We start from the raw sequence: 56,973 nt of genomic DNA on the forward strand, positions 1-56,973 counted from the left end.
TACGCGGTGAAGGTGATCCCGGAAAGCAAACACCTCTACATCGCGGGCGAGCGCGTGAAGCTCACCTCGATCAAGTCCTTCGTGGTGTTCAGCGAAGAAGAGCCGGTCGATACCAAAATCGACAAGGAAAATGCGGTGCTGTCGGTGGGGCTGCTGATGAACAGCATCAAGCCAAAATCCGACAAAAAGCCGGGCGAAATGCGCACGGTGAAGAAGCTCGCGATTACCACCTTCCAGAATTCGACGCTGATCTTCACCGAAGATGAAATCGACATTGATGCCACGGTGAAACTGCTGAAGTAACCTTTTGCCGGGTGGCGGCTGCGCCTAACCCGGCCTGCCTTTTCCGGTCTTTTCGTTCTCTTTTTAACCTGCTATAACAAACTCCTTACCTTTCAGGGAGTCACCGCCGTGCCCGAACTCAACCAATTTGGTCAAACCGTTAACGATATCGTGCCCGGCTGGACGGGCGCGCGCGCCTTAACCCGCTCGCCGCTGTTCGGCCAGTACTGCCGTCTGGAGCCGCTGGACGTTAAGCGTCATGCTGCCGATCTCTATGAGGCTTATGCGCTGGGGGATGACGGCGACTGGACCTGGCTTGCCAGCACGAAGCCAGCAAACGTTGAGGCAACCGCCCACTGGGTGTTGGGAAAGGTCATGGACGATGCGCTGGTGCCCTACGCCGTGATTGATTTGCACACCGAGCGCGCGGTGGGGCTGGTGAGCTATATGGCCTACGAGCGGCTGCTTGGGTCGGTGGAGATCGGCCACGTCACCTGGTCACGGAAGATGAAAGGTTCCCGAATTGGCACCGAAACGGTATGGCTGCTGCTGAAAAATGCCTTCGAGCATGGCTACCGGCGGCTGGAGTGGCGGTGCGATTCCATGAACACCGCGTCGCGACGCGCCGCCGAACGGCTGGGTTTTGTTTGGGAAGGGCGTCTGCGCCAGAAGATGGTGCGCAAAGGGCGCAACCGCGATAGCGACATACATTCCATTATTGATGGTGAATGGCCTCAGCGCGATGCGGCGCTGCGCGCCTGGCTGGCCGCGGACAATTTTGACGGGGAAGGGCGGCAGGTTAAGCGGCTGGAGGCATTTCGGGAATAAAAGGCGTGGCCCTCTCCCCTGTGGGGAGCGATCGTCCCCTCTCCCCTATGGGGAGAGGGTTAGGGTGAGGGGGAACCCTCAGCGGCGAACCGGTGCGCCGTTTGCCACGTAATACGCCGCGGTGCTCTTCGCCAGCGGCTCGCGCCCGCGGATCGCATCGGCAATTTTCTCGCCGATCATAATGGTGGTGGCGTTCAGGTTGCCGGTGATGATCTGCGGCATGATCGACGCATCCACCACGCGCAGCCCTTCCAGCCCGTGAACGCGGCCTTCGCCGTCTACCACCGCCATCTCGTCGTAGCCCATCCTGCAGGTGCCGCACGGGTGGAAGGCGGTTTCGGCATGGTTGCGCACGAACTCATCCAGCTGCTCGTCGGTCTGGCACTCCACGCCCGGGCTGATTTCCCGGCCACGGTACTTGTCCAGCGCGGGCTGGTGCATGATCTCGCGGGTGATGCGGATCGCGTCGCGGAACTCCTGCCAGTCCTGCTCGTGGGACATGTAGTTAAACAGGATCGCCGGATGCTGGTGCGGGTCGCGCGACTTAATTCGCACGTGGCCGCGGCTCGGCGAGCGCATGGAGCCAACGTGGCACTGGAAGCCATGCTCTTTCACCGCGTTCGAGCCGTTGTAGTTAATGGCGACCGGCAGGAAGTGGTACTGAATGTTCGGCCATTCGAACTCTTCGCGGCTGCGGATAAACCCGCCCGCCTCGAAGTGGTTGCTCGCGCCCACGCCGGTGCCGCCAAACAGCCATTCGGCGCCAATCTTCGGCTGGTTCCACCACTGCAGGGCAGGGTAGAGGGAGACCGGCTCCTTGCACTCGTACTGGAGGTACATCTCCAGGTGATCCTGCAGGTTTTCGCCCACGCCGGGCAGGTCGTGCACCAGCGGGATATCGAACTGCTTCAGCAGCTCAGCATTGCCCACGCCGGAGCGCTGGAGGATCTGCGGAGACGCGATGGCGCCCGCGCACAGCAGCACCTCTTTCTTCGCCGTCGCTTTCGACGGGATAGTGCTTTCGCCTTCGAGCCACTCGACGCCCACCGCGCGCTTGCCTTCAAAGAGGATGCGGTCGGTCATGGCATGGGTGCGGATGGTCAGGTTCGGGCGTTGCTTTGCCTGGTCCAGATAGCCGCGCGCGGTGCTGGCGCGTCGGCCCTTAGGCGTGACCGTGCGGTCCATCGGGCCGAAGCCTTCCTGCTGGTAGCCGTTAAGATCCTCGGTGCGCGGATAGCCCGCCTGCACGCCCGCTTCCACCATCGCCTCAAACAGCGGATTCACGCCCGGCTTCGAGGTGGTGACGCTCACCGGACCGTCGCCGCCGTGGTAGTCGTTTGGCCCCACGTCGCGGGTTTCGGCCTTGCGGTAGTAGGGCAGGCAGTTGAGATAGCTCCAGTGCGCCAGGCCATCTTCCTTCGCCCAGTTATCGAGATCCATGGCGTTGCCGCGGATGTAGCACATGCCGTTGATGAGCGACGAGCCGCCCAGCCCCTTTCCGCGTCCGCACTCCATGCGGCGGTTGTTCATGTACGGCTCTGGCTCGGTTTCGTACGCCCAGTTGTAGCGCTTGCCCTGCAGCGGAAACGCCAGCGCGGCGGGCATCTGGGTGCGGAAGTCAAAGCGATAGTCCGGCCCGCCCGCCTCAAGCAGCAGCACGGTGGTGTTTGGATCTTCGGTCAGGCGCGTTGCCAGCACGTTGCCGGCAGAGCCGGCGCCGATAATGATGTAGTCAAATTGCAAATAAACCTCCCGGTTAAAATATGGACTGGAATTTACCCATCTCAACCTGGATGGACTTCACCTGGGTGTAGCTCTGGAGCGTCATCACGCCGTTCTCGCGGCCAATGCCGGAATGCTTGTAGCCGCCAACCGGCATCTCCGCGGCGGATTCACCCCAGGTGTTGATCCAGCAGATGCCCGCTTCAAGCTGATGAATGGCGCCGTGCGCGCGGTTCAGGTCGGCGGTGACGATGCCCGCCGCCAGGCCGTAGTCGGTGTCGTTGGCGCGGCGGATCGCTTCTTCATCGGATTCGTAGGTGAGGATGGACATCACCGGCCCGAAGATCTCCTCGCGCACGATGGTCATCTCGTCGGTGCAGTCGGTGAACACGGTCGGGGCCACCCACGCGCCGCTGTCAAACCCTTCGCCCTTCAGCACGTCGCCGCCGCACAGCACGCGCGCGCCTTCCTCTTTACCTTTGGCGATGTAGCGCAGCACGCTGTCGCGGTGCGGGAAGCTGACCATCGGGCCAAAGTTGGTTTTTTCATCGAACAGATCGCCCGCGCGGATGCGGCCCACGCGCTCAACGATTTTTTGCTCAAACGCGGCTTTATGCCTTGCGGGCACGAACACGCGGGTGCCGTTGGTGCAGACCTGGCCGGAGCTGAAGAAGTTGGCCATCATGGCAATGTCCGCCGCGAGATCGAGGTCGGCGTCGTCGAAAATAATCAGCGGCGATTTGCCGCCCAGCTCCATCGTCACCTCCTTCAGGGACGAGGCCGCCGAGTTCGCCATCACCTTTTTGCCGCTGGCGACTCCGCCGGTGAAGGAAACTTTGGCAATGCCAGGATGTTCGGTGAGGAACTGCCCGGTCTCCGCGCCCACGCCCGGCAGAACGTTAAACACGCCGTCCGGAACGCCCGCTTCGGTGTAAATTTCGGCCAGCTTCAGCGCGGTAAGCGGCGTCACTTCGCTCGGCTTGAAGATCATCGCGTTGCCTGCCGCCAGCGCCGGGGCTGATTTCCACAGGGCGATCTGGATCGGGTAGTTCCACGCGCCGATGCCCGCCACCACGCCCAGCGGCTCGCGGCGGGTGTAGACGAACGAGGTGTCGCGCAGCGGGATCTGGCTGCCCTCCAGCGCCGGGATCAGCCCCGCGTAGTACTCCAGCACGTCCGCGCCGGTGACGATATCGACGGTTGAGGTTTCGGAAAACGCTTTACCGGTATCGAGGGTTTCGAGCTTCGCCAGCGCGTCGTTGCGCTCGCGCAGGATATCCACGGCGCGGCGCAGGATGCGCGAGCGCTCCATGGCGGTCATCGCCGCCCAGATTTTTTGCCCGCGCTGTGCGCTTTCTACCGCGCGATCGACGTCCTCGCGCCCGGCGGCCTGTACGGTCGCCAGGACGTCACCGTTGGCCGGGTTGATGGTCTCGAAGGTGCGACCGCTGGTGGCCGATGTATAACCACCATTGATGTAAAGCTGCTGTTCTGCCATTCGGGACATAATTTCTCCTCGGTTAATCGGTCGGTAAATGCTGGCTGATAAAGTGGCCGGTAAGCGACTGGGCCAGGGTCTTATCCAGCGGTTTGCCGCTCAGGGCGGCGCGCAGCCACAGCCCGTCAATCAGTGCGGCGAGCCCGTAGCCCGCTTCCTGCGCCTGTTCGCGCGGCAGCTCGCGGCGAAACTCGCTGACCAGGTTCGACAGCAGGCGGCGGCTGCTGACCTGCTGTAAGCGGTAGAGCATCGGCTGGTGCATACTGCTCGCCCAGAAGGCCAGCCAGGCCTTCATCGCCGCGCTGCTGATCTGGGTTTCGTCAAAATTACCGGCAACGATTGCCTGTAGCCGCTGCTCCGCGCTGCCGCCCGGCAGGGCGCGTAAACGGTTGAGTACCGCGTCGCGAAGCTGGCCGGTAATGTCGCGCATGGTCGCTTCCAGCAGGCCGTTTTTGTCCTTGAAGTAGTGACTGATGATCCCCGTGGAAACGCCCGCCCGACGGGCGATCTGCGCGATCGTCGCGTCGTGCATTCCCACTTCATTTATTGCTTCCAGCGTGGCGTTAATAAGCTGCCTGCGCCGGATCGGCTGCATCCCCACTTTGGGCATTTTTGCCACTCCATTCATCAGCGTTGGTAATACATTAAAGCGGTTTTTGATTGGACGTTCAATATAAAATGTGTCTTAATTGTTGCGGATTTGGATTTTAATAGTTACAAAAACAGTGGGGATACTGGATGACAGACCTTTCACAAGACAGAGAAAAAGACAAAATCAACCCGGTCGTTTTTTACACCTCCGCCGGGCTGATTTTGTTGTTTTCCCTGACGACGATCTTTTTTAGCGATTTTTCCGCCGAGTGGATTGGGCGTGCCCTGAACTGGGTGTCGAAGACCTTCGGCTGGTACTATCTGCTGGCGGCGACGCTCTATATCGTTTTCGTGGTGTGCATTGCCTGTTCGCGCTTCGGCTCCGTCAAGCTCGGGCCGGAGCAGTCTAAGCCTGAGTTCAGCCTGCTGAGCTGGGCGGCGATGCTGTTTGCCGCGGGCATCGGCATCGACCTGATGTTCTTCTCCGTGGCCGAGCCGGTCACGCAGTATATGCAGCCTCCGGAAGGGGCAGGGCAGACGATGGAGGCCGCGCGGCAGGCGATGGTCTGGACGCTGTTCCACTACGGCTTAACCGGCTGGTCGATGTACGCGCTGATGGGCATGGCGCTGGGATACTTTAGCTATCGTTATAATTTGCCCCTCACCATCCGCTCCGCGCTCTATCCGATTTTCGGCAAAAAAATTAACGGGCCGATTGGCCACACGGTAGATATCGCGGCGGTGATCGGCACCATCTTTGGTATTGCCACCACGCTCGGCATCGGCGTGGTGCAGCTCAACTACGGGCTGAGCGTGCTGTTTGATATCCCGGATTCGATGGCCGCCAAGGCGGCGCTGATTGCGCTGTCGGTGATTATTGCCACCATTTCGGTGACCTCCGGCGTGGACAAGGGCATCCGCGTGCTCTCCGAGCTGAACGTCGCGCTGGCGCTGGGCCTGATCCTGTTCGTGCTGTTTATGGGCGACACCTCCTTCCTCCTCAATGCGTTAGTGCTGAACGTGGGCGACTACGTGAACCGCTTTATGGGGATGACGCTAAACAGCTTCGCCTTCGATCGTCCGGTGGAGTGGATGAACAACTGGACGCTGTTCTTCTGGGCGTGGTGGGTGGCATGGTCGCCGTTTGTCGGCCTGTTCCTGGCGCGTATTTCGCGCGGGCGCACCATTCGCCAGTTCGTGATGGGCACGCTGATTATCCCGTTCACCTTTACGCTGCTGTGGCTCTCGGTGTTCGGCAACAGCGCGCTGCACGAGATCATTCACGGCAATGCGGGGTTTGCTCAGGAAGCGATGGCGCACCCGGAGCGCGGCTTCTACAGCCTGCTGGCGCAGTACCCGGCGTTTACCTTTAGCGCCTCCGTGGCGACCATCACCGGCCTGCTGTTCTACGTCACCTCAGCGGACTCCGGCGCGCTGGTGCTGGGCAACTTCACCTCGAAGCTGAAGGACATCAACAGCGACGCGCCGAACTGGCTGCGCATCTTCTGGTCGGTCGCCATCGGCCTGCTGACGCTCGGCATGCTGATGACCAACGGTATCTCTGCGCTGCAAAACACCACGGTGATTATGGGCCTGCCGTTCAGCTTCGTGATCTTCTTCGTGATGGCCGGACTGTATAAATCGCTCAAGGTGGAAGACTACCGCCGCGTCAGCGCCAGCCGCGATACCGCGCCGCGTCCGCTGGGCGCGCAGGACCGCCTGAGCTGGAAAAAGCGCCTGTCGCGCCTGATGAATTACCCCGGTACGCGCTACACCAGGCAGATGATGGAAACGGTGTGCTTCCCGGCAATGGAGGAAGTGGCGCAGGAGCTGAAGCTGCGCGGTGCATACGTCGAGCTGAAAAACCTGCCGCCGGACGAGGGCGAGAACCTGGGGCACCTGGATCTGCTGGTGCACATGGGGGACGAGCAGAACTTTGTCTACCAGATTTGGCCGCAGCAGTATTCGGTGCCCGGATTTACCTACCGCGCGCGCAGCGGGAAATCGACCTATTACCGGCTGGAGACCTTCCTGCTTGAGGGAAGCCAGGGCAACGACCTGATGGACTACAGCAAAGAGCAGGTGATCACGGACATTCTGGACCAGTACGAGCGCCACCTGAACTTTATTCACCTCCACAGAGAAGCACCGGGCAATAGCGTGATGTTCCCGGATACCTGATTTCCTTCAAACGTCTTCCGTTGATCTGCGGGCAAGGTTGTTAGCAAACCTTGCCTTTTTTTTGCCTGCATAAAGCCGTGACCATTATTGTTAATTTGCGACGAGAAAATTGATCTGGGAACGACTATTAACTCAACTTATTGATTTTATTTATTTAAGTACGATTTTGGGAACTGACTGGAATGTTTTGAATGTAAAGAATGTTCAGTGTTTGTCAGCTTTCATTTAGGAAAATCGCAAAAGATGTCATGAAAAATCCTAATTTAACCCTATTAAGACTAGGTTTAACAGGGGCAGGATATCTTTGTAACTTATTGATTATAAAATCATGTTTATTTTTTGTAGGTTTTATTGCTAAGTATTCGTTAAATTTAGATAAATATATTGATGTGAAATTTTTGTTTCGAGATGCGGCAATAAAAAACATAAATGAAACATTTGTGTTTTTAAACTTAAAAAATCAAATAAAGTGGTTTTTTGTATCGCATTGAATGCATTTTGTGGTGTTTTGCTTTAATAAATTAGTCTCATTGTCACATTTTCTTCATTTTAATAACATTTCAGTGCATCAGATGAACACCGAAATCCTTTCGAATGGAGAAGACGCCGACATGGAAATGAGAATGATAAACTTCTAAGGAGTCTTTGTGCCTTTTGTCTCTGACGAGCTTCTGTATGGATACACGATTTTTCATCATCTTGAGTACCGGCTTTCAACAAGAACGCTTATCAATATCAAGAATGGACGTATTAAAAGATTCGGCATGACGAAAGCAAGACTGTTCGAGTATCTCCTGGCGGGGATGGATAACGAAATTGTCTACGATAATGACATCATCATACACGTGTTTGATGATTATGGACTACGGTGCTCGAAATCCTATTTGTTGTCCATGATGAAGAAAATCCAGAACGCATTTAATACCGTGGGATTTGAACGTTATCCTTTTACAAGAATCTATGGGAAAGCGTACAAAATCGACTGCGGTTCGTTAGAACGGATATATGTTGTAAAACCTTCTTCACATTGACGATGATAAATTTCATAAGGAATGAGTTTTGACGGCGCTATTAGTTTTTTCAAGAAACTTTGCCATGAGGCAGGCAATTAAAACACTGAACTCAGCCAATAGAGAAATATTTTATTTTGACAATCGGCTGGAGTTCTTAGTAAGCGCGACCATTCTGGATAAATCTTACATTCTCATCGATACAATAGGAGAAAGTAGCGAGAATATCCGATGGCTCTATTATCGCCTTGCGGCGAGGGGGTTAATGCGCCTTACCTATTTTATTGCGCCCGAGGACAATGCGGAGAACGGCTTTTTAAAATTCTTCCGCCTTGTTACTACGCTTAAGGATCTCAAGCAGCTGTGCGAGCGCGCCTCTAAACATCGGGCGAATGAGAACCCCTGCGTATTAAAAGACGTGCTGTATCAGAGGCTGTCGACGCGACTGTCGGACGACCATTTGAACTTTCTCCTGAAAGTTTATGATAAATCGACGAGCCAGTGCCGAATTAAAAATAAATACGAAATTAACAAAAATTACTATGTTAGAAATCGACTGGCGTTAGGCAATGGTCTGGAGATGAAACAACTTATTTTACTTTTATCATCGCAAAGCCTGAGATGCTCATAACGATATAACGTCTATTTATTGGCTTAAACGAACATAAATTTAGCGGTCCAGTTCCGCTCTTCCTGCGCAACAGTGAACGTTGCGCAGATACCTTCAATCCTAAGGATATATAGCTATGCAAATGAAGTTAAACAGTGTCATTCGAAATATGGTTATGGCAGCAGCGGTTTCTGGAATAACCTTTGCCGCCAGCGCAGCCGATGGACAGATCAATTTTACAGGCACCATTCTGGATTCTGCCTGTACGATTGATACCAATACGGCGAACCAGACCGTTAACCTTGGCAAAATTCCAAAGAGCTCGTTCAACGCGGCCGGGGCCGTTGCTGCCGCAACCCGCTTTAGCATTGTGTTGAATAACTGCCCTGCGGCCGTCACCTCTGCCTCCGTTAAGTTTGACGGCACGGCGGACAGCAGCGACACCAATATTCTTGCGCTGAACAGCGGTCAAACGGCGAAAGGCGTCGGCGTGGCGTTCTATGAAGAAGATGGCATCACCGCAATCCCGCTGGCGACCCAGTCTAAGAGCATCACGCTTGACACCAGCACAGGCGAAGACCCTGCTAACAGCAACAAAATGACCTTCGTGGCGAAATATAAGGCAACGCAGGCTGCCGTGGTTGCGGGTACGGCAAACGCAACGTCAGATTTTACCATTACCTATCAGTAATAAGCCGGGCGTACCCAGGGTACGCCCCATTTTTTCCTGCCGGAATATCGGGGAAGTATGATGAGTCAACTTATTCGAACGATTGTATTATTAGGCGCTTGCCTGCTCTCCCTGCCGGGCCAGGCCAGCATAACCGTTGGCGGAACGCGCTTAATTTATAATGGAGCTGAAAACGAAGCCTCACTCCCTGTGAGTAACAGTAAGGATGCTGTCCCCTATTTAATTCAGTCATGGATTGAATTAAGCGAAAACTCGAAGGAGCAGGTTCCTTTTATCGTCACGCCGCCGCTGTTCCGCCTCGACGGTGGTCATGAAAATACGCTGCGGGTCATTTATACCGGCGAGACGTCGCTGCCTGAAAACCGAGAGTCTGTATTTTGGCTTAACGTAAAATCAATTCCCTCAATGACCCGGTCAGATGAGAACAGGCTGCTTATTGCCGTTAAGACGCGCATGAAGCTTTTCTACCGGCCTGCGGCTCTGGCGTCAGAAAATGCGGGTGAGGCATGGACGCGATTAACGTTTGAACCGCGCGGCGAACGCCTGGTGATTAATAATCCGACGCCGTTCTACGTTTCTCTTTATTCATTAACGGTTGGCAATAAAACGATCGCGCCGCCGCCAATGATTTCCCCCTTGAGTTCCGTAACGGTCGCCGGCAGTGGAAAGCAGGTGGCGTGGAAAGCCATAAATGATTTTGGTGGCGTAACGACAGAAAAGCGCCAGATGCTGAAATAAAAAATATTAACAACACGCTATGTCACTCGCGCAGGTAAGCAAAGTGAATATTGTTTCTTATTCTCGATATGGTTTTTTCTCTGGCTCGTGGCCTCACCGCGTAAGTCGACTCTCGACGATAGCGCTTTTTATTTCGGGCGTTTTTCCCGCAGGCGCGGGCGAACTCTATTTTATGGCCGATGCGCTTGAAAAAATACACTCGACTTCCCAGGGCATCGATCTGGGGCGCTTCGAGCGCGGAGAGCAGTTACCCGGCACCTACAGGGTAGAAATTTGGCTTAATGAAAATTATATCCGAACGGAAAATATCTCTTTTGTTCCTGTAAACGGCATCGGGCTGGCGCCGGAACTTAACCGCAGAGAGCTTGAGTCGCTCGGCGTCAGGGTTAAAGCATTTCCTGAATTAGCCATGCTGCCGGTCGAGACGATTATTACCGATCCCGGCGCATTCATACCGGACGCTACCGCCCGGCTGGATTTTGACAGGCAAAGGCTGGACATCTCTATCCCGCAATCGGCGCTCAACGCGCGCGCGCGCGGCACCGTTGATCCGTCGCTCTGGAACCAGGGCATTTCTGCGCTGCTGGTCAATTACAGCATCAACGGGTCGCGCAGCTGGAGCCGGGACGGTGAGGCGCAGGATCAGCTTTATACCAACCTGCAAAGCGGTATTAACGCGGGGCCGTGGCGCCTGCGCAACTACAGCACCGTGACCAAGAACAACGGAAAACAGTCGTTTTCGTCGCTGAATACGACACTGAGCCGCGACGTCCAGTTTTTGAGGGGGCAGTTCCAGGTGGGGGAAACCAGTACCCCAGGCGACGTGTTTGACAGCGTGATGTTTCGCGGTGCGCAGATTTTTTCCGATGACACCATGCTGCCGGAGAGCATGCGCGGCTTCGCTCCTATCATTCGAGGGATCGCCCGCACCAACGCCACGGTCACCGTGAAGCAAAACGGCTATACGGTCTATCAAACCTACGTGGCGCCCGGCAGCTTTGAAATTCGCGATCTCTATCCTACCTCGGCGAGCGGCGATTTGGACATTGTCGTCACCGAAGCCGACGGCAGCGTCCAGCATTTCGTGCAGCCATTCTCGGCGGTTCCCGTCATGCTGCGGGAAGGCCGCGTGAAGTATGCGCTGAGCGCAGGGGAGTATCGAACAACGAAGCATGGCGCGGAAACCCCCTCATTTGGCCTGGGCACGCTGGCCTATGGCCTCTCCAACCATCTCACGCTGTACGGCGGCGTTTTGGGGGCGAGCAACTATGCGTCCGGCGTGCTCGGTACCGGCCTCAGCTTTGGCGACATTGGCTCGCTGTCGGCGGACGTTACCGTTGCCGACAGCCAGCTTGATGATGAGAAAAAACGCCGCAGCCGCGGGCAGTCCTATCGCGTGCAGTATTCGAAAACGGTGGCGACGACCGATACCACCGTGACGCTCGCCAGCTATCGCTACTCTACGGAAGGGTTTTATACCTTCCAGGAAGTGAATGAATTTAGCAGCCAGCGCTACAACAAGCGAAGCCGACTGCAGCTCAACCTCAGCCAGTCGCTGCAGAGCTGGGGAAACTTTTATATTTCGGCCTATCAGCAGGACTACTGGAGCAAGCGAGGCTATGAGCGCAACGTCAGCACCGGCTTTAACACCAGTATCAGCGACATCAACTACTCGCTCGGCTACACCTACAGTGAAACGCCGGGCAAAAATCGTAAGGACCAGATTCTGGCCTTTAGCCTGCAGGTGCCGCTGAGCAAATGGCTACCGCAAAGCTGGGCCAGCTACAGCGTGAATATGCAAAAGAACGGTCCTGAAACGCATCAGGTGGGGCTGAGTGGCACCGCGCTTGCCGATAACAACCTGAGCTACCTGGTCCAGCAGGGCTATACCTCGTCGGGCGGGGAGTCGAGAAGCGCCGTGAGTGGAACCTATAAGGGCGGCTACGGCACCGTGAGCGCGGGTTACAACTATAGCCGACAGAATAGCCAGCTGAACTTCGGCCTGCAGGGGGGGATCGTGGGTCATGAACACGGCGTGACCTTCTCGCAGCCGCTGGGAGATACCGTTGTGCTGCTGGAGGCGCAGGGCGCGCCCGGCGTAAGGGTACGCAACAACCCCGGCGTTAGAACGGACTGGCGCGGCTACGCGGTGGTGCCCTATGCCAGCGCCTACCAGGAAAACCGGATTGCGATAGACACCGGTTCGCTGGGACCGGACGTGGATGTGGCCGAATCCGTGGTCAACGTTGTGCCGACGCGCGGTGCCGTGGTGCGCGCGACATTCAACGCGCGAACGGGGTACAGGGCCTTGATCACGCTCCTGTATCAAAACTCGCCGGTGCCCTTTGGCGCAATGGTAAAGCTTAACGAAAGCGACACGATGAGCATTGTGGGAAGCGATGGCGAGGTTTATATGAGCGGCCTGAATGACGGGGACACTATCACGGTAAGGTGGGGGGCGAAAACCTGCCGCGCCAAAATAACCTTGAACGCCTTACCGGGGAAAATTCAGCGTACCACCGCGGCATGCCGTTAAATTTCTCATGGCCTCGATGCGCATGATGACTTTGGCGAGAGAAGGCCTACGCCTCACCTAAATGAAGGAACAGATGATGTCCACCGTAATGAAAATCGCGACGGCTGCAGTGGGAAGCGCTATATCTCTGAATGCTTTTGCGCTGTGTTCTGCAAACGACGTCGCGGTGAACGTTGATCGGAATATTGTCGTTCAGCGGGATGCGCCCGTTGGAACGGTTTTAGCGACGATCACCACCGTTAACCCCATGACGTGTGATCCTGAGGGCCAGCAAATTGGATATGATGGCTCGTGGTTTATTCAGCTCTCGGGGACGAATGCGGATTATGGCGCCTCGCCGCTGGCCAACGTGCGGGCGACGGAGGTTCCGGGCATCGGCATCCGCTGGAAGAACTTTTCCAGCACCACGCAAAGCAGCGAGTTTGTCACCCGGATGAACCTCAATAATGCGAGCTGGAGGCGAGGGATCCTCCAGAATGGCGTATCAACGTTCACGGATACCTTCGAGCTGATTAAAACCAGCACGACCCCCGCGACGGGCTCAATACCGGCGCTGACGCTAAATATGGAATACAGCACGCCGGTCAGTAATAACATTAAACGCCTGCCGCTTTATAAATATATCTTTTCGCCGATAAACATCAGCACTGGATCCTGTCAGATTCAAGATAAAAATTTGAATATCAATATGGGGATTGCGCTGTTGCCGAAGTTTAACGGCGTGGGCAGCACCCAGAATCCGGTAACGTTTTCCATCCCGCTGATTTGTGGTGAACAGACCGCGGTGAATGTAACGCTGGATAACGTCAGCCCGCTTGCCGACGCTGCCAACGGCGTCCTGGGGTTAAACAGCAGCTCGACGGCAAAAGGCCTGGGCATTCAGCTGAAATATAATGATGCGCCCGTACAGTTCGGTAAGTTAATTAAATACGGCACGACCACCTCGCCGGGGGAGGTGGTGAATATCCCCTTCAAGGCCGCGTATTACATGACTTCAGCGAATGCGCGGTCAGGCTCGGTGAGCGCCACGGCGTCCTTCACCCTGACCTACCGCTAGCACATGCTTCGCGGCGATAAGCGAAAGGGGGCCATCTGGCCCCCCTTTACCCCTGTCCGATCGTTGTGCTTATTTCCCCAGCAGCTCCCTGCGCACAATGTCTGCCCCCGCGCTCAGCGCGGCCAGCTTGCCGCGCGCTACCCTGCGCGGCAGCGGCGCCATGCCGCAGTTGGTGGACGGATACAGCTTATCGGCATCCACAAACTGCAGGGCCTTGCGCAGCGTGGCCGCCACCTCTTCCGGCGTCTCGACGGCGTTTGTCGCCACGTCAATCGCGCCGACCATCACCTTTTTACCGCGAATGATTTCAATTAAATCCATCGGCACGCGGGCGTTCTGGCACTCCAGCGAGATAATGTCGATGCTCGATTTTTGCAGCTTCGGGAACGCCTCTTCGTACTGACGCCACTCCGATCCCAGCGTTTTTTTCCAGTCGGTGTTGGCCTTGATGCCGTAGCCGTAGCAAATGTGTACGGCGGTTTCGCATTTAAGCCCTTCAACGGCGCGCTCCAGCGCGGCGACGCCCCAGTCGTTCACCTCGTCAAAGAAGACGTTAAACGCGGGTTCGTCGAACTGGATAATGTCCACGCCCGCCGCCTCAAGCTCTTTCGCCTCCTGGTTAAGGATGCGGGCAAACTCCCAGGCCAGCTTTTCGCGGCTTTTATAGTGGCTGTCGTACAGGGTGTCGATCATGGTCATCGGGCCGGGCAGCGCCCACTTGATCGGCTGCGCGGTTTGGCTGCGCAGGAACGTCGCATCTTCAACGAAGACCGGCTTCAGGCGCGATACCGCGCCCACCACCGTCGGCACGCTCGCGTCATAGCGATTGCGGATTTTCACCACCTCGCGCTTCTCAAAATCCACGCCGTTCAGGTGTTCAATAAAGGTGGTGACGAAGTGCTGGCGCGTCTGCTCGCCGTCGCTGACGATATCAATTCCCGCGTGGAGCTGGTCCAGCAGGGACAGGCGCAGGGCATCCTGTTTGCCCTCAGTTAACGCCTCGTCCTGCAGTTTCCACGGTGACCACAGCGTCTCCGGCTGCGCCAGCCAGGAGGGTTTCGGCAGGCTGCCCGCGGTTGAGGTAGGTAACAATCTTTTCATCATCAATAACCTTGTGTGTTCGGTAAATCAGAGCGCGTAATCGGCGGACCACTGCTCAAGAAGGGATTTATTCGGCTGAATGAAATGCGCTTCGGTAAATTTCCCCTGCTCAACGGCCAGGTGGCTGCGCTCCTCGCGATCGTAAACAATCCGCGTTAGGGAGTGGTCCGGGTTCGCCAGGCTGGGCTGGTAGCGCTCGCCCGCCGCGGAGTTGGCGTTGTAAATCTCCGGGCGATAAATCTTCTGGAAGGTTTCCATCGTGCTAATGGTGCCGATCAGCTGCAGCGGGCTGTAGTCGTTGAGCACGTCACCGGCGAAGTAAAAGGCCAGCGGCGCAACGCTGTTTTCCGGCATAAAGAAGCGAGCCTTCAGGCCCATTTTGCTGAAGTAGAGATCGGTGAGCGAGGGCGCATCCTGCTGGTATTCAGCGCCTAACACCGGGTGCACGTAGCCCGTGCGGGTGTAGACATTTTTGCTCGATACGCTCAGGCAGATCGTCGGCTGCTGTGAAAAATGGCGTTTATATTCATCCGAATTAACGAAATGCTTAAACAAATTGCCGTGCAGCACGCCGAAATTTTCCGGCAGGCTGAAGGTGTCCCGGTTTTTATTATGCTCGGGCAGCAGCACGCTAAAGTCATAGTCGCGAACGTAGGAGGAGAAATTATTCCCCACAATGCCCTCAGTGCGTTCGTTCGTCTTCCTGTCGATAATCGTGGTTTTCAATATTTCAATGGCCGGGAAGGTTTCGCCGCTGCCGTTAATATCCACCTCGGCAGAGATAATATCCAGCTCGACGGCATAGCGATCGCCGTTCGGATTATCCTTTCTCGCCAGCGAGTTAAAGCGGTTATTCATCATTAAAAGGGCGTTGCGCAGGTTTTGCTGACGGCTTTCTCCGCGCGCTAAATTCGCAAAGTTGGTGGTAATACGCGTATTTTTTGAAGGGTTATAGTCTTCATCAAAACGAATGCTTTTTAAGGTGAAGGCAAAAGGTTTTGTCATCGTAAAGGGTGTCCCGGGCACGAATATAAAATCTGGTGCGATTCTATAAAACAATATTTTCAATATTGCCGAAGGTTAATAACATTACGTTATTTATGTCAGAGTCACCGGGCGGCGAACAGTGATTTAATTTCACTGAAGATGAACAAACTTCATGATGGGGAAAGGGCGGGGCGGCGGCACCCGTTCCGCGCAGCGTCACCCGTTGCGGCAAAAATCAATAATGATAACTATTTTCATTTAAATATAGCCTGTGCTATACAATATAGCTAAGGCTAATTTCGGTATCTTTTTAACCACTTCAGGAGACTTCTGCGATGCACCCAATGCAAGGATTGAAAGCGCTGCTGCTGAGCGCGCTGTTCATGGCGGCCACCTCCGCCGGCGCGCGAGCAGCGGAAAAATTCCAGGTCATCACCACGTTTACCGTCATAGCGGATATGGCGAAAAACGTGGCGGGCGACGCCGCAGACGTGACCTCAATCACCCGGCCGGGCGCGGAAATTCACGAGTATCAGCCGACGCCCGGCGACATTAAGCGCGCCCAGAAGGCGCAGCTGATCCTGGCCAACGGCATGAACCTTGAGCTGTGGTTTCAGCGGTTTTATCAGCACCTGAACGGCGTGCCCGAAGCCGTGGTGACGACGGGCATCACCCCGATGGGCATTTCCGAAGGGCCTTACGACGGCAAGCCGAACCCCCACGCGTGGATGTCTCCGGATAACGCGCTGATTTACGTCGACAACATTCGCGACGCGCTGGTGAAATACGATCCGGCCAATGCGCAGACGTACCAGCGCAACGCTGAAGCCTACAGGCAGAAGATCACCGCCACCCTTGAGCCGCTTCGCAAGCAGGTGGCGGCGATCCCCGCTGACAAGCGCTGGCTGGTGACCAGCGAAGGCGCCTTCTCTTATCTGGCGCGGGATCTGGGCATGAAGGAGCTGTACCTGTGGCCGATCAACGCCGATCGGCAGGGCACGCCGCAGCAGGTGCGCAAGGTGATCGACCTGGTGAAGAAACATCACATTCCGGCGGTATTCAGCGAGAGCACGGTTTCCGATAAGCCCGCCCGTCAGGTTGCGCGTGAGGCGGGGGCGCACTACGGCGGCGTGCTGTACGTTGACTCCCTGAGCGCGGAAGACGGCCCCGTGCCGACCTACCTCGACCTGCTCAACGTGACCACCCGCACGCTGGTGCAGGGCATCAACGACGGCATGAAGGAGTGATGATGCAAAAGGGGATTGACGTCACCGACGTGACCGTGACCTACCGCAACGGGCACACGGCGCTGCGCGACGCGTCGTTCAGCGTGCCGGGCGGCTCTATCGCCGCGCTGGTCGGGGTGAACGGCTCCGGTAAATCCACGCTGTTTAAGGCGGTGATGGGATTTGTCCGCCTTGCGGGCGGGAGCATCTCCATTCTCGGCATGCCGACGCGGCAGGCGCTGCGCAAAAACCTTGTTGCCTACGTGCCGCAAACGGAAGAGGTGGACTGGTCATTTCCGGTGCTGGTGGAAGATGTGGTGATGATGGGGCGCTACGGGCACATGGGCATGCTTCGGCGCCCGAAGGCGCACGACCGCCGAACGGTTGACGAGGCGCTGGCGCGGGTGGATATGCTCGACCTTCGCCACCGGCAAATCGGCGAACTGTCCGGCGGGCAGAAAAAGCGCATCTTCCTGGCGCGCGCCATCGCCCAGCAGGGGGACGTGATCCTGCTCGACGAACCCTTTACCGGGGTAGACGTGAAGACCGAGGCCAAAATTATCAGCCTGCTTCGCGAGCTGCGCGACGAGGGCAAGACCATGCTGGTGTCGACACACAACCTGGGCTCCGTGACGGATTTTTGCGATTATACGGTGATGGTCAAAGGGACGGTGCTGGCAAGCGGGCCGACGGAGACGACCTTCACCGCGGACAACCTTGAGCGCGCCTTCAGCGGCGTGCTGCGCCACGTGGTGCTCAGCGGCTCGGAAGAGCGCATCATCACCGACGACGAACGACCGTTTGTGGCCCACCGTCAGGAGGCGAAATGAACGCGCTGCTTGAGCCGTTTGGCTATGAATACATGCTGAACGCGATGTGGGTGTCCGCCATGGTCGGCGGCCTGTGCGCCTTTCTCTCCTGCTACCTGATGCTCAAAGGATGGTCGCTGATTGGTGATGCCCTGTCGCACGCTATCGTCCCCGGCGTGGCGGGGGCCTATATGCTCGGGCTGCCGTTCGCGCTCGGGGCGTTCCTGTCCGGCGGGCTGGCCGCGGGCAGCATGCTGTTTCTTAACCAGCGCAGCCGCCTGAAAGAGGACGCCATTATCGGGCTGATTTTCTCCTCTTTTTTCGGGCTCGGGCTGTTTATGGTGTCGCTTAATCCAGCCTCGGTAAATATTCAGACGATCGTGCTGGGCAATATCCTGGCCATTGCCCCGGAGGACATCGTCCAGCTGGCGATTATCGGCGCGGTGTCGATGCTGGTGCTGCTGGTGAAGTGGAAAGATCTGATGGTCACCTTTTTCGATGAGAACCACGCGCGGGCTATCGGCCTGCGCCCGGAGCGGTTAAAAGTGCTTTTCTTCACGCTGCTGGCGGTATCCACCGTCGCGGCGCTGCAAACCGTCGGCGCGTTTCTGGTGATCTGCCTCGTCGTCACGCCCGGTGCCACCGCGTGGCTGTTAACCGATCGTTTTCCGCGCCTGCTGATGATAGCCGTCGCCATTGGCAGCATCACCAGCTTCCTCGGCGTGTGGGCCAGCTATTATCTGGACGGCGCGACCGGCGGTATTATCGTGGTCGCCCAAACGCTGCTGTTCCTGCTGGCGTTCGTCTTTGCTCCTAAGCACGGCCTGCTGGCGAGCCGCCGTCGCGCGCTGGAGGCACACCCATGATTGCGCTGCTTCTTGAACCCTTCCAGTTTGCGTTTATGAACAACGCGCTGCTGATTGCATTGGTGGTGGCAATTCCCTGCGCGCTGCTGTCGGTTTTTCTGGTGCTCAAAGGCTGGGCGCTGATGGGCGACGCCATGAGCCACGCGGTCTTTCCCGGCGTGGTGCTGGCGTGGATGATGGGCCTGCCGCTGGCGCTGGGCGCGTTCGTGGCCGGCCTGTTCTGCGCGGTGGCGACGGGCTATCTGAAAGACAACAGCCGCATCAAGCAGGACACGGTGATGGGGATCGTCTTCTCCGGCATGTTCGCCTTCGGGCTGATTTTATACATCGCGGTAAAGCCGGAGGTGCATCTCGACCATATTCTGTTTGGCGATATGTTGGGGATCAACGACGTGGACATGCTGCAAAGCGGGATCGTGGCGGCGGGCATTGCGCTGATTATCGGCCTGAAGTGGCGCGACTTTCTGCTGTTCTGCTTTGATTACCAGCAGGCTCAGGCCAGCGGACTGCGCACCCGCTGGCTGCACTACGGCCTGCTGTGCATGGTCTCGCTGACGATTGTTGCCACCCTGAAAGCGGTGGGCATCATTCTGTCGATCTCGCTGCTGATTGCTCCGGGCGCGATTGCCGTACTCCTCACCCGGCGCTTTCACGCCGCGCTGCTGGCGGCAACGGCGATTTCGATGCTGACCTGCGTCAGCGGCGTTTACCTCTCCTTCTACATTGACAGCGCGCCCGCGCCGACCATCGTGGTGCTGTTCGCGCTGGTGTTCATCGTCACCTTTACGGCGACCAGCCTCAGCGCGAAGCGGCGGGAGCAGAGTGCAGCAGCGTGATCAGCATGTTGCCCTCGCGAAGCCAGGGCAGCCTGAACGTGAAGCCTTCCTCAAAGCCTGCCAGCGGGCGGGCGAGAGCCAGCGTCAGGCTCTCGTCGTCCAGCGCGGTGACGCGGGCGCAGTCAAAGCCCATCATCTCGCCGACCGTGGGATAAAGCGCTTTAAACAGGCTCTCTTTGGCGCTGAAAGCCAGCGTCAGGGCCTGGGCAAAAGGCAGCGCCGCCGCGCGCAGCAGGGGCTCCTCGGCGGGGCCGATAATGCCATCCTTAACGTCTTCGGCTTCGTCTGCGGGAAGTATGATTTCGCCATCGATGCCCGTGAGGGCGTTCGTCGACACCACCGCCAGCGCGCAGCGCGACGTATGGCTGATGCTGCCGCTGAACCCGGCGGGCCACAGCGGCTCGCCGCTGCTGCCGATTCCCGGTACAGCCGTAATGCCGTGCGCCGTTAGCGCTCGGGCGGCGGCGATGCGTCCGGCCAGGTGTTCGGCTTTACGCTTAGGGGCCGCATGTGAAAATTCCGCATGGTGAGGGAGCCAGAGGAGATCGGCGTAGGTGAAGGTTTCAGGAGCGAAGTCGACGCGGTGAACGGTGTGTCCGGCAAGAGAAAATGTACTGTGGGCTGTGTGCATGGTTTTCCTTCTGAATTGTGCAGCCTGATGCCCTCACTCCGGCCCTCTCCCACAGGGAGAGGGAGCGAACATAAAAAATGGCAACGTCGTTGCCATTTTGCTTTTACCTAGAAGCGCGTATTCACGCTCATATACCAGGTCCGACCCGGTTCATTATACGTATACGCCCCCGCACCGTACATATACGCGCCGGTCGTGGCGTTGCCGGTGGTCTGGGCGTTACCCGCGCGCCACTGGCGCTTGTCGAAGACGTTATCCACGCCGCCGGTCAGGCTGACGTTTTTGGTCATGTCCCAGGTCGCGCTCAGGCCGACGATGCTGTAAGGGCTGACTTCGTCTTTTTCCGAGCCGGTCACAGGCTGGCCCTTGTAGTTGTATTTCTTCGGCTGCTGCTTGCCGTACCAGGTGAAGGTCGACTGCAGCGACACGTCCTGATGCACCTGCCAGCTCAGCGTGGAGTTCAGGGTGTATTCAGGAATGATCGACAGGCGGTCGCCGGTCTCCTTGTTTTTGCTCTGCAGCATGTAGGTGATGTTGTTGGTCCAGTTAATCGTGTCGCTAACCGGCACGTTCAGGGAGCCTTCCAGGCCTTCCACCACCGCCTTCGGCACGTTTTCCCACTGGTAAATATCCGTGGTGACTTTGCCGGATGAGGTTTGGCCGATGGGCGCATAGCCCGCCTCAATCTTGTTGCGGTAATCGTTGCGGAACCAGGTCACGCCCGCCAGCCAGCCGTCGTGTTTCCACTCAAGGCCAATCTCCTTGTTGATGCTGGTTTCGGCCTTCAGATCGTCATTACCCATCATGTAGCAGCCCACGCCGTCGGAGCTTGCATAGCAGCCCTGGCCTTTGCTGTAGAGCAGGTAGTTCGGGTTCGTCTGGTACAGGCTCGGGGCTTTGTAGGCGCGCGCGATGCCCATCTTCAGGGTGAAATCATCGCCCAGGCCCTGAGACAGGTTCAGGGACGGGCTCCAGTTGTTGCCCACGATAGTGTGGTGATCGAAGCGCAGCGCCGGGGTCAGCATGGTGCTGTCGGTCAGCTCCATGTTGTTTTCAGCGAACAGGGAGAAAATCTCCGCCGAGGTGTACGGGCTGCGGTCGTCGCTCATGCCCGGAATGGCCCCGCCCTGCTGGGTCTGGGTGAAGGAGGTCGAGTCCTTCATGCGCTGCTGGTTCCACTCGGTGCCCAGCGTCAGGTTCTGGTTGACGAGGAAATCAATCGGCAGGTTGATTTCGCTGTGCAGCATCACGTCGGCCAGGTCGGTATCGGTAAATTTATCGCTGCTGAACAGCCCCTCCAGGCCGCCCGCCAGCCCCTCGCCGAGGCGGGAGTTGCGCGTATGTTCATACTGCGCCCAGTTGCTGGTGGTGATGCCGTTATCCCAGCCGCCGTTCCAGGTCACGGCGTAGTTCTGGCGATAAATACGGTTGGTCTCTTTACCGTAGTTTTTCTTCACCAGCGCGTTGTCGTTGTTGGTGTTCTGGGTATCGCCCGCGTAGAGGTTGTTCTGGCGGCTGTAGCCCGCTTCAAACTCCAGGGACTGCATTGGGGCGAAGTCCCAGCGCACCACGCCGTTGATGTCTTTATTCTCCACCCCTTCACGTCCGGCAGGAAGCGTATTGGCATAGGTGCCGGTGCGTTCAGACTGGTGGCCCTGGTTAATGTCCCACGCGTCGGCCTGGGTTTTATCCAGGTTGCCAAACATGCGGAAGCTGAAATCGCCGCCCAGCGGGCCGCTGAGGCTGAAGTTGGTACGTTTCGTTGAGCCTTCGTCCTTGTGCTCGGGCGCGTTGAAATAGGTGTTCCAGGAGCCATGCCACTGGTTATCGAATTTTTTAGTGATGATGTTCACCACGCCGCCCGCGGCACCGTTGCCGTAGCGCGCGGCGGCAGGACCGCGAATGACCTCAATGCGTTCGATCATCTCCGGCGGCACCCAGCCCGTGTCGCCGCGGGTGTCGCGCTCGCCGCGCCAGCCCAGGCGAATCGAGTTGCGGCTGGTCACCGGCTTGCCGTCAATCAGGATCAGGGTGTTTTCCGGCCCCATGCCGCGAATGTCGATCTGGCGGTTGTTGCCGCGCTGGCCGCTGGTGGAGTTCCCTGTGAGGTTGACGCCGGGCATCGTGCGGATGATTTCAGCCACGTCGCGGGCGGGCGGGTTTTTACGGATTTGATCGGAGGTAATGGTGGAGACGCCCGGCGCCTGCAGGTTTTGCTCGGCGGCGGTAATCACCATCGTATCTTCGTGCTGTGCGGCGGCCTTGTCGTCGGCCAGCGCCGGCAGCGCAACGCCGTAAATCCCTACGTTGACCAGCAAGGCCAGGGAGTGAATCTTCTTATTCATTGTACGTCCTGCTTTTCGTGCCGCATCCCCTTGGCTCCATTCCCGAAGGGGAGAGGAGGCGGCAAGTTGTCATCCGCCTGTTGCGTAAGCAGCCCTGTCCTCGAGCGCACACAACGCGTGGCATGGTTATTTTATGAGCGCGCTTCCCACAGCGCGGGCACTACGCTATTGCAAATGCAAATAGTTATCAATAATATTATCAATAAAATTTGTCTTGTAACAAAAAAAGACGCGTAAGGCATGAGGTTATAAGGGTGACGGCGTTAACAACGGGAAGTGAAGCCTGGTGGCAGTCGAAGCACGGGCCCGAATGGGTACGTGAAAAGGAGAAATATCGCGTCACGTTCTGGTGGCGCGATCCGGCGGGCGCGCAGGACGCCTCACCGATAAAGCGCGTCTGGCTGTACGTCACCGGCGTGAACGATCACCATCAAAATGCCCGCCCGCAGTCGCTGGCGCGCATACCCAATACCGACGTCTGGCACTGGCAGGGCGAGTTCAGCCCCGAGTGGCGCGGCAGCTACTGTTTCATCCCCTCCGTAAATGAAGATGATTTTGCCGATGCGGTGTTTGCCGGCGAGCAGCCTGACCGCGCGGCGCTGCGCGAAGGCTGGCGAAAATTACTGCCGCATGCGGTTTCTGACCCCCTCAATCCCCACAGCTGGCGCGGCGGGCGCGGCCATGCGGTCTCCGCGCTTGAAATGCCCAACGCCCCCGAGCAGCCCGGCTGGAACCGTCCCGATACGCCATTTAACCCGCCCGCTCTTATCGACTGGCGCAGCGAGCGGCTGGGCAACCGTCGCCGCGTCTGGATCTTCACCACTGGTGAAGCGACTCCGGAGCGTCCGCTGGCGGTGCTGCTCGACGGCCAGTTCTGGGCCGAAAGCATGCCCGTCTGGCCCGCGCTGGCGTCGCTTACGAACGCGGGCAAGCTGCCGCCCGCGGTCTACGTGCTGATCGACGCCATCGATACCGCGCACCGCAGCCGCGAGCTGCCCTGCAACCCCGATTTCTGGCTGGCGGTGCAGGACGAACTTCTTCCCCTGGTAAAAACGATCGCGCCGTTCAGCGACCGCGCTGACCGCACCGTCGTGGCGGGGCAAAGCTTCGGCGGCCTGTCCGCCCTATATGCCGCACTCGGCTGGCCGCAGCGCTTTGGCTGCGTGCTTAGCCAGTCCGGCTCCTACTGGTGGCCGCACCGCGGCGCGGCGCAGGACGGGCTGCTCGTCGAAGAGCTGAAGTCCGGTGAGAAAACCGCAGGCGGCCTGCGCATCGTCCTTGAGGCCGGGCGCAACGAGCCGCTGATCTTCCGCGCGAATCAGGCGATTTACGCCGAGCTTCAGCGCGCGCAGCAGGTTGTCTGGCGCGAGGTTGACGGTGGACACGACGCGCTGTGCTGGCGCGGTGGGCTGACGCAGGGGCTGATAACCCTCTGGCAGCCGCTCATTCAATAACGGAGTCTGTATGGAATTCAGCAATCCTTTCGATAATCCGCAGGGACAGTTCGCCATTTTGCAAAACGACCAGGGGCAGTACAGCCTGTGGCCGCAGCAGTGCGAACTGCCGGCGGGGTGGCGCGTGGTGTGCGAAGCGCAGTCTCAGGAGGCGTGCCAGCAGTGGTTGGCCGGGCACTGGCGCACGCTTGAACCGTCCCATTTTGCGGAGGGGAGCGCATGAACCGTCTTCCTCTCGTCGCCGCCCAGCCGGGTATCTGGATGGCGGAACAGCTGTCCTCCCTGCCAAACGCCTGGAGCGTGGCGCACTACACCGAACTGAAAGGCGATATCGACGCGCCATTGCTGGCAAAAGCCATCGCTGAGGGCATGATGCAGGCCGATACCCTGCGAATGCGTTTTGCCGAGGATAACGGCGAGGTGTGGCAGTGGGTGGATGACACTCTCATTCTGCCGGAACCGTCCATCGTTCGCGTTACCTCTCACGACGCCGCCGTGGCGCTGATGGAGGCCGATCTCAACCAAAACCTGCGCGTCGACAGCGGTCAGCCGCTGGCGTTTCACCAGCTGATTCAGGTGGGAGAAAGCCACTGGTACTGGTATCAGCGCTATCACCATCTGGTGGTGGATGGCTTCAGCTTCCCGGCAATAACCCGCCAGATCGCCGCGATTTACGCCGCCTGGAAAGAGGGTGAACCGACGCCCGCATCTCCGTTTACGCCATTTACCGAAGTGGTGGAGGAGTATCAGCGCTATCGCGACAGCGAGGCGTATCAGCGCGACGGCGCCTTCTGGGCGGAGCAGCGCAGGCAGCTTCCTTCTCCGGTCTCGCTCTCTTCCGCGCCGCTGCCGGGACGCGCCGCCACCACCGATATCCTCCGCCTCAAAATCACCGCCGACGGTCGCGCCTTTAGCCAGCTTGCGCAGGCGGCAGGACAGGCGCAGCGTACCGATCTGGCCCTTGCACTGGTGGCGCTGTGGCTGGGTCGCCTGACCGGAAGGCTGGACTACGCCGCCGGGTTTATCTTTATGCGACGCATGGGCTCCGCCGCGCTGACCGCGACCGGGCCGGTGCTCAACGTCCTGCCGCTGGGGGTGAATATCAACCCGCAGGAGAGCCTGCCGGAGCTGGCGCTGCGCCTGGCCAACCAGCTGAAAAAAATGCGCCGCCACCAGCGCTACGACGCCGAGCAGATCGTGCGCGACAGCGGGCGTGCCGCAGGCGAAGAAGCCCTGTTTGGCCCGGTGCTGAACGTGAAGGTGTTTGATTATCAGCTGGATATCGACGGCGTGGAGGCCATCACCCATACGCTGGCAACCGGCCCGGTGAACGATCTGGAGCTGGCGCTGTTCCCGGACGAACAGGGTGGCTTGAGCATTGAGATCCTTGCCAGTAAGCAGCGTTACGATGAGGTGACGCTTACCCGTCACGTGGCGCGCCTGAACGCGATGCTGCTGCAGTTTGCGGCTAATCCGGACCTGCGCTGCGGCGACGTGGAAACCGTTTCTGAGCAGGAATACGCGCAGCTGGCGCGCATCAACGATACCGGGCTGGCGCTGCCGGCCACCACGCTGGCGGATCTGGTGGCGGAGCAGGCGAGCAAAACGCCGGACGCCCCCGCGCTGGCGGACGCGCATATTGAGCTCAGCTATCGTCAGATGCGCGAGCAGGTGGTCGCGCTGGCAAACCTGCTGCGCGCGCGCGGCGTGAAGCCGGGCGACAGCGTGGCGGTGGCCCTGCCGCGATCGGTGTTCCTGACGCTGGCGCTGCACGGCATCGTCGAGGCCGGTGCCGCCTGGCTGCCGCTCGACACCGGCTACCCGGACGACCGCCTGAGGATGATGCTGGAAGACGCGAAGCCGTCCCTGCTCATTACCACCGACGAGCAGCTTCCGCGCTTTAGCGATCTGCCGATTAGTGCATTTAGTTACAACACACTTTTACCGGCTGCGGATGCAAAACCGCTGCGCCTGGCGACGCCGGAGCAGACGGCGTACATCATCTTTACCTCCGGTTCGACGGGGCGTCCGAAAGGGGTGATGGTCGGCCATACCGCCATCGTTAACCGCCTGAAGTGGATGCAGGATCATTATCCGCTGGACGCGACGGACGTGGTAGCGCAGAAAACGCCGTGCAGCTTTGACGTGTCGGTGTGGGAGTTCTGGTGGCCGTTTATCTCCGGGGCGAAGCTGGTGATGGCCGAGCCGGACGCGCACCGCGACCCGCAGGCGATGCAGAGCTTCTTCGCCCGGTACGGCGTGACTACTACCCACTTCGTGCCGTCGATGCTGGCGGCGTTTGTCGCCTCGCTGACGCCGGAAAACGTGGCGTGCTGCAAAACCCTGAAGCAGGTGTTCTGCAGCGGCGAAGCGCTGCCGACCGAGCTGTGCCGCGAGTGGGAGCAGTTGACCCATGCGCCGCTGCACAACCTCTATGGCCCAACCGAAGCGGCGGTTGACGTCAGCTGGTACCCGGCGTTTGGCCCCGAGCTGGCGGCGGTGGAAGGCAACAGCGTGCCGATCGGCTTCCCGGTGTGGAACACGGGGCTGCGCATCCTTGACGCGATGATGCGCCCGGTGCCGTTCGGCGTGGCGGGCGACCTTTATCTCACCGGCATTCAGCTGGCGCAGGGGTATCTGGGCCGTCCGGACCTCACCGCCAGCCGCTTTATTGCCGACCCGTTTGCCCCCGGCGAGCGGATGTACCGCACCGGCGACGTTGCCCGCTGGCTGGACAACGGCGCGGTGGAATATCTCGGCCGCAGCGATGACCAGTTAAAAATTCGCGGACAGCGCATCGAGCTGGGCGAAATCGACCGGGCGATGCTGTCGCTGCCGGACGTGGCCCAGGCCGTGGCGCACGCCTGCGTGTTCAACCAGGCGGCTGCCACCGGCGGCGATGCCCGCCAGCTGGTGGGATACGTCGTCTCCGAATCCGGCTTACCGCTGGACCGCGACGCGCTGCTGGCGTCGCTCAAAGCCCAGCTGCCGCCGCACATGGTGCCGGTGGTGGTGCTGCAAATCAGCGCGCTGCCGCTCAGCGCGAACGGCAAGCTTGACCGCAAGGCGCTGCCGCTGCCGGAGCTGACGAGTAAAACCTCCGGCCGCGCGCCGGAAACGGAAACCGAGCACGCCGTGGCGCAGGCGTTTTCCGCGCTGCTGGGCTGCGAGGTGAACGATATTGACGCCGATTTCTTTGCCCTCGGCGGTCACTCGCTGCTGGCGATGCGCCTGGCGGCACAGCTCAGCCGGACGTTTGCCCGCAGGGTCACGCCGGGGCAGATCATGGTTGCCTCGACGGTCGGCCAGCTTGGCGCGCTGCTGGATTCTCAGATGAGCGACGAGCAGGCGCAGCGTCTTGGCTATGAAACCCTGCTGCCGCTGCGCGAAAGCACCGGCCCGACGCTGTTCTGCTTCCATCCGGCGTCCGGCTTTGCCTGGCAGTTCAGCGTGCTGGCGCGCTACCTCAGCCCGCGCTGGTCGATTACCGGCATTCAGTCGCCGCGTCCGTGCGGGCCGATGCAGCAGCGTGCGGATCTCGACGGCGTGATTGAGCATCACCTGAACACGCTGCGCAAGCAGCAGCCGCAGGGCCCGTACTATTTGTTCGGCTACTCGCTGGGCGGCACGCTCGCGCAGGGCATCGCCGCACGTCTGCGCGAGCAGGGCGAAGCGGTGGCATTCCTTGGCCTGCTGGATACCTGGCCGCCGGAAACGCAGAACTGGGCGGAAAAAGAGGCCAACGGCCTCGACCCGGAGGTGCTGGCGGAAATCGGGCGCGAGCGTCAGGCGTTTATCGCCGCGCAGCAGGGGCAGGGCAGCAGCGAGCTGTTTAACGCCATCGAGGGCAACTACGCCGACGCGGTGCGCCTGCTCACCACCGCGCACAGCGCGCGCTTTGACGGCAAGGCGACGCTGTTTGTCGCCGAGCGCACGCGCACGATGGACCCGCAGGCCGCCTGGGCACCGTGGGTAGCGGAGCTTGAGGTGTACAGCCAGGACTGTGCCCACGTGGACATCATTTCACCGCAGGCGTTTGAGAGGATTGGGCCGGTGCTGAAGGAGATATTGGGATAACGTCAAAAGCCCCTCACCCCAGCCCTCTCCCCAAAGGGGAGAGGGTGTATTCGTCCCCTTTGGGGAAAGGGTCAGGGTGAAGGGGGAGGGCATCAAACCGCACGTTTACCCAACGGCACCACCAGCGGCGTGCCCGCCACCGGATCGTCAATAATCATGCAGCGCATGCCGTAGATCCGCTCGATCAGCTCTGGCGTTACTATCTCCTTCGGCGCGCCCTGCGCTACGATCTCGCCGTCGCGCAGCGCAATCAGGTGCGTGGCGTAGCGGCACGCCTGGTTTAAATCGTGCAGCACCGCCGCCAGAGTATAGCCCTGCGTGCGGTTCAGCTCGCTCAGCAGCTCAAGCAGATCGATCTGATGGCTGATGTCCAGCCAGGTCGTCGGCTCGTCCAGCAGCATGATCGACGTTTCCTGCGCCAGCACCATCGCAATCCACGCCCGCTGCCGCTGCCCGCCGGAAAGCGTGTCCACGCTCTGCAACGCAAGGTCGGTTATCCCCGTCGCCTGCATCGCGCGGGTGACCGCCGCGTCGTCCTCTTTGCGCCAGCGGGTGAACAGCGGCTGGTGCGGATAGCGCCCGCGGGAGACCAGCTCCTGCACCGTAATGTCCCCCGGCGTGGTGGCGTTTTGCGCCAGCAGCCCGATGCGCCGCGCCACCTCTTTGCTGGCAAAGCGCTGGATCTGCTCTCCGTCGAGGAACACGCTGCCCTCGGTTGGCGTCATCAGGCGGCTGAGGGTGCGCAAGAGGGTTGATTTGCCGCAGCCGTTCGGGCCGATAATCGCCGTAAAGTGGCCGTCCGGAATGGAAACGCTCAGGTCGCGGGCAATGATTTTTTTGCCGTAGCCGAGGGTTAAGCTTTCGCCGCGCAAGCGGGTTGTTGAATCGGTCATTTCCTGCGTGACTCCTGAACGAGCAAGACGATGAGGTAAATCCCGCCGAGGCTGACGGTCACTACGCCCACCGGAAGTTGATAAGGCATAAACAGACGCTGGGCGCAGAGATCGGCGGCCAGCAGCAGCAATGAGCCGCACAGCGCCGCCTGCATTAAGCCCCAGCGCGCCGTGCCGCTGACCCGCCGCGCGATGTGCGGGGCCACCAGCGCAATAAACGAGATCGGCCCGGCAATCGCCGTGGCGGCGGCGGTGAGCAACACGGCCACCAGCATCAGCATCAGCCGCGAGCGCTCGACGCTCACGCCCAGCGCGCAGGCGCTGTCGTCGCCCATCTCCAGCAGGCGCATGCGGCGCACCAGCAGCAGCGCGCCGATAAACATCAGCATTATCAGCGGCGCGGCGGGCCAAACCTTGCCCCACGTCAGCCCGTTGAGCGAACCGGCGTACCACAGCCCGGCCGAGACCGCCGTCTCCAGCGAGGCCTGCAGCAGGAGCCAGGTGTTGAACGCCATCAGCATGGCGCGCACGCCGATGCCGATAATGATCAGGCGGAAGGTGTCGATGCCGTTGCGCCAGGCCAGCGCCCAGATGACCAGCGAGGTTAAAATTCCGCCCGCCATCGCCGTCACGGTGATGGCCGTCAGGTGCTGGCCAAACAGCACCATCGCCACCAGTACGCCGCTCCACGCTCCGGTGTTAAGGCCCATGACGTCCGGGCTGCCGAGGGGATTACGCATCAGCGACTGGAAGATCGCGCCGCTGACGCCGAGCGCCGCGCCGACCAGAATCGCCATCGCCACGCGCGGCAGCCGCCACTCGGTCACGACGAGGGTGATGTTGCGCGGCGCATGGCCGACCAGCGCGCTAAAGACCTGGGTAAAATCGAGCGTCACCGCACCGCTGCGCAGGCTCCAGACGGCCAGCAGCAGAATGGCGAGAGCCAGCAGGGCGACGCTGGTGATTAAACGACGAGACGGGCCCATCATGCGCCACCTCCGCGCCTGCGTCGTACAAGGAAGATCAGCACCGGCGCGCCGATAAAGGCGCTTACCACCGACACGCGCAGCTCGCCCGGCACCAGCAGGCGGCCCAGCACGTCGGCAAACAGCAGCAGGGCAGGGGTCGCGAGCAGCGTGACGGGGAGCGACCAGCGGTGATCCGCCCCGACAAGCCAGCGCGCCATGTGCGGCATCATCAGGCCGATAAAGGCAATCGGGCCGACGACAGCGGTGGCGCTGCCGCACAGCACGGTAATTGCCAGCAGGCCAATGAGCTGCGTGCGCGCCACGCGGTTGCCGAGCGCGGTGGCGGTGTCGCTGCCCAGGCTCAGGCTGTTGAGCGCCCGGCTTAAGCACAGCGCGACGGCGGCGGCGAGGCTTACCGGGATGACGACGACTTTGAGGGTTTCAAGGGTGCGAATATCCAGCGATCCCGCCTGCCAGAAGCGCAGCCGATCGTAGACGTCCGGGTTGAGCAGGGCGATGCCGTTGGTCATGCCTTCCAGCACCGCGGCCAGCGCCACGCCTGCCAGCGTCAGGCGCACCGGGCTAAGCTGCCCGCCGCCCTGGCTGCCGGTAAAGGCCACCAGCAGCGACGCCGCCAGCGCGCCGCAAAACGCCATCGCCAGCTGTTCGGTGGGCGACGAAAAGCCAAACAGCGCCGCGCCGAGAACAATGGCAAAGCTGGCCCCGGAGTTCACGCCCAAAATGCCGGGGTCCGCGAGCGGGTTACGCGTAAGGGTTTGCATCAGCGCCCCGGCAAGGCCGAGCGCGCCGCCGGCCAGAAGCCCGGCAAGGGTGCGGGGAAGACGCGCGTCCAGCACGATGGTGCAGTCGGCGCTGCTGCAGGTGCCGGAGAGCGCGTCGAAAATAACGGAAGCGGGTAGCGGCTTCGCGCCGACCAGCAGGCTGAGTGCAATCGCAAGAATTAGCAGCAGCAATAAAACGGGCACGGCAAGGGCGCGCACCGCCGAAGAGGAAAACGACATAGCAACATCCATGATTTGATAATGATAGTGATTATCGTTATCTATCTTATTTGGCTATGTTAGCATGTGCGCCCATGGAATGGGTAGAAATAGACTCAAGGCTTTGTCATGAATCAAAAATCCTGGCTGCTTAACCTCAGCCTGCTCAAAACGCATCCGGCGTATCGCGCCGTTTTTATCGCCCGCTTTATCTCCATTTTGTCCCTCGGCCTGCTCGGCGTGGCCGTGCCGGTGCAGATCCAGGCGATGACGCACTCCAGCTGGCTGGTGGGGCTTTCCGTAACCCTAACCGGCGGAGCGATGTTTATCGGCCTGATGGTCGGCGGCGTGCTGGCGGACCGCTACGAGCGTAAGACGCTTATCCTGCTGGCGCGCGGGACCTGCGGCGTCGGGTTTGTCGGGCTGTGCCTGAACGCCCTGCTGCCGGAGCCGTCGCTGGTAGCGATTTATGCGCTCGGCCTGTGGGACGGCTTTTTTGCCTCGCTCGGCGTCACGGCGCTGCTGGCGGCGACGCCCGCGCTGGTCGGGCGCGAAAACCTGATGCAGGCGGGGGCGATTACGATGCTCACCGTGCGCCTCGGCTCGGTGATTTCGCCGATGGTCGGCGGGCTATTGCTGGCGACCGGCAGCGTGGCGTGGAACTACGGGCTGGCGGCGGCGGGGACGTTTATCACCACGCTGACGCTGCTGCGCCTGCCGCGGCTGCCGCCTCCGCCGCAGCCGCGCGAGCATCCGCTGACGGCGCTGATGGCGGCGATTCGCTTTCTCTTCAGCAACCCGCTCATCGGCGGCAATGCGCTGATCGGCGGCCTGCTGACGATGGCGAGCGCGGTGCGCGTGCTGTACCCGGCGCTGGCGGGCGAGTGGCGGATGAGCGCCTCGGAGATCGGCATTCTGTATGCGGCTATTCCGCTGGGGGCCGCGTTCGGCGCGCTGACCAGCGGCAACCTGGCGCAGAGCGCGCGCCCGGGGCTGATTATGCTGGCGTCGACGCTGGCGTCGTTTATCGCCATCGGCTTCTTTAGCCTGATGCCCGTCTGGGCGCTGGGCGTGATGTGCCTGGTGATTTTCGGCTGGCTGAGCGCCGTGAGTTCGCTGCTCCAGTACACCCTGATTCAAACCCAGACGCCGGAAGGCATGCTGGGGCGCATCAACGGCCTGTGGACCGCGCAGAACGTGACGGGGGATGCCATTGGCGCGGCGATCCTCGGCGGGCTGGGAGCCGTGATGACGCCGGTGGCCTCGGCCAGCAGCAGCGGGTTTGTCCTGGCGATTATTGGCATGATTTTACTGGTGACGCTGGCGGAATTGCGCCGGTTCAGGCAGGAGATTGTGTTGAACGACGGTACGGCCTGATGCCCTCTCCCGCAGGGAGAGGGAGGGATAATGCCTACTTAAACAACGTATTCAATCTGTGTAATACCAGCATCGCGCTGTAATAATCCAGGCGGAACGTCTCCGTGCCCAATGCCCAGACGCGTTTGTTCCGCACGGACGGCAGGTGCGCCAGCAGCGGGTTGGCGTAAATCGCCGCGACGTCCTTCTCGTCTCCGGCAAACAGAAACAGCCCTTCGCCGTTCAGGCCCGTTGCCAGGTTTTCCCCGCCCAGCTGGATGATATCGTGGCGTTTGCCCTGGCTTGTCGAGGTATGCAGCCCGGCTGGCAGCTCTGCCAGCGTGAGGCCGAGCTGGTGTAGAAGCTGGCCCTGCGCGGACTCGGCGGTCCACAGGTTCGCGCTGTGCGCGGCGGCGGTGTAGACGATGGCGTTCACCGGCTGCGGCGGCATCTTCATCTGCTTTTTCACCTGCGCCAGCTGCGTATCAAACTCTGCTACGCGCGCGCTGGCCTGCTTCTCGTGCCCGGTTATCGCGCCGAGCTGCGTCAGCAGATCCTGCCAGCTTTTATCATCGTAGTTAATCACCAGCGTCGGGGCGATGGCCGAAAGCTGATCGTACAGCGCCAGTGCGGAATCCCCTCCGGTGGCGCTGATCAAAATGAGGTCCGGCATCTGGGCCGCCACCGCTTCGGCGCTGGGCTCGCCGATGTACAGCCGCGCAACGTTACGCTGCTTCGCAATCTCTCCCCACTGGCGCAGGAAGCCCTGCGCATCCGCCACGCGGTTGTTGGGCGCGGTGGCGCCGCTGGCAACAACCGGCGCGTCAATTGCCAGCAGGGAGCCGGTCAGCGTCACGCTGGTGGAGACAATGCGCGTCGGTTTGCTTTCAAGCGTGTGGACGCCGCGGGCGTTGGTGACCTCCCGAGGCCAGTCGGCGGCGGTAGCTGCGTTAAGTCCTAAAACAAAAAGCCCGGTGAAAAGAAGGGCGTTTCGGCAAAGCGCGGAGAATTTCACGGCACGTGATCCTGTTTTTATTGAGGTTAATGCTTCTCATTTTCATCACTCCGCCGCCGCGATGCAAGCGATAGTCGCACAAGTTGCGCGCTCGGCGGTTGACAGTGAGGCGGTGTGGGATTAGGTTAGCGGTCGAAAATATAAATGATAATCATTATTGCTACTTTTATCATTTTAAGGAGGATGATATGGTTACGTCATTGGCTGAGGACATCCAGCACACCGCGACCACGCTGCAATCGGACAGCTTTTTCTTTATGTCGCCTTACCGCAGTTTTACCACGTCAGGCTGCTTTGCCCGCTTTTCTGAACCCGCCCTTGGCGGCGACGATCCGGCCGGGCGCTTCCAGCAAAAGCTCGCTCAGGCTTTCCAGAACGCAAAGGCCAGCGGCATTTCTCACCCGATTTTGGTGGGCGCTATTCCGTTCGATACCCGCAAGCCGTCTTCCCTGTTTATTCCCAAACAGTGGCAAACCTTCTCGCGCCCGGCGCGCCAGCAGTCCGCGCGCTATTTTTCCGGCGCGCAGGCGCTCAGGGTTGCGCAGCGCACCGAGATCCCGCCACAGCCCGAATTTGAAGAGATGGTGGCCCGCGCGGCGGCGCTGACCGCCACGCCGCAGGTGAACAAAGTGGTGCTGTCGCGCCTGATTGATATCGCCACCGACGCAAACATTGATGCCGGAGCCCTGCTGGAGCGCCTGATCGCCCAGAATCCGGCGAGCTATAACTTCCACGTACCGCTGGAAGACGGCGGCGTGCTGCTCGGCGCAAGCCCGGAGCTGCTGCTGCGCAAAGAGGGGACGCATTTTAGCTCGCTGCCGCTGGCGGGCTCCGCGCGACGCCAGCCGGACGACGTGCTCGACCGCGAGGCGGGCCACAGGCTGCTGGCGTCGGAAAAAGATCGCCACGAGCACGACCTGGTGACCCAGGCGATGAAGGCCGTCCTTGCCCCGCGCAGCCGCCACCTCAGCATGCCTGCTTCACCGCAGCTGATCGCCACGCCGACGCTGTGGCACCTGGCCACGCCGGTGGAGGGTGACGCGCGCGACGGCGAAAACGCGCTGACGCTGGCCTGCCTGCTGCACCCGACGCCCGCGCTGAGCGGCTTCCCGCATCAGGCGGCAAAAGAGCTCATTGCCGAGCTGGAGCCGTTCGATCGCGAGCTGTTCGGCGGCATCGTCGGCTGGTGCGACAGCGAGGGCAACGGCGAGTGGGTGGTCACTATCCGCTGCGCGCGCCTGCGCGAAAACCGGGTTCGCCTGTTTGCGGGGGCGGGCATTGTTCCGGCCTCTTCTCCGATCGGCGAATGGCGGGAAACCGGCGTAAAACTCTCCACCATGCTGAACGTTTTTGGCCTGCACTGAGGGATCCCCATGACTATTCCGTTTACCCGCTGGCCCGAGGATTTTGCCCGCCGCTACCGCGAAAAAGGCTACTGGCAGGATCTGCCGTTAACCCACATTCTGACCGATAAAGCGGACAGCGACGCGGTGGCGATTATCGACGGTGAGCGCCAGCTAACCTACCGCCAGTTTCATCAGGCGGCGAACAGCCTTGCCGCCGCGCTGCAGGCGCAGGGCATCAAGCGCGGCGAGACCGCGCTGGTCCAGCTTGGCAACGTGGCCGAGTTCTACATCACCTTCTTTGCGCTGCTGCAAATCGGCGTCGCGCCGGTCAACGCGCTCTTTAGCCATCAGAGCAGCGAGCTGAACGCCTACGCCGCGCAGATCAAGCCCGCCGTGCTGATTGCCGATCGCGATCACGCGCTGTTTGCTGGGGATGATTTCCTGAATGGCTTTGTGGATGAACACCGCTCGGTGCGCGCGGTGCTGCTGCGCGGGGATAACGGCGAACGCGCGCTGGAAGCGGCGATTGCCCGCCGCGCTGACGGCTTTATCCCGACCCCGACGCCCGCCGATGAGGTTGCGTTCTTTCAGCTCTCCGGGGGCAGCACCGGCACGCCGAAGCTGATCCCGCGCACGCATAACGACTACGACTACAGCATCCGCCGCAGCAACGAAATCTGCGGCATCACTGCCGAAACCCGCTACCTGAACGCGCTGCCCGCGGCGCATAACTACGCCATGAGCTCGCCGGGTTCGCTGGGCATTTTCACCGCGGGCGGCCGCGTGGTGCTGGCGAACGATCCGAGCGCCACGCTCTGCTTCCCGCTGATTGAAAAACATCAGATTACCGTCACCTCGCTGGTGCCGCCTGCGGTTAGCCTGTGGCTGCAGGCGATCGCCGACGGCGCGGGCAACGCGCAGCTTGCGTCCCTGACGCTGCTCCAGGTCGGCGGCGCGCGGCTGTCCGCCACCCTCGCCGCACGCATTCCGGCAGAGATCGGCTGTCAGCTTCAGCAGGTGTTCGGCATGGCGGAAGGGCTGGTGAACTACACCGCCCTCGACGACGCGCCGGAGCGAATTATCAATACCCAGGGCCGCCCGATGTGCCCGGACGACGAGGTGTGGGTCGCCGACGAGAACGGCAATCCGCTGCCGCGCGGGCAGGTGGGGCGCCTGATGACGCGCGGGCCGTACACCTTCCGCGGCTATTTCAACAGCCCGGAGCACAACGCCAGCGCCTTTGACGCCGACGGCTTTTACTGTTCTGGCGATCTGATATCCATCGACGAGCAGGGCTACATCACCGTGCAGGGGCGCGAGAAGGATCAGATCAACCGCGGCGGGGAGAAGATCGCCGCCGAAGAGATCGAGAACCTGCTGCTGCGCCACGAGGCGGTGATCCACGCCGCGCTGGTCAGCATGGACGATGCCCTGCTGGGCGAGAAAAGCTGCGCGTATCTGGTGGTGAAGCAGCCGCTGCGCGCGGTCGAGGTGCGTCGCTTCCTGCGCGAGCAGGGCGTTGCCGAATTTAAGCTGCCGGACCGCGTGGAGAGCGTCGACGCGCTTCCGCTCACGCCGGTTGGCAAAGTCGATAAGAAACAGCTGCGCCTGTGGCTCGCGGAACGCGCACAGGGCTGAGGAAAAAAGAGTATGGCTATCCCAAAATTAACCGCATACGCGCTGCCAGCGGCGGCAGAGCTGCCGACCAACAAGGTGAACTGGGCGTTTGAGCCCGAGCGCGCGGCGCTGCTGATCCACGATATGCAGGAATACTTCCTGAACTTCTGGGGCGAAAACAGCCCGATGATGGCGCAGGTAGTGGCGAACATCGCGAAGCTTCGCGCGTACTGCAAAGAACACAACATTCCGGTCTACTACACCGCCCAGCCGAAAGCGCAGAGCGATGAAGATCGCGCGCTGCTGAACGACATGTGGGGGCCGGGGCTGACCCGCTCGCCGGAGCAGCAGCGCATCGTTGCCGAGCTTGCGCCCGACGAGGCGGATACCGTATTGGTGAAGTGGCGCTACAGCGCGTTCCACCGCTCGCCGCTGGAGCAGATGCTGAAAGAGACCGGCCGCAACCAGCTGCTGATTACAGGCGTCTATGCGCACATCGGCTGCATGACCACCGCCACCGACGCCTTTATGCGCGACATCAAGCCGTTCTTTATTGCCGACGCGCTGGCGGATTTCACCCGCGACGAGCACCTGATGTCGCTCAAGTATGTGGCCGGGCGTTCTGGCCGCGTGGTGATGACCGACGAGCTGCTGCCGTCCGTACCGGCGTCGAAAGCCGCGCTGCGCGAGGCGGTGCTGCCGCTGCTGGACGAATCCGACGAGCCGATGGACGATGAAAATCTGATCGACTACGGCCTGGACTCGGTGCGCATGATGGCGCTGGCCGCGCGCTGGCGCAAAGTGCACGGCGATATCGATTTCGTGATGCTGGCAAAAAATCCAACAATCGACGCCTGGTGGGCGCTGCTCTCCCGCGAGGTGAAGTGATGGCGTTTGATTTTACCGGCAAAAACGTGTGGGTCACGGGGGCCGGAAAAGGCATCGGGTACGCGACCGCGCGGGCGTTTAGCGAGGCGGGCGCGCGGGTGACCGGGTTCGACCTGGCCTTCCCGCTGGACGATTACCCGTTCGCAACCGAAACGCTGAACGTGGCGGACGCCGTGCAGGTCCGCGACGTTTGCGGGCGCCTGCTTGGCCGCGTCGAGCGCCTGGACGTGCTGGTCAACGCGGCGGGCATTCTGCGCATGGGGGCGACGGAGCAGCTTACGCAGGAGGACTGGCAGCAGACCTTTGCGGTCAACGTTGGCGGCGCGTTTAACCTCTTCCAGCAGACGATGGGCCAGTTTCGCCGCCAGCAGGGCGGGGCGATCGTTACCGTGGCGTCCGACGCGGCGCACACCCCGCGCATCGGCATGAGCGCCTACGGCGCGTCGAAGGCTGCGCTCAAAAGCCTGGCGCTGACCGTCGGGCTGGAGCTGGCGGGCAGCGGCGTGCGCTGTAACCTGGTATCGCCGGGCTCAACGGACACCGACATGCAGCGCACCCTGTGGACCCGCGACGACGCGGAACAGCAGCGCATTCGCGGCTTTGGCGAGCAGTTCAAGCTCGGCATTCCGCTCGGCAAAATCGCCCGTCCGCAGGAGATTGCCAGCACCGTGCTGTTCCTCGCGTCGGACGCCGCCAGCCATATTACCCTGCAGGATATCGTCGTGGACGGCGGCTCCACGCTGGGGGCGTAAGATGATCTGGAAACGGCATTTATCCCTTGAGGAGCTCAACGCCACCAGCCTGAACACGATGGTGGCGCATCTCGGCATCGTTTATACCCGCATCGGCGACGAGACGCTGGAAGCGGAGATGCCGGTGGACGCGCGCACCCATCAGCCGTTTGGCCTGCTGCACGGCGGCGCCTCCGCGGCGCTCGCGGAAACGCTGGGGTCAATGGCCGGTTTTCTGATGACGCGCGACGGGCAAAGCGTGGTAGGCACCGAACTGAACGCCACGCACCACCGGGCGGTGTCGCAGGGAAAAGTGCGCGGCGTGTGTCAGCCGCTGCATCTGGGGCGTACCAGCCAGAGCTGGGAGATTGTGGTGTTCGACGAGCAGGGCAGGCGGTGCTGTACCTGTCGGTTAAGTACGATGGTGCTGGGGTAGTTTTGTGCGGCCTATTGCCCTCACCCTAACCCTCTCCCGCGGGGAGAGGGAACGGTATGGTGCAAAATTAAAGCATAGAGACTACGCGTTTAAGTAATCGAATCCTCGGTTCAATCGACGCCTTATCCAGCCACTCCGCCGGGCTGTGGAAGCCCGCGCCAATCGGCCCTAAGCCATCGAGGGTCGGAATGCCGAGTACAGTATGTGCCAGCCGCTACATCTGGGGCGTACCAGCCAGCGCCAGGATATTGTGACGTTCGACGAGCAGGAAAGGTGGTGCTATACCTGCTGGTTGAGCACGGTGCTGCTGGGGTTGGCCCTATATGAGAATAACTCGCTATAGATGAATCATAGTGAGTTGAAATGCTTTTCATGCTGATGGATTTGTGAGCAAAATTTTCCTAAAATACATCCCGAACATACAATATCGATAGCCAAGAAGACTCGTTATGATTATCCTGCGCGCAGGAATTATATGAAGGGAATTTTCAATGAAATCGATAGGGTATATTACAGGATTGTTTTCTGTAACCATAATATTATCTGGGTGTGCAACTTATTGGGGGAAGGTTCCTTATATTTCTCCGCCAGAATCAGAGGAAAATACGGCTAATGTGAGGATGATTGGTAACCCGCCTGGGTTTACTATTAGTCAGTTTGGTAATAAGCCTGGAGCGGTTGATTACACCAGCTTAGTAATTTTAAGACCAACTCATGACATGGGGTTTCCTAAGGTAAGTAACGATCCTGAGCGTTATAAAGAAACATATTATGATGCCAAAGTTTATGCGGGGACGCCAACGCGGGTTGGATTTAAATATTATTATGGTTGTAGCGATGTGGGGCACACCTTTATTCCTCAAAAAGGAGAAACATATGAGTTTAGGCTCTCGATAACTGATAAAACAGGCTATTGCGTCTTGTATGCCACGCATTTGAAGTATGATGATGTTAATCAGATTTATCTCGACGAAAAAATAAAAAGTTACAATGGTTATAAATACAAATAAAATTATGTTGAAAAAAATATCGCTAATTATCCTGGGTTTTTTTGTAATTTGCACTCTAAATGGATGTGTTGGTAATATCGATCGCACTCAAGAAGGAAATGTTAGTAAGTATTCTAAAGAGGAATTACTTAAAAAATTAGTTCCTGGGAAAACGACGAAAAAGGATGTCTTATTAATTCTTGGAGCACCTACTACCCCAGCAAATTATAATGATGAAAATCGATGGCTATATTTTTCAAAAACAAAGGGGATGGCGATTTATGCTGTTGTTCCTGTAAGTTATAACAATTCTTTAATGCTGATTTTAAACTTTGATGAGAAGAAAACACTCATTAGCCGTGAGTATAAGAAATTATAGCTATGTATAAGTACATTGTCCCTCAATACCTTTACCTTATGCCGGTATTTTTGTAGGGGAAGAGTAATAATTTAACATGTAAAGTATTTACCGTTGTTTGTTAAATGATCACCGGGCCATGTTAAGGCCCGGTGAGATTTATTACAGCATCGACACAATCCGTTTTAGCAACCGAATCCGCGGTTCAATCGACGCCTTATCCAGCCACTCCGCCGGGCTGTGGAAGCCCGCGCCAATCGGCCCTAAGCCGTCGAGGGTCGGAATGCCGAGCGCGGCGGTGTGGTTAGCGTCGCTGCCGCCGCCGACCGCCTGCCAGGTGATGGCGATCCCTTCTTCTTTACCCGCCTGCTCGACGAGCTGCATCAGCTGCTGCGTGGCTTCACTCGCCGCCATTGCCGGCTTGTGGTTGACGCGCGTCAGCGAGGTGGTTACGCCCTCTAAAAAGCCTTTTTCGCACAGCGCGCCCAGCGCCTGATTCACCCGCTCGTATTCGTCGTTCTCCCAGAAGCGCACGTCGAGCTCGGCAAAGGCGCTGTCCGCCACCACGTTGGCCGCGCTGCCGCCGCGGATGACCCCGACGTTCAGCGTGGTTCCGCGATCCCAGTCGGTCAGCGCGTTAATGGCGGTCACGGCGTGCGCCAGCGCGGTAATCGCCGAGCGGCCTTTTTCCGGATCGTTGCCCGCGTGCGCCGCCACGCCGCTGAAGGTGAGGTGGTAGCCCGCCATGCCTTTACGCGCTTTGACCAGCGAGCCGTCGGCGCGCGCCGCTTCGCACACCAGCACGCGGCGCGAGCGCTTAGCCAGCTCGCCGATCCACGCGTGGGAGTAAACCGATCCGGTCTCTTCGTCCGGGTTCATCGCGACCGCAATCGCCAGCCGATCCTTATCGGCGGCGTCCAGCTCGCGCATCGCCCACAGGATGTTCAGCAGCCCGCTTTTCATATCGGACACGCCGGGGCCGTACAGGCGGGTAGCGTCTTCGCTCATGGGTCGTTCGGCCACGGTGCCGGGGGCAAATACGGTATCAAGATGGCCAACCAGCAGCACGTCGAACCGCTCGGCCTTTGGCCTGTTGCTGACGAACACGCCGGGGCCAACCTTCTCGCCCAAATCGATCTGCTCGGCGTGCCAGCCCTCGCGCTGCCAGAGCGCCTGCATGATGCCCGCCACGGTGGCAACGCCGTCGATGGTCTGGGTGCCGCAGTCCACGTTCACCAGGGTTTTAAGCTCTTCAATATAGTGGTCAAGATTCATGGTTACGTCCTGTTCAGAGAATAATGCGCATCAGCAGCATGGCTAAGAAAGCGTTGATCACCGAAAGGGCGATCATCAGCGGAATGCGTTTGGCGCGGGTGCCGATCACGCCGAGGATGCGGCCCAGGTACTGCACCTGCGAGCCCATCAGGTAGATCGCAGGGGCGAGAATGGCTAAGTGTTCCCCGGTCAGAATGCCTTTATCAAACAGGCCAATCGCCACGCCGATGCCGCCGCCCATCGACATCCAGCCGCCAATCAGCACGGCGGCCGCTTCGCCCGGCAGGCCAAACAGCCCCATCAGCGGCGCGAAGATCATGCCGAGCCCTTTCAGCGCGCCGGTGATTTCCAGCGCCTTGATGATGATAAACGCCATCACCACGTTGGGCAGGGTGCTGCTGGTGGCGATGCCCCAGCCCTTACGTGCGCCCTCAACGAAGACATCGGTAATAACGGGGTTCGATTGTGGCGCACTCATGCGGCTTCTCCTTGCTTCACGGCGGCGGATTTTCCAGTAAACGTCAGGATCAGGCGCAGCAGGTTTGCGCCAACGATTTTCATAATAAACATCACGGCGATGCAGCCGCCTATTGAGGCCGGAACCGCCGCGGTGCCGTCAGCGGCGACGAGGGTAAAGAGGATCGCCCCCGACGAGAAGAAGTTGGTGATCATCGCGCCAGCCGAAAACTGGAACATGGCGAAGACGTCTTTTTCCGTTTCGCTAATCTGCCCTTCGTCGGCCAGGTTGCGCGTGAGCGACGCGCCAACGTCGGTGCTTTGCAGGCTGCCGATCAGCGCCAGGCCGGCGGTGCCGGGAATGCCCAGCAGCGGGCGCAGCAGCGGGGTTAATAGCTTGCGCGCCGCACGCAGCGCGCCGTAGTGCTCCAGCACGTTGATCATGCCGAGCGCAAACATAACCGCCGGGATCAGCCCGAGCGCGAACAGAAATCCGTCCATTGCGCCGCTGCCGCCCGCGCCGCGAAAGGCGCTGGTTGCGGTGGTTAACGCGCCGTCGTCGAGGCTGGCCTTGCTGACCACCTTGCCGAACGCGCCGTTGAGGGTGGTGAAATCAAACACGCCGTACCACTCTTTTCCGCCCAGCAGGCCGGAGAAGAAAACGGCAGCAAAAGCCAGCGCAAAGTACGCGCCGGGCCCGACCTTATACTCCTGAGGTTCTGAACTTTTCATATCCTTTTCCTTGTAAATGCGCGGGTGCGCAGGCTCATTCTGGCGATGTTTTGCCCAAAAAAGATGATGCAAATCATTTCGTAACGGCGTCACGGGATGAAAAAGACAAAAATGTGACCGGCGACGGCGCGGGGGAAGAGCGAAAGTGATCGGCTTAACACTGTGGTGTAAATGTCTGGTTTGACCACGCATTATTGCGTTTCAAGGTTGTTAAATTTTAGCGGTTGTTCTAGAAACAAAATGTAACATCTCACTGTTCCACTACAACGGACAACAACTATGAACAACTCAGGGAAATACCTTTTATGGGCAGGGCTCTCCGTTGTGGGAGCCTTTGCCTTGGGCTATATCGCCCTTAACCGGGGCGAACAGATTAACGCACTGTGGATTGTGGTCGCCTCGGTCTGTATTTATCTGATCGCGTATCGTTTTTACGGCCGCTATATCGCGAAGAACGTCCTGGGCGTTGACGCGACGCGCATGACGCCTGCCGTGCGCCATAACGACGGGCTGGACTACGTGCCGACGGATAAAAAAGTGCTGTTCGGTCACCATTTTGCGGCCATCGCCGGCGCGGGCCCGCTGGTGGGGCCGGTGCTGGCGGCGCAGATGGGGTATCTGCCGGGGATGATCTGGATCCTGGCGGGCGTAGTGCTGGCGGGGGCGGTGCAGGACTTTATGGTGCTGTTCGTCTCCACCCGCCGCGACGGGCGTTCTCTCGGCGAGCTGGTGAAAGAGGAGATGGGGGCGACCGCGGGCGTGATCGCGCTGGTGGCGACCTTTATGATCATGGTGATCATCCTCGCGGTGCTGGCGATGATCGTCGTGAAAGCGCTGACCCACAGCCCGTGGGGTACCTACACCGTGGCCTTTACCATTCCGCTGGCGCTGTTTATGGGGATCTACATTCGCTATCTGCGCCCGGGCCGCATTGGCGAAGTGTCCGTCATCGGCCTGGTCTTCCTGGTGTTCGCGATCATCTCCGGCGGCTGGGTAGCGGAAAGTCCGACCTGGGCGCCGTGGTTTGACTTTACCGGCGTACAGCTGACGTGGATGCTGGTGGGCTACGGCTTCGTCGCCGCCGTACTGCCCGTGTGGCTGCTGCTGGCCCCGCGTGACTACCTCTCGACCTTCCTGAAAATCGGCACTATCGTCGGGCTGGCGATCGGCATTCTGATTATGCGCCCGACCCTGACCATGCCCGCGCTGACCAAGTTCATTGACGGCACCGGCCCGGTCTGGACCGGCAACCTGTTCCCGTTCCTGTTTATCACCATTGCCTGCGGGGCGGTCTCCGGCTTCCACGCGCTGATTGCCTCGGGCACCACGCCGAAGATGCTGGCGAATGAAAATCAGGCCTGCCTGATCGGCTACGGCGGCATGCTGATGGAGTCCTTCGTGGCGATTATGGCGCTGGTCTCCGCCTGCATTATCGACCCGGGCGTCTACTTCGCGATGAACAGCCCGATGGCGGTGCTGGCGCCTGCCGGAACCGTTGACGTGGTGGCATCTGCCGCGCAGGTGGTGAGCGGCTGGGGCTTTGCCATTACCCCTGAAACGCTAACGCACATTGCGAACGAAGTGGGCGAGCAGTCGATCATCTCCCGCGCGGGCGGCGCGCCGACGCTGGCGGTGGGGATGGCCTACATTCTGCACGGCGCGCTCGGCGGGCTGATGGACGTGTCGTTCTGGTATCACTTCGCCATCCTGTTTGAAGCGCTGTTCATCCTGACGGCGGTGGACGCGGGCACGCGCGCGGCGCGCTTTATGCTCCAGGATCTGCTGGGGGTAATTTCGCCCAACCTCAAGCGCACCGATTCGCTTCCGGCGAACCTGCTGGCGACGGCGCTGTGCGTGCTGGCGTGGGGCTACTTCCTGCATCAGGGCGTTGTTGACCCGCTGGGCGGCATTAACACCCTGTGGCCGCTGTTCGGCATCGCCAACCAGATGCTGGCGGGCATGGCGCTGATGCTCTGCGCGGTGGTGCTGTTCAAGATGAAGCGCCAGCGCTACGCGTGGGTGGCGCTGGTGCCAACCGCGTGGCTGCTGATCTGTACCCTGACCGCGGGCTGGCAAAAGGCGTTTAGCCCGGATAACAAGGTCGGCTTCCTGGCAATTGCCAACAAGTTCCAGGCGATGATCGACAGCGGCAAGATCCCGGCGCAGTACACCGAATCCCAGCTGTCGCAGCTGGTGTTCAACAACCGTCTTGATGCCGGGTTAACCATCTTCTTTATGGTGGTGGTTGTGGTGCTGGCGTTGTATTCTCTGAAGACCGCGCTGGCGGCGTTGAAAGTCGACAAACCGACGGCGAAAGAGACGCCGTATGAGCCGATGCCGGAAAACCTGAACGAGATTGTGACCCAGGCCAAAGGGGCGCATTAACATAACCAAACCCCTCATCCCAGTGTTATAAGTTCCCTCTCCCCTTTGGGGAGAGGGGTAGGGTTAGGGGGACACAAACGAGAAACGACCTATGTTCGACACCCTTTCCAAAGCAGGTAAATACCTGGGACAGGCCGCCAAAATGATGATCGGCGTGCCGGACTACGACAACTACGTCGAGCATATGCGCGTTACCCACCCGGACCAGACGCCGATGACCTACGAAGAATTTTTCCGCGAACGCCAGGAGGCGCGCTACGGCGGCAAGGGCGGCGCGAAGTGCTGTTAACCCTCTTTCGGTAAATAGAGGCTGATTTGCTCCTGCTTACAGCCGTAAATGGCCGCCAGCTTTTCGCGGGTGCGCTTTTGCGGGCGGGAGTCGAGGGCTTCAAGCTGCGACACGGCGGACTGGGTGATGCCGAGTTTCTCCGCGACCTCCTGCTGTGATAACCCGCAATGGATACGCCACGCGGCCTGCAGGCTGACGTTCTGCCAGGTCATAATGCTGCACACCTCACCTGGCAATTCAACGTCATCCAGACTATCGTGTTCGACCTCAATATCCTCCAGATCGTCGTCAGTTTCGTCGTCGATCTCAGCCATCTGCAAGCACATGCGGAAGTATTCGTGATAAGGAATAACCACGTACTGCGTTTTTCCGTTATCGTCCTTAATTAGCTGAACAGCCATAGGTGGCTTTCTCCTCGTGCAGGTAAGTTGTTGATGTTCTGCGCTTGACGGCCAGAACATAACAATGGTCATCGGGATCGTCCCGAAGCGTATAGACGATTCGGTAATCGCCTACGCGTAACCGGAAATGATTTTCTGTCGTCGATATTTTTTTGATATCGGGCCGGGGAGCCGAGCGGTCATCCAGCTCGGTAAGCTTTACCTCAATGCGGCGCTGATACCGCTCGTCAATTTTGGAAAAAGCCTTTTTTGCACCATTAGACCAGACAATCTTCATCCGTACCTCCACTGTACGCCCACATAAAATATAAGGAAATAATAAGACTATTAGATAAATTCCGAATTTCTTATGTTCACTGTAGGGCGGGCAGCGCGCGGGAGAAAGCGGCAAAACGCAAACCGTCGAGGCGGCTCGAAAACGCCTCTGCCGGGCGGCAGAGGCGTGCAGAAAATATGCGATCAGGCGTTCAAACCGCCGTCCACGTCCAGCCCCGTGCCGGAGATCTGCCCGGCGGCCGGGCTGGCAAGAAACGTGACTGCCGCCGCGATGTCTTCCGGCTGGCCGTAATGGCCGACGGCAATCATCTGGCGCTGCGCGTCGGCCTGTTCACCGTCTTCCGGGTTCATATCGCTGTTCGTCGGGCCGGGATGCACGAGATTGACCGTGATGCCGCGCGGCCCGAGGTCTCGCGCCAGCCCGCGGGTGAGGGAGTTGAGCGCCGATTTGGTCATCGAATAGACGGCAATACCCGGCATCGCCACGCGGTTTGCCAGACAGCTGCCGATGTTGATGATTCGCCCGCCGTCCGAAAGGTGAACGAGCGCCGCCTGGGTGGCGATCACCACGCCGCGGATGTTGACGTTGATCAGCGCGTCGATGTCAGCCAGCGTCATGGTCTCCAGCGGGCCGCCGCGCGCGATCCCGGCGTTGTTGACCAGAATGTCCAGCCCGCCGAGGGAGCGCGCCGCATGGGTTACGGCATCCTGAATCGCCTGGGCGCTGGCGCTGTCGGCCTGAATGGCCTCGCCGTGCCGCCCCAACGCTTTTATTTCTTCGGCGACCGCCTGCGCCTTATCGGCAGATTTTTCATACGTAATGACCACGTCGGCCCCGGCCTTTACCAGCGAAAGGGCAATGGCGCGGCCCAGCCCGCGGCTGGCACCGGTAACCAGCGCTTTCTTACCTGTTAAATCGATCTGCATGATGACCTCGTGTTGGGAAGGGGGAGAATCATCATTAGGTATAGACGGTCGGCGCGATTAACGGGGGAAGGATTCCACTTTCTCAAACGCGGCGCGCAGGACGTTGGGGGGGAGTGCTGCCTGAACCCCTCACTCTTGCCCTCTCCCAGGGGGGCTGAGGGAGTAAAGCACTCAGCTGTACTGCCGCACCCGCGCCACCAGCTCTTCTACGCTATCGATGCGATCGGCAATCATAATCAGCGCTCTGCCGAGCGTAACGGCGTGGCGCAGGCACTCATGGCGCATTGCTTCGTCCTGAATGGTGTCGATGTCGGCCACGTGCGATAGCCCGACGCTGCGGCGGATCAGCTCGGTACCGCAAAAGCCAACGGCGTCCGTCCACGCTTTTTTCAGAAACGCGGAGGCATAGCCCGGCGCGGCGAGCGCGGCGTCGCGCGTTTTTTCGCTTGCCAGCGCCTGGAAGCGTTCGGCAAAAGCGTGCCAAAGCTCCTGGATGTCGGTCAGGCGCTGCTCGCGGGCGGCGGCGGCATCGCGGATGCCGAGGTGTCCCGGCAGGCCGCAGAAGTTCAGCAGCAGGTTGCCGATGGCGGTGCCGATATCAAAGCCAATCGGACCGAAGTAGCCGAACTCGGCGTCGATGGCCTTCAGGCTGTCTTCCGCCACGAAGATCGACCCGCTGTGAATATCGCCGTGCAGCAGCGCTTCGGCCTGTGAGAAGAAGCGATGCTTCAGGGAGGCTACCGCAACCTTCAGCTGCGCGTCGTCGCGCAGGGCGGCTACGTCGTTTTCCAGCTCGGCCGGGTAGCTGTTGCGCGCGTGGATCTGATACGGATCGTTGAAGAACAGATCCTCGGTGATCTCGCACATCTCCGGGTTGATGAACTGCGCCACCTGCGCCTTTTTCTCGTGCGGGTGCAGATAAAAGTCGCTGGTGTGGAACAGCGCGTGGGCAAGATATTCACCCAGCTGGCGAGCGGCCTGCGGGTAATAGACATTCTTAATCAGCTCGCCGCGCCAGATGCGGTGGCTGGAGAGATCTTCCATCACCATCGCCGCCAGGTCCGGGTCAAAGTGGTGGATTTTCACCGTGTGCTGCGGACTGTGCCGATAGTGCTCGACCAGCGTTTGCGCCTCAAGCCGCGCGCGGTCCAGCGTCAGCGGCCAGGATTCGCCGACGCAGCGCACGTAGGGCAGCGCCTGCTTGACGATCGCGCGGCTGGCGCCTGCGCTGTCGAAAATCTTGAATACCAGATTGAGGTTGCCGTCGCCCACCTCCTGCGCCTCCACCAGCGATGATGGGTTATCAACGCCGCCGAACTGCCTGGCATACTCCACGGCGTCCTGGGCGGTAAAGGTACGGTATTGCGACATGGCCTGCTCCTCGCGCGTTTTGCTAATTAAAGACATGTAGACGTCTATACATCTGGATTTCATCCTGACACAATGTGCTACAACAACGCAACAGAGAATTAACGACATGCAGACATTACAGACGACCAGCCTGCGGGTGGCGGATAATCAGCTCTTTATTCTCGATCAGCAGGCGCTTCCGCAGGAGAAACGCTGGCTGGACGCCTCCAGCGTCGAGGCGCTGGTGGGCCATATTCACGCCCTGCGCGTGCGCGGCGCGCCGCTGATTGGCCTCTCCGCAAGCCTGCTGCTGGCGCTGATGGCGGAAAACGGCGACAGCCGCGACGCGCTGGCGGCGGCGCTGGAAACGCTGCGCGCCTCGCGCCCGACGGCGGTGAACCTGATGAACAATCTCGACCGCATGAAGCAGGCGCTGTGGCAGGAAGAGTATGTTCCGGCCCTGGTGGCCGAAGCGCTGCGCCTGATTGAGGAAGACAGACAGCTTTGCGACGCGATTGCGAAAGCGGGTAGCGCGCTGGTGAAGCCCGGCAGCCGCCTGTTGACCCACTGTAATACCGGCGGGCTGGCGACCGCGGGCGTCGGAACGGCGCTGGGCGTGATTGCTCGCGCGCATCATGAGGGTAACGTTAGCAACGTCTGGGTGGATGAAACCCGTCCGCTCTTGCAGGGCGGCAGGCTGACCGCGTGGGAGCTGGGCGAGCTGGGCGTGCCGTATCGGCTCATCACCGACTCTATGGCCGCCAGCCTGATGGCAAAAGGGCAGGTAGACGCCGTGTGGGTCGGGGCCGATCGCATCGCCGCCAACGGCGACGTGGCGAACAAAATTGGCACCTATTCCCTGGCGGTGCTGGCGAAATTCCACGGTATTCCGTTCTACGTTGCCGCGCCGCAGACCACGCTTGACCCTGGCTGCCCGAACGGCGAGGCGATCCCGATTGAGCAGCGCGCCGCCGGTGAGGTGACGGGCGTGGCCGGAAGCTTTGGCGCGGTGCAGTGGGCGCCGGAAAACGCGCGGGTTTACAACCCGGCGTTCGACGTGACGCCAGCGGCGCTGATAAGCGGATGGGTCCTTGATACGGGCGTGGTCACGCCTGAAGAGGTGGCGTCGGGAAAATTTGCCTGACCCGGGCTATCCTTTCAGAGGGTTCCTTTTCGAGGACAGTATCGTGACGCTTGATCCTGAAACAGACTTAAAACTGGAGCGCGTGGTGGACGCCCCGCGCGACCTGCTGTGGCTCTGCTGGACTACGCCGGAGCACATAAAAAACTTCTTTATTCCCGCTCCCCATAAGGTGACCGAATGCGATCTCGACCTGCGCGTCGGCGGGCGTTTCAACACCGTATTTGAGGTGGACGGCCAGCGGATGGACAACCGGGGCGTATTTCTGGAGATTGACCCGGGTAAAAAGCTGGTATTCACCGACGGCTATACCGAAGGCTGGAAGCCTGCCGAAAAACCGTTTATGACCGCGATCCTGCTGCTGGAAGACGTCGGGGAGGGGAAAACGCGCTACACGGCGATTGCGCGTCATGCGACGAAGGAAATCCGCGAGCAGCACGAGCAGATGGGCTTCCACGAAGGGTGGGGGATTGTGCTGGATCAGCTGGTGGGGTATATGAAGGGGCTGGAGCGTTGAAGCTCCAGCGGCCTGATGCCCTCACCCCGACCCTCTCCCACAGGGAGAGGGAGCAAACACTAAAAACGGCAGCTATAGCTGCCGTTTTGCTTTTACCTATGCCAGCTTTGGATACGCATCCGCGATCGCATCACCGGTAAACTGCGCGATCCATCCTTCGGGGTTATCGAAGATGCGAATGGCGGTAAAGTTCGGCTCGGAGCCCATATCAAACCAGTGCGGCGTGCCGGCGGGCACCGAAATCAGGTCGTTCTTCTCGCACAGAACCTGGTACACCTCATCGCCAATGTGCAGGCAGAACAGCCCCGCACCTTCCACGAAGAAACGCACTTCGTCTTCGCCGTGGGTGTGTTCGTTCAGGAACTTCGCGCGCAGCGCTTCTTTCTGCGGGTTATCGGCGCGCAGGCTAATGACGTCCCAGCTTTGATAGCCTTTCTCCGCGACTAGCCTGTCGATCGCGTGCTGATAGGCGTCGATCACCGTCTCCGGCGCGGGATCGCGGCCTAAATCACGATCCGCCGCCCAGCGCTCGAAGCGCACGCCTCTGGCGTTAAGCTTTTGGGCGATTTCATCGGCGTCGGTGCTGTGCCACTGGGGCTGGCTGGCGTCTTTGTCGGAATAGAGGGTCAATGCGCTCATGAAGGGATCTGCTCCGGATTAATCTCGTCAAACTGGTGGACCTGGTGATGATGGCTTGCGCCGTCGTCGTCACCGCGAATCAGCTGCAGGGTGCGAAAGCCGGCCTGCTCGGCGGCGTCCAGCTCCTGGTGAATGTCGGACAAGAACAGGATCTGCGACGGGGCAATGCCCGTTTGCGCCGCGATGTTCTGATAGGACTGCACCTCGCGCTTGGCGCCGATGCGCGTATCAAAATAGCCGCTGAACAGATGAGTAATATCACCTTCGTCGCTGTAGCCAAATAGCAGTTTCTGCGCGGCAACGGAACCGGAGGAATAAACATAGAGATCAATACCCTGCGACTTCCATTTTTCCAGCGCGGGCAGGACGTCCGGGTAGAGGTGGCCGGTAAAGTCGCCGTTGACGTAGCCGTCGTGCCAGATGATGCCCTGCAGCGCCTTCAGCGCCGTGGATTTTCGGTCTTCATCCATAAACGCAAACAGCGCGTCGATAAGCTCACCCGTGGAGGCGTTCGGATTGCTGATTTCATCGCGCAGGTTGTCCAGAATTGATTTGACCGGCTCGGCGTACTGCTGGGCGGTGACAAACGCCGCCAGACGCGCGCGCGCGTAGGGGAACAAAACGTTATGGACAAAACGAATATCGCTGGTGGTCCCTTCAATATCCGTCACAATCGCGCGAATCATACTCTCTCCAGTTGTCGTAAACGCATCTCGCATTCGAATAAAAACTCTAATCCTTCCAGGTGACGGCGGGCTTCAGCCACGTCGCGCCCCCAGCAGGTTAAGCCATGGCCGCGCAGAAGAAAACCATAATTAAACGGGCGCGCCTGCGCGGAGCGGGCGATTCGGGCGGCGAGGGCGTCGATGTCCTGGTCGTTGTCAAAGACCGGGATAGCCACCGTATCCCGATGCGTGGTCTGCCCGGCGAGGGATTTTTGCATCTCAAAGCCGCTGAGGTGGAGTTCATCCTCTTTCACCAGCCTGGAGAGCACCGTGGCGTTAACCGTGTGAACGTGCAGCACGGCGTTGGCCTCCGGGAATAGGCGATAGATCAGGGTATGCAGCCCGGTTTCTGCCGACGGCCTGCGGCCGGACGGCGCGCGGTTGGTGGCGATCTCGACCTGGAGAAAATCGTCGGTCGTCAGGCTGCCCTTGTCCTTGCCGGATTCGCTAAGCCAGCACAGGCGCGCGTCCTGACGTATCGACATATTTCCGCCCGTGGCGGGCGCCCAGCCTTTGGCGCCGATCCAGCGGCAGGCGTCGACCAGATGTGCAAGCTGCAGGTTGTCCGTCATTTTCCTTTACCCTCCCGGCCAGGAATATTTATATCGTTTAGACGTCTAAGCGTCTTGATTGCCAAAGAGTAACATCGTGTTATAGTGGCAGCAACATAAGTATTACAAACAGGCGCAGCGCAATGAGCAACAACCCATTGATTCCAAAAAGTAAGCTTCCTGATTTAGGCACAACCATCTTTACCCGGATGAGCGCGCTGGCTCAGCAGCATAACGCCATCAATCTTTCGCAGGGGTTCCCGGATTTTGATGGTCCATCCTATCTGCAGGAGCGCCTGGCGCATCACGTGGCGCAGGGCGCAAACCAGTATGCGCCGATGACCGGCGTGCAGGCGCTGCGGGAAGCGATTGCCGATAAAACCGCGGAACTTTACGGCCACAGGCCGGATGCAAACAGCGACATCACGGTGACGGCGGGGGCAACAGAAGCGCTGTATGCCGCGATTACCGCGCTGGTGCGAAGCGGTGATGAGGTCATTTGCTTTGACCCGAGCTATGACAGCTACGCGCCTGCGGTAGAACTTTCCGGCGGCGTAGTGAAACGCATCGCGCTTCAGCCGCCGCATTTCCGCCCGGACTGGCAGGCGTTTGCCGCGCAGCTGAGCGACAAAACCCGTCTTGTCATTCTGAACACGCCGCACAACCCGTCCGCCACGGTGTGGCAGAAAGCGGACTTCGCCGCGCTATGGCAGGCGATTGCCGAGCGCGAGATCTATGTCCTGAGCGATGAGGTGTATGAGCACATCTGTTTTGCAAAGGAAGGGCATGCCAGCGTGCTGGCACATCCGCAGCTTCGCGAGCGCGCCGTCGCCGTCTCATCCTTTGGCAAAACCTACCACATGACCGGCTGGAAGGTGGGCTACTGCGTTGCACCTTCGGCCATCAGCGCGGAGCTGCGAAAGGTGCATCAGTATTTAACCTTTGCGGTGAACACGCCGGCGCAGCTGGCGCTGGCGGATATGCTGCGCGCGCAGCCGGAGCATTATCGCGAGCTGCCGGATTTTTACCGCGCGCGCAGGGATCGCTTCGTTAGTGCATTAAGCCAGAGCCGCCTTGAGATTTTGCCGTGCGAAGGCACCTACTTCCTGCTGGCCGACTACAGCGCCATTTCCGATCTGGACGACGTGAGCTTTTGCCAGTGGCTGACGAAAGAGGTTGGGGTTGCGGCGATCCCGCTGTCGGTATTCTGCGCCGATCCCTTCCCGCACAGGCTGATTCGCCTGTGCTTCGCGAAGCAGGAATCGACGCTTCTCGCGGCGGCAGAGCGCCTGAATACGCTCTGACTATTTTACCGTCCAGGCCTGTGAGTAGCGACGGTCTGCAAATAGCTCCAGCAGGCCGTTAATCTGCTTCAGGCGCAGCACTTCGTCGCTGTCCATGCCCAGCTCTTTTCCCACCCTCACATCGTCCCAGCCGAGCTGCACAAGTTCGCGCACAATCTCCGACATCGCGTGGATCTGGTGCCGTCCTCGGGCGCGGTTGTGGCGAATCGTCGCCGCCATGCGGTTGTATTTATCCTGACGGTCTTTTCGCAGGCAGGTAACGGGTAAATACCCCTTTAGCTGCCGTTTTAGCGTGGCTCTGTTTTTGCCAATTTCGTGGCGATGAAAGCCGTCGATAATTTCATAATGCTGCGCTTCGCTTTCCGTGACGACAATCGGCTGGGTGAAGCCGTCCAGCTCGAGGGATTTGCTCAATAATCGCTTTTCCGGCGGCGCGACGTTATTCGGGTTGTAGTCATTGGCGGTTATATCGTCCTGTTTGATCCACAGCACGCAGTCAACGGGCTGCTCGCGAAAAGGGCTGGTTTCATGTATCGCCTGACGAAAGGCGTTGATGGCGTCAATTCGCTGCGTTTCAGGAAGTGACTGAAGATATATTTTCATTTCGTCGATCAGTCGCTGTTGCATAATATATTCCATTCCTTACGTTTCAATTTAATCCGGTCGCTGTAGCGCTTGTAGTGTTTTGGCTTGTTGGGGCTAAAGGATAATGCCCGGCACCAGTAGTCGTTATTGAGAAGGACCTTGCAAATGCGTCGCCAGGAGGGAATGTCTTTTGAACCGATATCGCCGTCCTGGGTATCTGGAATATCGGGCATGCCTTTATTGATGTACCAGTGCAAATAAACGGCGATTTTATTGCGGTAATGTTCCGCCGTATTTTGCGGCATGCTGTCGAGCAGCAGCAGGGCATATTCTTTCCAGCTGAGGCTCTCGGGCTTGAGGATTTTGCGGTGCCCGTAGAAATGGTTATCCTGGCCTGCATAGATGCCGCCGCTTCGTGCGCCGCTGACGCGCTCGCACATGGCGGCCCAGCGATCGGGTTCAATGACGTGATAAAGCCACAGCCCCTGGCGCTGCTCTGGGCCAAACGGTTCACAGATGCGCATGTAGCGCGGAGGGACGCCCGCCTGAAACATCAGGTCATACAGCGGGTTATAGCTATTGCCGGTTTTGGCGAACCAGGTCCACAGATCGGCCGTTTTCCAGTCGTAGATGGGATAGAGATACCATGCGTGCCCGCCGGGTGCGACGGTCGTCCAGGGCTTATCGTCGGCAAACCGCTGCTTGCGCGCGTTGGCGATGGTCAAAAAGCGGTTATAGGACTCGTCCGCGCGAATGCCGATCATGACGGCGGCAGGGCGATTGCTGGCAAACCAGTCGGAAAATGAACGGACAAACTCCTCGAAGGTCATGCCCGGTTGATAGAAATCGAAATAGTCAGGGGAGGTAATAGCCTCCGCCGGAGGTTGGCGCACCCATTTTGCCCCCGGTTCCCAGCACTGCCATTCAGGCTGGTACTGGGAAAGGGCGTTTTGGGTGGTAAGCGGGAGCGCGACCCAGAAGAAGTTATCAATCACGTCCCGGTACGCTTCTCGCATGTTCATAACATGCTCGATGGTGCAGGAGAATTGTGCTTCCCAGTCGATGAAGAGGACGCTAATTTTTTTATTTCGTTTACGGGCTAATTGCGCCGTCAGGTGCAGCATAACGGTAGAATCTTTCCCCCCGGAAAAAGAGACGCAAACCCGGGGGAAATTTTCAAGGGACCACTCAATGCGCTCCTGCGAGGCTTCAAGTACGTTTTGAACGAGCGGGTATTTATAGAGTGACATATTCAATCTCTTCCTGAGTATGAATGTCCAAAATCAGATAGTTACCCGAGTCAATATGTAATAACAAACCCTCTACGGCAAGGTGAATTTTAGAAGAATGGCGTGCAGAACTGTTTCACAATGTGATGATTAACAATTGTGAAACAATTATGGCGGCTAGTGTTTTATTTTTTCGATGAACTGCGCGAAGATTCGGTTGTTTAATGCAGAGCGGTTATATTGCATATAGACGTCCGGCTTTGGTAATTTGAAACATATATCTACGGTTTTTAAATGCAAGCTATCTTTATATTGTTCAAATATAGGTGTGGGTACATAGCCTAATAGGTCGGTCGTGCTAATAACGTTCAGTATCGATATATACGAGTCGCTGCGAAACGCAATACTCCGTTCCGGAAAAAGCTTTTCAACCTGCATTTGGAACTCTCTGATGCCGGACTCCTGGCTTCTGAGCTGGGTGAATTTCTCCTGCAGCAGCTCTTCGTGCGTCATGTTTTCTCTGAATCGAGGATGGTCGCTGCGCCCAACTAACACCATCGGAAACTGCAGAAAATGAGTACAGATCACGGAGCGGTTATTTACCGGTGCGAAGGTGAAAACCAGATCGGCTTTGCGGTAGGCCAACAGATCTTCTGCCGTTTCAGGGGAAAGGACCATATCGTATTGATCAACTTCATAATTCTCCTCCTGAAGCAGCTGTCGTAAAAAGTCGGTGAGCCGTCCTTTAGCGACAATTTGCGGACAATAAATCACAAAATTCTTCTTCAGCTCTGACTCATTCATTATGTTGATGGTCTGCTCAATCTGGTTGAGGTTTTGCTCAAGATGATGATGCAGATTGACGCCGACCGTCGTGGGGGTAATGCCCTTTCCGGCACGAATGAATAAAGGATCGTTCAGCTGCGTGCGCAGGCGTTGAAGCGACTGGCTCACGGCCGAAGGGGTAATGTAGAGCGTCTCCGCCGCTTTACTGATGCTGAGGTTTTGGTAAATACACTCAAAAATGACTAAAAGGTTGAGGTCGAATTTTTTAAGGTCGTAAAGGTTGGCCATAGTTCATCCTGAGTGAGCTGACGTTGCGGGTTCTAGTACATAATCGGTAACTATAGTTCGAGGTTAACCATTTACAATCCTTGTGATTGGCTAACTTAAAACTATTTGAATATTTACTAAATATATCACGTTGCTCGATTATTGAAATAGAACTTTAATTAAGTTGAAGATATTTTTACTCGTAAAATGTGAGGATTTTTTTTTAGAGATAATCCGTCGTTATACTTCCTCCTCATCCTATTATTCCCGCTTGTCGGTTTTACCCTTTTTATCCGCTATTGTAATTAATTCTCATTAATAATGTTCCCGAAGGGCGGACTGTGCGCGGCATGTTCGGTAAAACCTATCGTAATCATAGACAAGATTGCTACTGTTGCGGATTGCCCATTATTCACCTGGGTGATGTAATTAACGCGCTGTTACGGCCTTGATATAAAGGTATGTAGAGCGCAACGCAACGCCAGCTTAGGCTGGCACTGAATAACCTGCGGGAAGTTCAGGTATCAGGGCCGCCCGCTGAGGCGGCCTTTTTACGTTTAGGGTTTTCACCTGCATTTATCGCGTTGTTAGGTTTGGCTGATTGATTTGATAAAGCATACGCATTAGCCCCGATGAACAAAGTTGGTTACCTTATCTCTCGACGAAAACACGGAGGAAGTACAGATGTCTTTGATTAACACCAAAATTAAACCTTTTAAAAACCAGGCGTTCAAAAACGGTGAATTCATCGAAGTGACCGAGAAAGATACCGAAGGCCGCTGGAGCGTTTTCTTCTTCTATCCGGCTGACTTCACCTTCGTTTGCCCGACCGAACTGGGCGACGTGGCAGACCACTATGAAGAGCTGCAGAAGCTGGGCGTAGACGTTTACTCTGTTTCTACCGATACCCACTTCACCCACAAAGCGTGGCACAGCAGCTCTGAAACCATCGCGAAAATCAAATACGCGATGATCGGCGACCCAACCGGCGCCCTGACCCGTAACTTCGACAACATGCGTGAAGATGAAGGCCTGGCAGACCGCGCGACCTTCGTCGTTGACCCGCAGGGCATTATCCAGGCTATCGAAGTTACCGCTGAAGGTATCGGCCGCGATGCGTCTGACCTGCTGCGTAAAGTGAAAGCCGCTCAGTACGTGGCGTCTCACCCAGGCGAAGTGTGCCCGGCGAAATGGAAAGAGGGCGAAGCAACGCTGGCTCCATCTTTGGACCTGGTCGGCAAGATCTAAATTTCCGTCGTCTTTCACGCCATGGCTGCCATGGCGTCGCCTGCTTACCCCGGTCACTTACTTCTGTAAGCTTCCGGGGATCCACAGGCTAGCCGCCTGGCTCTGACGCGAAATACCTGGAAATGGTTTCAGCTATGGGCGCGCCCGCGCCCATTTTATTTCAGCACCATGATGCAAGTTGCATTCAGGCCGCCCGCATAAGGCAGCTTGCATGAT

The 56,973-nt window shown here is 59.0% G+C and carries 53 protein-coding genes and 1 pseudogene (1 of these 54 cut by a window edge); 29 read left to right on the forward strand and 25 right to left on the reverse strand.

Going from position 1 to position 56,973, the window contains the following annotated elements:
* Positions 1 to 303, forward strand: the 3' portion of a protein-coding gene (locus tag V1599_RS08335) for a cold-shock protein (protein ID WP_112012951.1). The gene continues 171 nt to the left of window position 1, outside the view; the window shows 303 of its 474 coding nt (coding positions 172-474); the start codon falls outside the window, past its left edge; its stop codon occupies positions 301 to 303.
* 108 nt (positions 304 to 411) lie between these two features.
* Positions 412 to 1,110 (forward strand): GNAT family N-acetyltransferase, encoded by a 699-nt coding sequence (locus V1599_RS08340; protein ID WP_395301335.1) that lies wholly within the window; start codon positions 412 to 414, stop codon positions 1,108 to 1,110.
* A gap of 78 nt (positions 1,111 to 1,188) precedes the next feature.
* On the opposite strand, the gene betA is transcribed toward V1599_RS08340, so the two are convergent.
* Genes betA through betI form a run of 3 tightly spaced genes read right to left on the reverse strand, consistent with a single transcriptional unit; the run spans position 1,189 to position 4,940 of the window.
* Positions 1,189 to 2,853: a choline dehydrogenase gene (betA, locus tag V1599_RS08345; RefSeq protein WP_395301336.1), complete on the reverse strand. Its 1,665-nt coding sequence runs from the start codon at positions 2,851 to 2,853 to the stop codon at positions 1,189 to 1,191.
* A 13-nt stretch (positions 2,854 to 2,866) separates the two neighbouring features.
* Positions 2,867 to 4,339, reverse strand: coding sequence for a betaine-aldehyde dehydrogenase (gene betB / locus V1599_RS08350; protein ID WP_395301337.1), 1,473 nt, complete (start codon positions 4,337 to 4,339; stop codon positions 2,867 to 2,869).
* A 13-nt stretch (positions 4,340 to 4,352) separates the two neighbouring features.
* Positions 4,353 to 4,940 carry a transcriptional regulator BetI gene (betI, locus tag V1599_RS08355; RefSeq protein WP_112012943.1) on the reverse strand — a complete coding sequence of 196 codons (588 nt, stop codon included), beginning with the start codon at positions 4,938 to 4,940 and terminating at the stop codon, positions 4,353 to 4,355.
* Between the two features lie 128 nt (positions 4,941 to 5,068).
* Here betI and betT point away from each other — a divergent pair, with 128 nt between their 5' ends.
* From betT to V1599_RS08385, 6 genes are all read left to right on the forward strand, one after another.
* Positions 5,069 to 7,102 carry a choline BCCT transporter BetT gene (gene betT, locus V1599_RS08360; protein ID WP_112012941.1) on the forward strand — a complete coding sequence of 678 codons (2,034 nt, stop codon included), beginning with the start codon at positions 5,069 to 5,071 and terminating at the stop codon, positions 7,100 to 7,102.
* A 1,059-nt stretch (positions 7,103 to 8,161) separates the two neighbouring features.
* Positions 8,162 to 8,743, forward strand: coding sequence for a hypothetical protein (locus V1599_RS08365; RefSeq protein ID WP_297119420.1), 582 nt, complete (start codon positions 8,162 to 8,164; stop codon positions 8,741 to 8,743).
* Between the two features lie 115 nt (positions 8,744 to 8,858).
* Entirely contained in the window at positions 8,859 to 9,413 is a 555-nt protein-coding gene (locus tag V1599_RS08370) for a fimbrial protein (RefSeq protein ID WP_045281639.1), read from the forward strand.
* Between the two features lie 60 nt (positions 9,414 to 9,473).
* On the forward strand, positions 9,474 to 10,151 hold the full coding sequence (locus V1599_RS08375; RefSeq protein ID WP_248189551.1) for a molecular chaperone: 678 nt from the start codon (positions 9,474 to 9,476) through the stop codon (positions 10,149 to 10,151).
* Between the two features lie 172 nt (positions 10,152 to 10,323).
* Positions 10,324 to 12,687: a fimbria/pilus outer membrane usher protein gene (locus V1599_RS08380; protein ID WP_112012938.1), complete on the forward strand. Its 2,364-nt coding sequence runs from the start codon at positions 10,324 to 10,326 to the stop codon at positions 12,685 to 12,687.
* Between the two features lie 76 nt (positions 12,688 to 12,763).
* Positions 12,764 to 13,744, forward strand: a complete 981-nt coding sequence (locus V1599_RS08385; RefSeq protein ID WP_395301338.1) for a fimbrial protein — start codon at positions 12,764 to 12,766, stop codon at positions 13,742 to 13,744.
* A 69-nt stretch (positions 13,745 to 13,813) separates the two neighbouring features.
* Here the strand turns inward: V1599_RS08385 and V1599_RS08390 are convergent, their stop codons facing one another.
* Positions 13,814 to 14,845, reverse strand: coding sequence for a methionine synthase (locus V1599_RS08390; RefSeq protein ID WP_395301339.1), 1,032 nt, complete (start codon positions 14,843 to 14,845; stop codon positions 13,814 to 13,816).
* 27 nt (positions 14,846 to 14,872) lie between these two features.
* Positions 14,873 to 15,850 carry a DUF1852 domain-containing protein gene (locus V1599_RS08395; RefSeq protein ID WP_395301340.1) on the reverse strand — a complete coding sequence of 326 codons (978 nt, stop codon included), beginning with the start codon at positions 15,848 to 15,850 and terminating at the stop codon, positions 14,873 to 14,875.
* Positions 15,851 to 16,176: 326 nt separating this feature from the next.
* Between V1599_RS08395 and V1599_RS08400 the strand changes: the two genes are divergently transcribed.
* From V1599_RS08400 to V1599_RS08415, 4 genes are read left to right on the forward strand one after another with little or no spacing between them, the layout of a single operon-like run.
* Complete coding sequence (locus tag V1599_RS08400) at positions 16,177 to 17,079, forward strand: metal ABC transporter substrate-binding protein (RefSeq protein WP_395301566.1); 903 nt, start codon at positions 16,177 to 16,179, stop codon at positions 17,077 to 17,079.
* Positions 17,076 to 17,888: an iron/manganese ABC transporter ATP-binding protein SitB gene (gene sitB, locus V1599_RS08405; RefSeq protein WP_297119403.1), complete on the forward strand. Its 813-nt coding sequence runs from the start codon at positions 17,076 to 17,078 to the stop codon at positions 17,886 to 17,888. Before V1599_RS08400 ends, sitB begins: the two co-directional genes overlap by 4 nt.
* Entirely contained in the window at positions 17,885 to 18,733 is an 849-nt protein-coding gene (gene sitC, locus V1599_RS08410) for an iron/manganese ABC transporter permease subunit SitC (RefSeq protein WP_395301341.1), read from the forward strand. Before sitB ends, sitC begins: the two co-directional genes overlap by 4 nt.
* Positions 18,730 to 19,569, forward strand: coding sequence for a metal ABC transporter permease (locus V1599_RS08415; protein ID WP_395301342.1), 840 nt, complete (start codon positions 18,730 to 18,732; stop codon positions 19,567 to 19,569). The genes sitC and V1599_RS08415 overlap by 4 nt, the downstream gene beginning before the upstream one ends.
* Here the strand turns inward: V1599_RS08415 and entD are convergent.
* Both entD and V1599_RS08425 read right to left on the reverse strand, forming a co-directional pair.
* A complete protein-coding gene (entD, locus tag V1599_RS08420) occupies positions 19,532 to 20,200 on the reverse strand; it encodes an enterobactin synthase subunit EntD (RefSeq protein WP_297119398.1) in 669 nt (222 codons plus the stop codon). The genes V1599_RS08415 and entD overlap by 38 nt on opposite strands.
* 107 nt (positions 20,201 to 20,307) lie before the next feature.
* Positions 20,308 to 22,545 carry a TonB-dependent siderophore receptor gene (locus tag V1599_RS08425; protein ID WP_297119396.1) on the reverse strand — a complete coding sequence of 746 codons (2,238 nt, stop codon included), beginning with the start codon at positions 22,543 to 22,545 and terminating at the stop codon, positions 20,308 to 20,310.
* Between the two features lie 254 nt (positions 22,546 to 22,799).
* Here V1599_RS08425 and fes point away from each other — a divergent pair, with 254 nt between their 5' ends.
* From fes to entF, 3 genes are read left to right on the forward strand one after another with little or no spacing between them, the layout of a single operon-like run.
* Complete coding sequence (gene fes, locus V1599_RS08430; RefSeq protein ID WP_395301343.1) at positions 22,800 to 23,999, forward strand: enterochelin esterase; 1,200 nt, start codon at positions 22,800 to 22,802, stop codon at positions 23,997 to 23,999.
* 10 nt (positions 24,000 to 24,009) lie between these two features.
* The gene (locus tag V1599_RS08435) at positions 24,010 to 24,222 is read left to right on the forward strand and encodes an MbtH family protein (RefSeq protein WP_032662857.1); all 213 of its coding nucleotides are present in this window, start codon (positions 24,010 to 24,012) and stop codon (positions 24,220 to 24,222) included.
* On the forward strand, positions 24,219 to 28,076 hold the full coding sequence (gene entF / locus V1599_RS08440) for an enterobactin non-ribosomal peptide synthetase EntF (protein ID WP_395301344.1): 3,858 nt from the start codon (positions 24,219 to 24,221) through the stop codon (positions 28,074 to 28,076). Before V1599_RS08435 ends, entF begins: the two co-directional genes overlap by 4 nt.
* Before the next feature lie 92 nt (positions 28,077 to 28,168).
* Here entF and fepC read toward each other — a convergent pair whose 3' ends face one another.
* From fepC to fepD, 3 genes are read right to left on the reverse strand one after another with little or no spacing between them, the layout of a single operon-like run.
* Positions 28,169 to 28,969: an iron-enterobactin ABC transporter ATP-binding protein gene (fepC, locus tag V1599_RS08445; protein WP_395301345.1), complete on the reverse strand. Its 801-nt coding sequence runs from the start codon at positions 28,967 to 28,969 to the stop codon at positions 28,169 to 28,171.
* The gene (gene fepG, locus V1599_RS08450) at positions 28,966 to 29,958 is read right to left on the reverse strand and encodes an iron-enterobactin ABC transporter permease (protein ID WP_395301346.1); all 993 of its coding nucleotides are present in this window, start codon (positions 29,956 to 29,958) and stop codon (positions 28,966 to 28,968) included. The genes fepC and fepG overlap by 4 nt, the downstream gene beginning before the upstream one ends.
* On the reverse strand, positions 29,955 to 30,959 hold the full coding sequence (gene fepD / locus V1599_RS08455) for a Fe(3+)-siderophore ABC transporter permease (RefSeq protein ID WP_395301347.1): 1,005 nt from the start codon (positions 30,957 to 30,959) through the stop codon (positions 29,955 to 29,957). The genes fepG and fepD overlap by 4 nt, the downstream gene beginning before the upstream one ends.
* A gap of 108 nt (positions 30,960 to 31,067) precedes the next feature.
* On the opposite strand from fepD, the gene entS reads away from it, so the two are divergent.
* Positions 31,068 to 32,315 (forward strand): enterobactin transporter EntS, encoded by a 1,248-nt coding sequence (gene entS, locus V1599_RS08460; RefSeq protein ID WP_395301348.1) that lies wholly within the window; start codon positions 31,068 to 31,070, stop codon positions 32,313 to 32,315.
* 34 nt (positions 32,316 to 32,349) lie between these two features.
* On the opposite strand, the gene fepB is transcribed toward entS, so the two are convergent.
* The gene (fepB, locus tag V1599_RS08465; protein ID WP_395301349.1) at positions 32,350 to 33,309 is read right to left on the reverse strand and encodes a Fe2+-enterobactin ABC transporter substrate-binding protein; all 960 of its coding nucleotides are present in this window, start codon (positions 33,307 to 33,309) and stop codon (positions 32,350 to 32,352) included.
* A gap of 188 nt (positions 33,310 to 33,497) precedes the next feature.
* On the opposite strand from fepB, the gene entC reads away from it, so the two are divergent.
* From entC to entH, 5 genes are read left to right on the forward strand one after another with little or no spacing between them, the layout of a single operon-like run.
* Positions 33,498 to 34,673 carry an isochorismate synthase EntC gene (gene entC / locus V1599_RS08470; protein WP_395301350.1) on the forward strand — a complete coding sequence of 392 codons (1,176 nt, stop codon included), beginning with the start codon at positions 33,498 to 33,500 and terminating at the stop codon, positions 34,671 to 34,673.
* Positions 34,674 to 34,682: 9 nt separating this feature from the next.
* On the forward strand, positions 34,683 to 36,293 hold the full coding sequence (gene entE / locus V1599_RS08475; RefSeq protein ID WP_395301351.1) for a (2,3-dihydroxybenzoyl)adenylate synthase EntE: 1,611 nt from the start codon (positions 34,683 to 34,685) through the stop codon (positions 36,291 to 36,293).
* A 12-nt stretch (positions 36,294 to 36,305) separates the two neighbouring features.
* Positions 36,306 to 37,160, forward strand: a complete 855-nt coding sequence (locus V1599_RS08480) for an isochorismatase (protein WP_112012900.1) — start codon at positions 36,306 to 36,308, stop codon at positions 37,158 to 37,160.
* The gene (gene entA, locus V1599_RS08485; protein ID WP_112012899.1) at positions 37,157 to 37,912 is read left to right on the forward strand and encodes a 2,3-dihydro-2,3-dihydroxybenzoate dehydrogenase EntA; all 756 of its coding nucleotides are present in this window, start codon (positions 37,157 to 37,159) and stop codon (positions 37,910 to 37,912) included. The genes V1599_RS08480 and entA overlap by 4 nt, the downstream gene beginning before the upstream one ends.
* A gap of 1 nt (position 37,913) precedes the next feature.
* A complete protein-coding gene (gene entH / locus V1599_RS08490; protein ID WP_395301352.1) occupies positions 37,914 to 38,327 on the forward strand; it encodes a proofreading thioesterase EntH in 414 nt (137 codons plus the stop codon).
* A 67-nt stretch (positions 38,328 to 38,394) separates the two neighbouring features.
* On the opposite strand, the pseudogene V1599_RS08495 reads toward entH, so the two are convergent.
* Positions 38,395 to 38,532 (reverse strand): annotated as a pseudogene (locus V1599_RS08495) (M20 family peptidase); the annotation flags it as partial.
* Between the two features lie 286 nt (positions 38,533 to 38,818).
* Between V1599_RS08495 and V1599_RS08500 the strand changes: the two are divergent.
* A complete protein-coding gene (locus tag V1599_RS08500; protein WP_395301353.1) occupies positions 38,819 to 39,337 on the forward strand; it encodes a hypothetical protein in 519 nt (172 codons plus the stop codon).
* Positions 39,318 to 39,695: an outer membrane protein assembly factor BamE gene (gene bamE / locus V1599_RS08505; protein ID WP_395301354.1), complete on the forward strand. Its 378-nt coding sequence runs from the start codon at positions 39,318 to 39,320 to the stop codon at positions 39,693 to 39,695. Before V1599_RS08500 ends, bamE begins: the two co-directional genes overlap by 20 nt.
* A gap of 141 nt (positions 39,696 to 39,836) precedes the next feature.
* Here bamE and V1599_RS08510 read toward each other — a convergent pair whose 3' ends face one another.
* From V1599_RS08510 to V1599_RS08520, 3 genes are read right to left on the reverse strand one after another with little or no spacing between them, the layout of a single operon-like run.
* The gene (locus V1599_RS08510; RefSeq protein ID WP_395301355.1) at positions 39,837 to 40,949 is read right to left on the reverse strand and encodes a M20 family metallopeptidase; all 1,113 of its coding nucleotides are present in this window, start codon (positions 40,947 to 40,949) and stop codon (positions 39,837 to 39,839) included.
* A gap of 13 nt (positions 40,950 to 40,962) precedes the next feature.
* Positions 40,963 to 41,427, reverse strand: a complete 465-nt coding sequence (locus tag V1599_RS08515) for a YjiG family protein (protein ID WP_032638769.1) — start codon at positions 41,425 to 41,427, stop codon at positions 40,963 to 40,965.
* Entirely contained in the window at positions 41,424 to 42,137 is a 714-nt protein-coding gene (locus V1599_RS08520; RefSeq protein ID WP_395301356.1) for a nucleoside recognition domain-containing protein, read from the reverse strand. Before V1599_RS08520 ends, V1599_RS08515 begins: the two co-directional genes overlap by 4 nt.
* Before the next feature lie 279 nt (positions 42,138 to 42,416).
* On the opposite strand from V1599_RS08520, the gene cstA reads away from it, so the two are divergent.
* A complete protein-coding gene (gene cstA / locus V1599_RS08525) occupies positions 42,417 to 44,522 on the forward strand; it encodes a pyruvate/proton symporter CstA (RefSeq protein WP_112011558.1) in 2,106 nt (701 codons plus the stop codon).
* Positions 44,523 to 44,613: 91 nt separating this feature from the next.
* The gene (locus V1599_RS08530; protein WP_112011557.1) at positions 44,614 to 44,811 is read left to right on the forward strand and encodes a YbdD/YjiX family protein; all 198 of its coding nucleotides are present in this window, start codon (positions 44,614 to 44,616) and stop codon (positions 44,809 to 44,811) included.
* On the opposite strand, the gene V1599_RS08535 is transcribed toward V1599_RS08530, so the two are convergent.
* The 4 genes from V1599_RS08535 to mtnK form a co-directional block, all read right to left on the reverse strand.
* A complete protein-coding gene (locus tag V1599_RS08535) occupies positions 44,808 to 45,212 on the reverse strand; it encodes a helix-turn-helix domain-containing protein (RefSeq protein WP_112011568.1) in 405 nt (134 codons plus the stop codon). The genes V1599_RS08530 and V1599_RS08535 overlap by 4 nt on opposite strands.
* On the reverse strand, positions 45,193 to 45,489 hold the full coding sequence (locus V1599_RS08540) for a type II toxin-antitoxin system RelE/ParE family toxin (protein WP_395301357.1): 297 nt from the start codon (positions 45,487 to 45,489) through the stop codon (positions 45,193 to 45,195). Before V1599_RS08540 ends, V1599_RS08535 begins: the two co-directional genes overlap by 20 nt.
* A 182-nt stretch (positions 45,490 to 45,671) precedes the next feature.
* Positions 45,672 to 46,415: an SDR family NAD(P)-dependent oxidoreductase gene (locus V1599_RS08545; protein WP_395301358.1), complete on the reverse strand. Its 744-nt coding sequence runs from the start codon at positions 46,413 to 46,415 to the stop codon at positions 45,672 to 45,674.
* Positions 46,416 to 46,586: 171 nt separating this feature from the next.
* Positions 46,587 to 47,786, reverse strand: a complete 1,200-nt coding sequence (mtnK, locus tag V1599_RS08550; protein WP_395301359.1) for an S-methyl-5-thioribose kinase — start codon at positions 47,784 to 47,786, stop codon at positions 46,587 to 46,589.
* Positions 47,787 to 47,892: 106 nt separating this feature from the next.
* Between mtnK and mtnA the strand changes: the two genes are divergently transcribed.
* Entirely contained in the window at positions 47,893 to 48,909 is a 1,017-nt protein-coding gene (gene mtnA, locus V1599_RS08555) for an S-methyl-5-thioribose-1-phosphate isomerase (protein ID WP_395301360.1), read from the forward strand.
* 43 nt (positions 48,910 to 48,952) lie between these two features.
* Entirely contained in the window at positions 48,953 to 49,423 is a 471-nt protein-coding gene (locus V1599_RS08560) for an SRPBCC family protein (RefSeq protein WP_395301361.1), read from the forward strand.
* A gap of 96 nt (positions 49,424 to 49,519) precedes the next feature.
* Here the strand turns inward: V1599_RS08560 and V1599_RS08565 are convergent, their stop codons facing one another.
* The 3 genes from V1599_RS08565 to V1599_RS08575 are packed head-to-tail and all read right to left on the reverse strand — an operon-like array spanning position 49,520 to position 51,359.
* Positions 49,520 to 50,062, reverse strand: coding sequence for a 1,2-dihydroxy-3-keto-5-methylthiopentene dioxygenase (locus V1599_RS08565; protein WP_395301362.1), 543 nt, complete (start codon positions 50,060 to 50,062; stop codon positions 49,520 to 49,522).
* Positions 50,059 to 50,748 (reverse strand): acireductone synthase, encoded by a 690-nt coding sequence (gene mtnC, locus V1599_RS08570; protein WP_395301363.1) that lies wholly within the window; start codon positions 50,746 to 50,748, stop codon positions 50,059 to 50,061. The genes V1599_RS08565 and mtnC overlap by 4 nt, the downstream gene beginning before the upstream one ends.
* Complete coding sequence (locus tag V1599_RS08575; RefSeq protein ID WP_395301364.1) at positions 50,745 to 51,359, reverse strand: methylthioribulose 1-phosphate dehydratase; 615 nt, start codon at positions 51,357 to 51,359, stop codon at positions 50,745 to 50,747. Before V1599_RS08575 ends, mtnC begins: the two co-directional genes overlap by 4 nt.
* Before the next feature lie 122 nt (positions 51,360 to 51,481).
* Between V1599_RS08575 and V1599_RS08580 the strand changes: the two genes are divergently transcribed.
* A complete protein-coding gene (locus V1599_RS08580) occupies positions 51,482 to 52,642 on the forward strand; it encodes a pyridoxal phosphate-dependent aminotransferase (protein ID WP_112011549.1) in 1,161 nt (386 codons plus the stop codon).
* Here V1599_RS08580 and V1599_RS08585 read toward each other — a convergent pair whose 3' ends face one another.
* From V1599_RS08585 to V1599_RS08595, 3 genes are all read right to left on the reverse strand, one after another.
* A complete protein-coding gene (locus tag V1599_RS08585; protein ID WP_112011548.1) occupies positions 52,643 to 53,269 on the reverse strand; it encodes a ParB/RepB/Spo0J family partition protein in 627 nt (208 codons plus the stop codon). It lies immediately after the preceding gene.
* Positions 53,254 to 54,477, reverse strand: coding sequence for a phosphoadenosine phosphosulfate reductase (locus tag V1599_RS08590; RefSeq protein ID WP_395301365.1), 1,224 nt, complete (start codon positions 54,475 to 54,477; stop codon positions 53,254 to 53,256). Before V1599_RS08590 ends, V1599_RS08585 begins: the two co-directional genes overlap by 16 nt.
* Positions 54,478 to 54,633: 156 nt before the next feature.
* Entirely contained in the window at positions 54,634 to 55,530 is an 897-nt protein-coding gene (locus V1599_RS08595; RefSeq protein ID WP_395301366.1) for a LysR family transcriptional regulator, read from the reverse strand.
* Between the two features lie 663 nt (positions 55,531 to 56,193).
* On the opposite strand from V1599_RS08595, the gene ahpC reads away from it, so the two are divergent.
* Positions 56,194 to 56,757, forward strand: a complete 564-nt coding sequence (ahpC, locus tag V1599_RS08600; protein WP_014882974.1) for an alkyl hydroperoxide reductase subunit C — start codon at positions 56,194 to 56,196, stop codon at positions 56,755 to 56,757.
* Positions 56,758 to 56,973: the final 216 nt, after the last annotated feature.

Origin of the sequence: Enterobacter sp. ECC-175 (assembly GCF_043968675.1) — a bacterium.
Taxonomy (GTDB): Bacteria; Pseudomonadota; Gammaproteobacteria; order Enterobacterales; family Enterobacteriaceae; genus Enterobacter.

Bases quoted from the DNA above. Each gene is read 5' to 3' on its own strand.
- betB (WP_395301337.1), bottom strand. From the start codon at position 4,339: ATGTCCCGAATGGCAGAACAGCAGCTTTACATCAATGGTGGTTATACA.
- betI (WP_112012943.1), bottom strand. From the start codon at position 4,940: ATGCCCAAAGTGGGGATGCAGCCGATCCGGCGCAGGCAGCTTATTAAC.
- betT (WP_112012941.1), top strand. From the start codon at position 5,069: ATGACAGACCTTTCACAAGACAGAGAAAAAGACAAAATCAACCCGGTC.
- V1599_RS08370 (WP_045281639.1), top strand. From the start codon at position 8,859: ATGCAAATGAAGTTAAACAGTGTCATTCGAAATATGGTTATGGCAGCA.
- V1599_RS08375 (WP_248189551.1), top strand. From the start codon at position 9,474: ATGAGTCAACTTATTCGAACGATTGTATTATTAGGCGCTTGCCTGCTC.
- V1599_RS08380 (WP_112012938.1), top strand. From the start codon at position 10,324: ATGGCCGATGCGCTTGAAAAAATACACTCGACTTCCCAGGGCATCGAT.
- V1599_RS08385 (WP_395301338.1), top strand. From the start codon at position 12,764: ATGTCCACCGTAATGAAAATCGCGACGGCTGCAGTGGGAAGCGCTATA.
- V1599_RS08390 (WP_395301339.1), bottom strand. From the start codon at position 14,845: ATGAAAAGATTGTTACCTACCTCAACCGCGGGCAGCCTGCCGAAACCC.
- V1599_RS08395 (WP_395301340.1), bottom strand. From the start codon at position 15,850: ATGACAAAACCTTTTGCCTTCACCTTAAAAAGCATTCGTTTTGATGAA.
- V1599_RS08400 (WP_395301566.1), top strand. From the start codon at position 16,177: ATGCAAGGATTGAAAGCGCTGCTGCTGAGCGCGCTGTTCATGGCGGCC.
- sitC (WP_395301341.1), top strand. From the start codon at position 17,885: ATGAACGCGCTGCTTGAGCCGTTTGGCTATGAATACATGCTGAACGCG.
- V1599_RS08415 (WP_395301342.1), top strand. From the start codon at position 18,730: ATGATTGCGCTGCTTCTTGAACCCTTCCAGTTTGCGTTTATGAACAAC.
- entD (WP_297119398.1), bottom strand. From the start codon at position 20,200: ATGCACACAGCCCACAGTACATTTTCTCTTGCCGGACACACCGTTCAC.
- V1599_RS08425 (WP_297119396.1), bottom strand. From the start codon at position 22,545: ATGAATAAGAAGATTCACTCCCTGGCCTTGCTGGTCAACGTAGGGATT.
- V1599_RS08435 (WP_032662857.1), top strand. From the start codon at position 24,010: ATGGAATTCAGCAATCCTTTCGATAATCCGCAGGGACAGTTCGCCATT.
- entF (WP_395301344.1), top strand. From the start codon at position 24,219: ATGAACCGTCTTCCTCTCGTCGCCGCCCAGCCGGGTATCTGGATGGCG.
- fepC (WP_395301345.1), bottom strand. From the start codon at position 28,969: ATGACCGATTCAACAACCCGCTTGCGCGGCGAAAGCTTAACCCTCGGC.
- fepG (WP_395301346.1), bottom strand. From the start codon at position 29,958: ATGATGGGCCCGTCTCGTCGTTTAATCACCAGCGTCGCCCTGCTGGCT.
- fepD (WP_395301347.1), bottom strand. From the start codon at position 30,959: ATGTCGTTTTCCTCTTCGGCGGTGCGCGCCCTTGCCGTGCCCGTTTTA.
- entS (WP_395301348.1), top strand. From the start codon at position 31,068: ATGAATCAAAAATCCTGGCTGCTTAACCTCAGCCTGCTCAAAACGCAT.
- entC (WP_395301350.1), top strand. From the start codon at position 33,498: ATGGTTACGTCATTGGCTGAGGACATCCAGCACACCGCGACCACGCTG.
- entE (WP_395301351.1), top strand. From the start codon at position 34,683: ATGACTATTCCGTTTACCCGCTGGCCCGAGGATTTTGCCCGCCGCTAC.
- V1599_RS08480 (WP_112012900.1), top strand. From the start codon at position 36,306: ATGGCTATCCCAAAATTAACCGCATACGCGCTGCCAGCGGCGGCAGAG.
- entH (WP_395301352.1), top strand. From the start codon at position 37,914: ATGATCTGGAAACGGCATTTATCCCTTGAGGAGCTCAACGCCACCAGC.
- V1599_RS08500 (WP_395301353.1), top strand. From the start codon at position 38,819: ATGAAATCGATAGGGTATATTACAGGATTGTTTTCTGTAACCATAATA.
- bamE (WP_395301354.1), top strand. From the start codon at position 39,318: ATGGTTATAAATACAAATAAAATTATGTTGAAAAAAATATCGCTAATT.
- V1599_RS08510 (WP_395301355.1), bottom strand. From the start codon at position 40,949: ATGAATCTTGACCACTATATTGAAGAGCTTAAAACCCTGGTGAACGTG.
- V1599_RS08515 (WP_032638769.1), bottom strand. From the start codon at position 41,427: ATGAGTGCGCCACAATCGAACCCCGTTATTACCGATGTCTTCGTTGAG.
- V1599_RS08520 (WP_395301356.1), bottom strand. From the start codon at position 42,137: ATGAAAAGTTCAGAACCTCAGGAGTATAAGGTCGGGCCCGGCGCGTAC.
- cstA (WP_112011558.1), top strand. From the start codon at position 42,417: ATGAACAACTCAGGGAAATACCTTTTATGGGCAGGGCTCTCCGTTGTG.
- V1599_RS08530 (WP_112011557.1), top strand. From the start codon at position 44,614: ATGTTCGACACCCTTTCCAAAGCAGGTAAATACCTGGGACAGGCCGCC.
- V1599_RS08535 (WP_112011568.1), bottom strand. From the start codon at position 45,212: ATGGCTGTTCAGCTAATTAAGGACGATAACGGAAAAACGCAGTACGTG.
- V1599_RS08540 (WP_395301357.1), bottom strand. From the start codon at position 45,489: ATGAAGATTGTCTGGTCTAATGGTGCAAAAAAGGCTTTTTCCAAAATT.
- V1599_RS08545 (WP_395301358.1), bottom strand. From the start codon at position 46,415: ATGCAGATCGATTTAACAGGTAAGAAAGCGCTGGTTACCGGTGCCAGC.
- mtnK (WP_395301359.1), bottom strand. From the start codon at position 47,786: ATGTCGCAATACCGTACCTTTACCGCCCAGGACGCCGTGGAGTATGCC.
- mtnA (WP_395301360.1), top strand. From the start codon at position 47,893: ATGCAGACATTACAGACGACCAGCCTGCGGGTGGCGGATAATCAGCTC.
- V1599_RS08565 (WP_395301362.1), bottom strand. From the start codon at position 50,062: ATGAGCGCATTGACCCTCTATTCCGACAAAGACGCCAGCCAGCCCCAG.
- mtnC (WP_395301363.1), bottom strand. From the start codon at position 50,748: ATGATTCGCGCGATTGTGACGGATATTGAAGGGACCACCAGCGATATT.
- V1599_RS08575 (WP_395301364.1), bottom strand. From the start codon at position 51,359: ATGACGGACAACCTGCAGCTTGCACATCTGGTCGACGCCTGCCGCTGG.
- V1599_RS08580 (WP_112011549.1), top strand. From the start codon at position 51,482: ATGAGCAACAACCCATTGATTCCAAAAAGTAAGCTTCCTGATTTAGGC.
- V1599_RS08585 (WP_112011548.1), bottom strand. From the start codon at position 53,269: ATGCAACAGCGACTGATCGACGAAATGAAAATATATCTTCAGTCACTT.
- V1599_RS08590 (WP_395301365.1), bottom strand. From the start codon at position 54,477: ATGTCACTCTATAAATACCCGCTCGTTCAAAACGTACTTGAAGCCTCG.
- V1599_RS08595 (WP_395301366.1), bottom strand. From the start codon at position 55,530: ATGGCCAACCTTTACGACCTTAAAAAATTCGACCTCAACCTTTTAGTC.
- ahpC (WP_014882974.1), top strand. From the start codon at position 56,194: ATGTCTTTGATTAACACCAAAATTAAACCTTTTAAAAACCAGGCGTTC.